At 62.0% G+C, this 54755-nt stretch carries 47 protein-coding genes; 24 read left to right on the plus strand and 23 right to left on the minus strand.

Features of this window, described 5'->3' with window-relative positions; translation table 11 throughout:
• Nucleotides 1-54 precede the first annotated feature (54 nt).
• Nucleotides 55-1449, minus strand: a complete 1395-nt coding sequence (locus ACTJLA_RS09990; protein ID WP_259284424.1) for an FAD/NAD(P)-binding protein — start codon at nucleotides 1447-1449, stop codon at nucleotides 55-57.
• A 22-nt stretch (nucleotides 1450-1471) separates the two neighbouring features.
• On the minus strand, nucleotides 1472-2035 hold the full coding sequence (locus ACTJLA_RS09995; RefSeq protein ID WP_197883270.1) for a helix-turn-helix domain-containing protein: 564 nt from the start codon (nucleotides 2033-2035) through the stop codon (nucleotides 1472-1474).
• Nucleotides 2036-2127: 92 nt separating this feature from the next.
• On the opposite strand from ACTJLA_RS09995, the gene ACTJLA_RS10000 reads away from it, so the two are divergent.
• The 7 genes from ACTJLA_RS10000 (at nucleotide 2128) to ACTJLA_RS10030 (ending at nucleotide 9650) form a co-directional block, all read left to right on the plus strand.
• Nucleotides 2128-3057 carry a DMT family transporter gene (locus ACTJLA_RS10000; protein WP_060764710.1) on the plus strand — a complete coding sequence of 310 codons (930 nt, stop codon included), beginning with the start codon at nucleotides 2128-2130 and terminating at the stop codon, nucleotides 3055-3057.
• A gap of 553 nt (nucleotides 3058-3610) precedes the next feature.
• Nucleotides 3611-6532, plus strand: a complete 2922-nt coding sequence (locus ACTJLA_RS10005; protein WP_014718932.1) for a monovalent cation/H+ antiporter subunit A — start codon at nucleotides 3611-3613, stop codon at nucleotides 6530-6532.
• Nucleotides 6532-6876: a Na+/H+ antiporter subunit C gene (locus tag ACTJLA_RS10010; RefSeq protein WP_003192163.1), complete on the plus strand. Its 345-nt coding sequence runs from the start codon at nucleotides 6532-6534 to the stop codon at nucleotides 6874-6876. Before ACTJLA_RS10005 ends, ACTJLA_RS10010 begins: the two co-directional genes overlap by 1 nt.
• Nucleotides 6873-8555: a monovalent cation/H+ antiporter subunit D gene (locus ACTJLA_RS10015; protein WP_034127904.1), complete on the plus strand. Its 1683-nt coding sequence runs from the start codon at nucleotides 6873-6875 to the stop codon at nucleotides 8553-8555. The genes ACTJLA_RS10010 and ACTJLA_RS10015 overlap by 4 nt, the downstream gene beginning before the upstream one ends.
• Complete coding sequence (locus ACTJLA_RS10020) at nucleotides 8552-9040, plus strand: Na+/H+ antiporter subunit E (protein WP_014718934.1); 489 nt, start codon at nucleotides 8552-8554, stop codon at nucleotides 9038-9040. The genes ACTJLA_RS10015 and ACTJLA_RS10020 overlap by 4 nt, the downstream gene beginning before the upstream one ends.
• Nucleotides 9037-9315, plus strand: coding sequence for a K+/H+ antiporter subunit F (locus tag ACTJLA_RS10025; protein WP_003192168.1), 279 nt, complete (start codon nucleotides 9037-9039; stop codon nucleotides 9313-9315). Before ACTJLA_RS10020 ends, ACTJLA_RS10025 begins: the two co-directional genes overlap by 4 nt.
• A complete protein-coding gene (locus ACTJLA_RS10030; protein WP_034127905.1) occupies nucleotides 9312-9650 on the plus strand; it encodes a Na+/H+ antiporter subunit G in 339 nt (112 codons plus the stop codon). The genes ACTJLA_RS10025 and ACTJLA_RS10030 overlap by 4 nt, the downstream gene beginning before the upstream one ends.
• 200 nt (nucleotides 9651-9850) lie before the next feature.
• Here ACTJLA_RS10030 and cysS read toward each other — a convergent pair whose 3' ends face one another.
• Both cysS and ACTJLA_RS10040 read right to left on the minus strand, forming a co-directional pair.
• Complete coding sequence (cysS, locus tag ACTJLA_RS10035) at nucleotides 9851-11233, minus strand: cysteine--tRNA ligase (RefSeq protein ID WP_440841166.1); 1383 nt, start codon at nucleotides 11231-11233, stop codon at nucleotides 9851-9853.
• Between the two features lie 15 nt (nucleotides 11234-11248).
• The gene (locus ACTJLA_RS10040) at nucleotides 11249-12949 is read right to left on the minus strand and encodes a glutamine--tRNA ligase/YqeY domain fusion protein (protein ID WP_003192174.1); all 1701 of its coding nucleotides are present in this window, start codon (nucleotides 12947-12949) and stop codon (nucleotides 11249-11251) included.
• A gap of 237 nt (nucleotides 12950-13186) precedes the next feature.
• On the opposite strand from ACTJLA_RS10040, the gene ACTJLA_RS10045 reads away from it, so the two are divergent.
• Complete coding sequence (locus tag ACTJLA_RS10045; protein WP_003174772.1) at nucleotides 13187-13690, plus strand: peptidylprolyl isomerase; 504 nt, start codon at nucleotides 13187-13189, stop codon at nucleotides 13688-13690.
• A complete protein-coding gene (gene lpxH, locus ACTJLA_RS10050; protein ID WP_014718941.1) occupies nucleotides 13687-14436 on the plus strand; it encodes a UDP-2,3-diacylglucosamine diphosphatase in 750 nt (249 codons plus the stop codon). Before ACTJLA_RS10045 ends, lpxH begins: the two co-directional genes overlap by 4 nt.
• 91 nt (nucleotides 14437-14527) lie before the next feature.
• On the opposite strand, the gene ACTJLA_RS10055 is transcribed toward lpxH, so the two are convergent.
• From ACTJLA_RS10055 to ACTJLA_RS10085, 7 genes are all read right to left on the minus strand, one after another.
• Nucleotides 14528-16057, minus strand: coding sequence for a DHA2 family efflux MFS transporter permease subunit (locus ACTJLA_RS10055; RefSeq protein ID WP_003192178.1), 1530 nt, complete (start codon nucleotides 16055-16057; stop codon nucleotides 14528-14530).
• Nucleotides 16057-17256: an HlyD family secretion protein gene (locus tag ACTJLA_RS10060; RefSeq protein ID WP_034127907.1), complete on the minus strand. Its 1200-nt coding sequence runs from the start codon at nucleotides 17254-17256 to the stop codon at nucleotides 16057-16059. Before ACTJLA_RS10060 ends, ACTJLA_RS10055 begins: the two co-directional genes overlap by 1 nt.
• A 15-nt stretch (nucleotides 17257-17271) precedes the next feature.
• Entirely contained in the window at nucleotides 17272-18723 is a 1452-nt protein-coding gene (locus ACTJLA_RS10065) for an efflux transporter outer membrane subunit (protein ID WP_054897284.1), read from the minus strand.
• Nucleotides 18720-19193 carry a MarR family winged helix-turn-helix transcriptional regulator gene (locus ACTJLA_RS10070; protein ID WP_014718945.1) on the minus strand — a complete coding sequence of 158 codons (474 nt, stop codon included), beginning with the start codon at nucleotides 19191-19193 and terminating at the stop codon, nucleotides 18720-18722. Before ACTJLA_RS10070 ends, ACTJLA_RS10065 begins: the two co-directional genes overlap by 4 nt.
• A gap of 252 nt (nucleotides 19194-19445) precedes the next feature.
• Nucleotides 19446-23132, minus strand: coding sequence for a translocation/assembly module TamB domain-containing protein (locus tag ACTJLA_RS10075; RefSeq protein ID WP_314546171.1), 3687 nt, complete (start codon nucleotides 23130-23132; stop codon nucleotides 19446-19448).
• Nucleotides 23132-24859, minus strand: a complete 1728-nt coding sequence (locus ACTJLA_RS10080; RefSeq protein WP_197901007.1) for an autotransporter assembly complex protein TamA — start codon at nucleotides 24857-24859, stop codon at nucleotides 23132-23134. The genes ACTJLA_RS10075 and ACTJLA_RS10080 overlap by 1 nt, the downstream gene beginning before the upstream one ends.
• A 64-nt stretch (nucleotides 24860-24923) precedes the next feature.
• Nucleotides 24924-25574, minus strand: a complete 651-nt coding sequence (locus ACTJLA_RS10085) for a GNAT family N-acetyltransferase (RefSeq protein WP_034127911.1) — start codon at nucleotides 25572-25574, stop codon at nucleotides 24924-24926.
• Between the two features lie 168 nt (nucleotides 25575-25742).
• On the opposite strand from ACTJLA_RS10085, the gene xthA reads away from it, so the two are divergent.
• Together xthA and ACTJLA_RS10095 are read left to right on the plus strand one after the other, a co-directional pair.
• Nucleotides 25743-26555, plus strand: a complete 813-nt coding sequence (xthA, locus tag ACTJLA_RS10090; RefSeq protein ID WP_198790541.1) for an exodeoxyribonuclease III — start codon at nucleotides 25743-25745, stop codon at nucleotides 26553-26555.
• A gap of 195 nt (nucleotides 26556-26750) precedes the next feature.
• Nucleotides 26751-28082, plus strand: a complete 1332-nt coding sequence (locus ACTJLA_RS10095) for a phosphate ABC transporter substrate-binding/OmpA family protein (RefSeq protein WP_314546157.1) — start codon at nucleotides 26751-26753, stop codon at nucleotides 28080-28082.
• 134 nt (nucleotides 28083-28216) lie between these two features.
• Here ACTJLA_RS10095 and ACTJLA_RS10100 read toward each other — a convergent pair whose 3' ends face one another.
• Nucleotides 28217-29446 (minus strand): acyl-CoA dehydrogenase, encoded by a 1230-nt coding sequence (locus ACTJLA_RS10100; protein WP_034127914.1) that lies wholly within the window; start codon nucleotides 29444-29446, stop codon nucleotides 28217-28219.
• A 151-nt stretch (nucleotides 29447-29597) separates the two neighbouring features.
• Here ACTJLA_RS10100 and ACTJLA_RS10105 point away from each other — a divergent pair, with 151 nt between their 5' ends.
• Genes ACTJLA_RS10105 through ACTJLA_RS10115 form a run of 3 tightly spaced genes read left to right on the plus strand, consistent with a single transcriptional unit; the run spans nucleotide 29598 to nucleotide 31892 of the window.
• A complete protein-coding gene (locus ACTJLA_RS10105) occupies nucleotides 29598-30527 on the plus strand; it encodes a LysR family transcriptional regulator (RefSeq protein ID WP_034127915.1) in 930 nt (309 codons plus the stop codon).
• Between the two features lie 53 nt (nucleotides 30528-30580).
• On the plus strand, nucleotides 30581-30973 hold the full coding sequence (locus ACTJLA_RS10110; RefSeq protein ID WP_003192195.1) for a MerR family transcriptional regulator: 393 nt from the start codon (nucleotides 30581-30583) through the stop codon (nucleotides 30971-30973).
• A 16-nt stretch (nucleotides 30974-30989) separates the two neighbouring features.
• Nucleotides 30990-31892: a hydroxymethylglutaryl-CoA lyase gene (locus ACTJLA_RS10115; RefSeq protein WP_034127916.1), complete on the plus strand. Its 903-nt coding sequence runs from the start codon at nucleotides 30990-30992 to the stop codon at nucleotides 31890-31892.
• Between the two features lie 640 nt (nucleotides 31893-32532).
• On the opposite strand, the gene ACTJLA_RS10120 is transcribed toward ACTJLA_RS10115, so the two are convergent.
• The gene (locus tag ACTJLA_RS10120; protein WP_313043655.1) at nucleotides 32533-34164 is read right to left on the minus strand and encodes an AMP-binding protein; all 1632 of its coding nucleotides are present in this window, start codon (nucleotides 34162-34164) and stop codon (nucleotides 32533-32535) included.
• A 150-nt stretch (nucleotides 34165-34314) separates the two neighbouring features.
• Here ACTJLA_RS10120 and ACTJLA_RS10125 point away from each other — a divergent pair, with 150 nt between their 5' ends.
• The 4 genes from ACTJLA_RS10125 to ACTJLA_RS10140 all read left to right on the plus strand — a co-directional run bounded on the left by ACTJLA_RS10125 (nucleotide 34315) and on the right by ACTJLA_RS10140 (nucleotide 39988).
• A complete protein-coding gene (locus ACTJLA_RS10125) occupies nucleotides 34315-35478 on the plus strand; it encodes an isovaleryl-CoA dehydrogenase (RefSeq protein WP_314546143.1) in 1164 nt (387 codons plus the stop codon).
• Between the two features lie 12 nt (nucleotides 35479-35490).
• On the plus strand, nucleotides 35491-37098 hold the full coding sequence (locus ACTJLA_RS10130) for a carboxyl transferase domain-containing protein (protein ID WP_072446074.1): 1608 nt from the start codon (nucleotides 35491-35493) through the stop codon (nucleotides 37096-37098).
• Nucleotides 37099-37259: 161 nt separating this feature from the next.
• Complete coding sequence (locus tag ACTJLA_RS10135; RefSeq protein ID WP_034127920.1) at nucleotides 37260-38066, plus strand: gamma-carboxygeranoyl-CoA hydratase; 807 nt, start codon at nucleotides 37260-37262, stop codon at nucleotides 38064-38066.
• Complete coding sequence (locus tag ACTJLA_RS10140) at nucleotides 38063-39988, plus strand: acetyl/propionyl/methylcrotonyl-CoA carboxylase subunit alpha (RefSeq protein WP_057974932.1); 1926 nt, start codon at nucleotides 38063-38065, stop codon at nucleotides 39986-39988. The genes ACTJLA_RS10135 and ACTJLA_RS10140 overlap by 4 nt, the downstream gene beginning before the upstream one ends.
• On the opposite strand, the gene ACTJLA_RS10145 is transcribed toward ACTJLA_RS10140, so the two are convergent.
• Nucleotides 39985-40620 carry a LexA family protein gene (locus ACTJLA_RS10145; protein WP_072446076.1) on the minus strand — a complete coding sequence of 212 codons (636 nt, stop codon included), beginning with the start codon at nucleotides 40618-40620 and terminating at the stop codon, nucleotides 39985-39987. The genes ACTJLA_RS10140 and ACTJLA_RS10145 overlap by 4 nt on opposite strands.
• Before the next feature lie 178 nt (nucleotides 40621-40798).
• On the opposite strand from ACTJLA_RS10145, the gene ACTJLA_RS10150 reads away from it, so the two are divergent.
• Entirely contained in the window at nucleotides 40799-41092 is a 294-nt protein-coding gene (locus ACTJLA_RS10150; protein ID WP_054917372.1) for a DUF6124 family protein, read from the plus strand.
• A 464-nt stretch (nucleotides 41093-41556) separates the two neighbouring features.
• Nucleotides 41557-42708, plus strand: a complete 1152-nt coding sequence (locus ACTJLA_RS10155) for a M14 family metallopeptidase (protein ID WP_034127923.1) — start codon at nucleotides 41557-41559, stop codon at nucleotides 42706-42708.
• A gap of 61 nt (nucleotides 42709-42769) precedes the next feature.
• On the opposite strand, the gene ACTJLA_RS10160 is transcribed toward ACTJLA_RS10155, so the two are convergent.
• Nucleotides 42770-43309 carry a cytochrome b gene (locus tag ACTJLA_RS10160; RefSeq protein WP_032896571.1) on the minus strand — a complete coding sequence of 180 codons (540 nt, stop codon included), beginning with the start codon at nucleotides 43307-43309 and terminating at the stop codon, nucleotides 42770-42772.
• A complete protein-coding gene (locus ACTJLA_RS10165) occupies nucleotides 43306-44388 on the minus strand; it encodes a catalase family peroxidase (protein ID WP_054917334.1) in 1083 nt (360 codons plus the stop codon). The genes ACTJLA_RS10160 and ACTJLA_RS10165 overlap by 4 nt, the downstream gene beginning before the upstream one ends.
• A 167-nt stretch (nucleotides 44389-44555) precedes the next feature.
• On the opposite strand from ACTJLA_RS10165, the gene ACTJLA_RS10170 reads away from it, so the two are divergent.
• Together ACTJLA_RS10170 and ACTJLA_RS10175 are read left to right on the plus strand one after the other, a co-directional pair.
• A complete protein-coding gene (locus ACTJLA_RS10170; RefSeq protein ID WP_034127925.1) occupies nucleotides 44556-45062 on the plus strand; it encodes a sigma-70 family RNA polymerase sigma factor in 507 nt (168 codons plus the stop codon).
• Nucleotides 45059-45796 carry an anti-sigma factor gene (locus ACTJLA_RS10175; protein ID WP_314546127.1) on the plus strand — a complete coding sequence of 246 codons (738 nt, stop codon included), beginning with the start codon at nucleotides 45059-45061 and terminating at the stop codon, nucleotides 45794-45796. The genes ACTJLA_RS10170 and ACTJLA_RS10175 overlap by 4 nt, the downstream gene beginning before the upstream one ends.
• Here the strand turns inward: ACTJLA_RS10175 and ACTJLA_RS10180 are convergent.
• The 7 genes from ACTJLA_RS10180 to ACTJLA_RS10210 all read right to left on the minus strand — a co-directional run bounded on the left by ACTJLA_RS10180 (nucleotide 45793) and on the right by ACTJLA_RS10210 (nucleotide 52117).
• Nucleotides 45793-46794, minus strand: coding sequence for a Csu type fimbrial protein (locus tag ACTJLA_RS10180; RefSeq protein WP_170949820.1), 1002 nt, complete (start codon nucleotides 46792-46794; stop codon nucleotides 45793-45795). The genes ACTJLA_RS10175 and ACTJLA_RS10180 overlap by 4 nt on opposite strands.
• Nucleotides 46791-49139 carry a fimbria/pilus outer membrane usher protein gene (locus tag ACTJLA_RS10185; RefSeq protein WP_440841190.1) on the minus strand — a complete coding sequence of 783 codons (2349 nt, stop codon included), beginning with the start codon at nucleotides 49137-49139 and terminating at the stop codon, nucleotides 46791-46793. Before ACTJLA_RS10185 ends, ACTJLA_RS10180 begins: the two co-directional genes overlap by 4 nt.
• A 72-nt stretch (nucleotides 49140-49211) precedes the next feature.
• Entirely contained in the window at nucleotides 49212-50000 is a 789-nt protein-coding gene (locus tag ACTJLA_RS10190; protein WP_014718967.1) for a fimbrial biogenesis chaperone, read from the minus strand.
• A 25-nt stretch (nucleotides 50001-50025) separates the two neighbouring features.
• Entirely contained in the window at nucleotides 50026-50514 is a 489-nt protein-coding gene (locus ACTJLA_RS10195) for a Csu type fimbrial protein (RefSeq protein WP_014718968.1), read from the minus strand.
• Nucleotides 50515-50516: 2 nt separating this feature from the next.
• Nucleotides 50517-51059 carry a Csu type fimbrial protein gene (locus ACTJLA_RS10200; RefSeq protein ID WP_003192220.1) on the minus strand — a complete coding sequence of 181 codons (543 nt, stop codon included), beginning with the start codon at nucleotides 51057-51059 and terminating at the stop codon, nucleotides 50517-50519.
• 18 nt (nucleotides 51060-51077) lie between these two features.
• Nucleotides 51078-51623, minus strand: coding sequence for a spore coat protein U domain-containing protein (locus tag ACTJLA_RS10205; protein ID WP_034127930.1), 546 nt, complete (start codon nucleotides 51621-51623; stop codon nucleotides 51078-51080).
• Nucleotides 51617-52117 (minus strand): Csu type fimbrial protein, encoded by a 501-nt coding sequence (locus tag ACTJLA_RS10210; RefSeq protein WP_425049066.1) that lies wholly within the window; start codon nucleotides 52115-52117, stop codon nucleotides 51617-51619. Before ACTJLA_RS10210 ends, ACTJLA_RS10205 begins: the two co-directional genes overlap by 7 nt.
• Nucleotides 52118-52298: 181 nt before the next feature.
• On the opposite strand from ACTJLA_RS10210, the gene zapE reads away from it, so the two are divergent.
• Nucleotides 52299-53393: a cell division protein ZapE gene (gene zapE / locus ACTJLA_RS10215; RefSeq protein ID WP_314546112.1), complete on the plus strand. Its 1095-nt coding sequence runs from the start codon at nucleotides 52299-52301 to the stop codon at nucleotides 53391-53393.
• Between the two features lie 37 nt (nucleotides 53394-53430).
• Nucleotides 53431-54735, plus strand: a complete 1305-nt coding sequence (locus tag ACTJLA_RS10220; protein WP_314546109.1) for a protein kinase — start codon at nucleotides 53431-53433, stop codon at nucleotides 54733-54735.
• The last annotated feature ends 20 nt before the right edge of the window (nucleotides 54736-54755 follow it).

Below are 54755 nucleotides of genomic sequence, written 5' to 3' on the forward strand. Positions count from 1 at the left end.
CGCCACAAGATTACCGGTTACTTGCATTGGGGCAATCAATGCCAGCTCTAACATTCAGCGCTGTGTCAGCCTGGCGGCCAGTGCCTTGGCCTGCAGCGCCACATCGGTCACCGCCGTACTCTCCCACCACATGCCCCGCAACGGCGGCCCCATGGCGAACAGTCGCTGGCTGACCTCGCCGCGAGCATCCAGCACCGCCCCCGTTGAATCCGCCGCAATCCCCAGCGCCAGCGGCCCAGGTTGGATCAACCCGCGCTTGAGCAGTTGCCGCGGTAAAGGACGGGCCACCCGGCGCCAGTCGTATTCGATGCCGCTGGAGTTGATCAGCGCAGCGCCCAACATCTTGGTGTTCACATCCTCGCCACGGTAGCGCACCGCAATGGCAACCCCCTTCTGCGAAGGCATCAAGCCCTTGAACGACGCCGCCTGAATCCGCAACCGCCCTTGCCCCTGCAACCGCGCTACCAACTGCGCACTCAAGGGCGGCGAACGGTGGTGATGGCTTTCCCACCAAGGCCGTACATGCCGAACGAACTGGCGCTTCTGGGCCTCACTGGCCTGGCTCCACAGCCGCGCGATATGCCCGCGCACCGTGTCCAGCGGCGCCTGCCAGTCTGTGCCTTGCGCCAGCGCGAGCTGGCATTGGCGTCGCACCTCACGCAGCAATTGTCGGGGGCTGCTCAGGCTGTGGTCGGCGGCGAGGAAGTCGTCCCAGTTCGGCGGTTGCCGGCGTACATGGGGCAACAGGCCGTGCCGCGAAAAAACCTCGATAGGTCCGCGATGCCCGGCCTGCTCCAGGGAGACCACGGCATCGACCATGGTCAGGCCCGAGCCGATGATCAGCACGGTCGATTGTGGGTCGAGCCGGGTCATCGCGGGTACATCCCAAGGGTCCAACGCGGCGGCATTCAATCCTGTGGACTCGGTCTGCGGAGTGCGCGCAGCAGGGAACATGCCGGTGGCCAATACCGCACAGGCGCCGCGCAGTTGCTCGCCAGTATCGAGGGTCAACAACACCGAGGTGGCATCGACTTGCAGGTCTACCCCTTCGGCGCGGATGTGCTCGACGCTCGATGTAGAAAGCGCCTTGGCTTGTGCCAGACGCTGCTGCGCGTACAAGCCGAAAAGCCCCCGTGGCGGGAACAGTTCGCTGATAGGCACATGCTGTTGGTTCGACTCGGGCCATCCGCCGGCGCTGATGTAGTCGGTGAGCCATTGGGTCAGGTCGTCGGCATTGTCCGGGTCAACGCTCATACGCGCCGCATTGCCGTTCAGCGTATGGCCCAGTTCGACCGCGCTGTAGGCTTCGCCGCGCCCCAACTCAGCACGGGGTTCGACTATCAGGATACGCCGCGTGCCCGGCAGGCGAAGCAGTTGCACGGCCAGCATCGTGCCGCTCAGGCCACCACCGATGATCAGTACATCTGCAACGCGGGTGGATTCACTCATGCCAGTTCGCCCTTATTGTTGCTCAAATCACCACATTTCGAACAAACCGTACCGCCGCATTTCCATCATTGCGATAAGCATGGGGCTGGTGGCTGGCGAACATAAAGAACTCTCCAGCCTCGATGACAGTTTCCTGATCACCTATCACCAGCGTCAGGCTGCCCTCGAACACAAACAGTTGTTCGCTCCACCCTTCCAAGTCAGGGTCCGGGCAATAACGGTCACCGGGCTCAAGCCGCCACTCCCATAGTTCGACCTCACGCCGTGCCGTAGCCTTGGCCAGCAACACCGCCTTACTGCCGACAATCTCGCCCGCCCAGGCCAGCTCATTGATACGGCTGTGGTCGCGCACATCCGGCGCCTGAATCAGATCACTGAACGCCACGCCCAACGCTTCGGCGACACGGTCCAGGGTCGACAGGCTGACGTTCTTCTCTCCCGCTTCTATCGCCACCAGCATGCGCCGGCTGACACCGGATTTTTCCGAGAGCGCGGTCTGGCTCAAGTCGGCGGCATGGCGCAGGCGACGAACGTTCTGGCTGACGTGCTGCAGGACCGAAGCCCGTTGCGGATTTTCTTTGTGCACTATATTGCTCAATAGGTGGGTGTGCGCAGTATACTGCCCAGCGTGCGGCGCATTGTGCGGTCCGTGCTTTCCCCTTGCAAGACCGAGCCGCCATGACCGCCCCGAACTCCCCTTCGCGTTTCAACCGTTTCAGTAAAGCCGAATGCATCCTGGTGGTGATCACCATGATCTGGGGCGGCACCTTTTTGCTGGTGCAGCACGCCATGGCGGTCAGCGGGCCGATGTTTTTTGTGGGGCTGCGCTTCGCGGCAGCGACGATTGTGGTGGGGTTCTTTTCCTTGCGCACCCTGCGCGACCTGACCCTGTTCGAATTGAAGGCCGGGGTGTTTATCGGGGTGGCGATCATGTTCGGCTACGGTTTGCAGACCATTGGCCTGCAAACCATCTTGAGCAGCCAATCGGCGTTTATCACCGCCTTGTATGTGCCGTTCGTACCGCTGTTGCAGTGGCTGGTGCTTGGCCGTCGCCCCGGCTTGATGCCCAGCATCGGCATCATGTTGGCGTTTGCGGGGTTGATGCTGTTGACCGGCCCGGCGGGGGCCTCGCTGAATTTCAGCGCGGGTGAAATCGCCACCTTGATCGGTGCAGTGGCCATAGCGGCCGAGATCATCTTGATCAGCGCATTTGCCGGCCAGGTGGATATTCGTCGGGTGACCGTGGTGCAACTGGCCACCGCTTCGGTGCTGTCCTTCATGATGGTGGTGCCCATGGGCGAGGCGTTGCCGGGCTTTTCCTGGCTGTTGCTGTTCAGTGCCGTGGGCCTGGGCTTGACCAGTGCGGTGATCCAAGTGGCGATGAACTGGGCCCAGCAGAGTGTCTCGCCAACGCGGGCGACGTTGATTTATGCCGGTGAGCCGGTGTGGGCAGGCGTTGTGGGGCGAATCGCCGGGGAGCGGTTCCCACCGATCGCGATGCTGGGCGCGGTGCTGATTGTGGTGGCGGTGATTGTGAGTGAATTGAAGACGAAGGGGCAGAAGGCCGTTGAGTTGGCAGAGGCGTTGGAGGAGGAGCAGCAGGGGTAGTTTGCGATCAACGGTAACCACGATGCGAAGCGAGCCGCTCTTGATCTTGATCTGCTTGTGATCTTGATCTCAGGCGCCCCGTTAAACCACGCTGGCCGAACGCAGGCTTGAATCCGTGGGCCGCCGTCAGGCGGAACCCTAAGTAGCCGTTACCGCAGCAATGGATATGTACACAATCCAACCGTCTAGGCTGCCAGACCGCCTTCGCGAGCAAGCCCTCTCCCACAGTTTGATCACGGGGTGTCAGGGAGATAGGTGTCGGCTGTCAGGCCGTCTTCGCAGGCAAGCCAGCTCCCACAATTGGATCGTGGGGTGTCAGGGAGATAAGCGTCAACTGTCAGCCCCTCACGGGAGCAAGCTCCCTCGCCACAGGTACGGCGTCGCTGCAGATAACGGCTCCCACAGAGGTCTGCATTTTAATTCAAGGGCAAGTTGAAACAGTGCCAAATGGGAGGTTTCAGCCTACCTTGTAGGATCCTGCCACATCTTGCCGTTTGGTGATCGTGAAAGCGGCACGTATGATGCATCCCAAACTCCCGCAGATTAGAAGCCTATGTCCCTGATAGTTCTACTGCTTCTGCCTTTTATCGGCAGCTGTCTGGCGGCCTTGCTGCCGCATAACGCACGTAACACCGAATCGCTGTTGGCCGGCCTTGTGGCGCTGGTCGGTACTATTCAAGTCGCCCTGCTCTACCCTCAGATCGCCCACGGTGGCGTGATCCGCGAAGAATTCATGTGGTTGCCCAGCCTGGGGCTCAACTTCGTGTTGCGCATGGATGGGTTTGCCTGGCTGTTCTCGATGCTGGTGCTGGGCATCGGCACGCTGGTGTCGCTGTATGCGCGCTACTACATGTCGCCGGACGACCCGGTGCCGCGTTTCTTTGCATTTTTCCTGGCGTTCATGGGCGCCATGCTGGGTTTGGTGATCTCCGGCAACCTGATCCAGATCGTATTCTTCTGGGAACTGACCAGCCTGTTCTCGTTCCTGTTGATCGGCTATTGGCACCACCGTGCAGATGCGCGACGCGGGGCGTATATGGCGCTGATGGTCACTGGCGCAGGTGGGCTGTGCCTGTTGGCGGGAGTGATGCTGCTGGGGCATATCGTCGGCAGCTATGACCTGGACCAGGTGCTGGCGGCGGGCGATCAGATTCGCGCGCATTCGCTGTACCCGGTCATGCTCGCCCTGGTGCTGATCGGCGCCTTGAGCAAAAGCGCGCAGTTCCCCTTCCATTTCTGGCTGCCCCATGCCATGGCGGCGCCCACCCCGGTTTCGGCTTACCTGCACTCGGCGACGATGGTGAAGGCCGGCGTGTTCCTGCTGGCCCGCCTGTGGCCGTCGCTGTCCGGCAGCGAAGAATGGTTCTGGATCGTCGGCGGTGCCGGCGCCCTCACTCTCCTCCTCGGCGCTTACTGCGCCATGTTTCAAAACGATCTCAAGGGCCTGCTGGCCTATTCCACCATCAGCCACCTCGGGCTGATCACCCTGCTGCTGGGCCTCAACAGCCCACTGGCCGCAGTTGCCGCAGTATTCCACATTCTCAACCACGCCACCTTCAAGGCTTCGCTGTTCATGGCGGCGGGCATCATCGACCACGAAAGCGGTACGCGGGATATCCGCAAGCTCAGTGGGCTGGTGCGCCTGATCCCGTTTACCGCGACCCTGGCGATGGTCGCCAGCGCGTCCATGGCCGGGGTGCCGTTGCTCAATGGCTTCCTGTCCAAAGAGATGTTCTTTGCCGAAACCGTGTTTATCTCGTCGACCCAATGGGTGGAAATCGCCCTGCCGGTGATCGCGACCATTGCCGGTACATTCAGCGTGGCCTATGCCCTGCGTTTTACCGTGGACGTGTTCTTCGGCCCGCCCGCCACCGACTTGCCGCACACGCCCCACGAGCCGCCGCGCTGGATGCGCGCACCCGTCGAGCTGTTGGTGTTCACCTGTCTGCTGGTGGGGATTTTCCCGGCCCAGGTGGTCGGCTCGATCCTCGCCGCTGCCGCCCTGCCGGTGGTGGGCGGTACGCTACCGGAATATAGCCTGGCGATCTGGCACGGCTGGAACGCGCCGATGATCATGAGCCTGGTGGCAATGACCGGCGGCGTGGTGCTGTACCTGATGCTGCGCAAGCAACTCAAGCGTGGCCGCTTCGAATACCCACCGCTGATCGGCTACTTCAACGGCAAGCGCGGTTTCGAGCGCTGCCTGGTGGTGATGATGCGCGGCGTGCGCCGCATCGAGAAACGCATCAGCACCAAGCGCCTGCAAACCCAGTTGTTCCTGTTGGTGCTGCTGGCAGTGATCGGCGCGATGATCCCGATGATCAACAGTGGCCTCAGCTGGGGCGACCGCCCGAAAATCCCGGGTTCCATCGTCTTCGTCACCCTGTGGTTGCTGGCGATTGCCTGCGCCCTCGGCGCCGCCTGGCAAGCCAAGTACCACCGGCTGGCGGCCCTGACCATGGTCAGCGTGTGCGGCCTGATGACCTGCGTCACCTTCGTGTGGTTCTCGGCGCCGGACCTGGCCCTCACCCAATTGGTGGTGGAAGTGGTCACCACCGTGCTGATCCTGCTCGGCCTGCGCTGGCTGCCAAGGCGGATCGAAGAGGTCTCACCCCTGCCCAGCTCGCTGCGCAAGGCGCGTATCCGCCGCCTGCGTGACTTGCTGCTCTCCACTGTGGTGGGCGGCGGCATGGCGCTGTTGTCCTACGCGATGCTGACCCGCCAGACGCCCAACGATATCTCCTCGTTCTACTTAAGCCGTGCCTTGCCCGAAGGCGGCGGCAGCAATGTGGTGAACGTGATGCTGGTGGACTTCCGTGGCTTCGACACCCTGGGCGAAATCACCGTACTCGGCGCCGTGGCCTTGACCGTGTACGCCTTGCTGCGCCGCTTCCGCCCGTCCAAGGAAAGCATGGAGTTGCCACCCCAACAGCGCCAACTGGCACCGGACGTGGCCACCGACCTGGTCAACCCGCGCCAGGCCAGCGACACCGCCCTGGGCTTTATGATGGTGCCGGCGGTGCTGGTGCGCCTGTTGCTGCCGATAGCGCTGGTGGTGTCGTTTTACCTGTTCATGCGCGGCCACAACCAACCTGGGGGTGGTTTCGTCGCCGGGCTGGTGATGTCGGTGGCGTTTATCCTGCAATACATGGTCGCCGGCACCCAGTGGGTCGAGGCGCAGATGAGCCTGCGGCCCATGCGCTGGATGGGCTTCGGCCTGCTGTCAGCCACCTTGACCGGGCTGGGTGCGCTGTTCGCCGGGTACCCGTTCCTCACTACGCATACCTGGCATTTCAGCCTGCCGTTACTGGGCGATATTCATATCGCCAGTGCGCTGTTCTTTGACGTCGGCGTGTACGCCATGGTCGTGGGCTCGACCCTGTTGATGCTCACCGCCCTCGGCCACCAGTCGGTGCGCGCGCATAAACCGAGCAACCAGCCCAAAGTGGTTGCTGCAACCGAAGGAGCCGCCTGATGGAAGAAGTCATCGCAATAGCCATTGGGGTCCTGGCGGCCTCGGGCGTCTGGTTGATCCTGCGGCCACGGACGTTCCAGGTGGTCATGGGTTTATGCCTGCTGTCCTACGGCGTCAACCTGTTCATCTTCAGCATGGGCAGCCTGTTTATCGGCAAGGAGCCGATCATCAAGGACGGCGTGCCCCAAGACCTGCTCAACTACACCGATCCACTTCCCCAGGCCCTGGTGCTCACGGCCATCGTGATCAGCTTCGCCATGACCGCGTTGTTCCTGGTGGTGCTGCTGGCATCCCGGGGCCTCACCGGCACTGACCATGTAGACGGCCGGGAGCCCAAGGAATGACGTGGATGAATCAACTGATCGTCGCGCCGATCCTGCTGCCGCTGCTCACCGCCGGGCTGATGCTGATGCTGGGCGAGAAACGCCGCCCACTCAAAGCCCAGATCAATCTGTGCTCCAGCATCGCCGGACTGGGCGTTGCCGTGCTGCTGTTGTACTGGACGCAACAAGGCGGCCCCGGCTCGATTGGTGTGTATCTGCCGGGCAACTGGCAGGTGCCGTTCGGCATCGTCCTGGTGGTGGACCAACTGTCGGCGATGATGCTGGTGCTGACCGGGGTTATCGGCGTCAGCGCGCTGCTGTTCGCCATGGCCCGCTGGGACCGTGCGGGCACCAGCTTCCATGCCCTGTTCCAGATCCAACTGATGGGGCTGTATGGCGCCTTCCTCACCGCCGACCTGTTCAACCTGTTCGTGTTCTTCGAAGTGCTGCTGGCCGCCTCCTACGGCCTGATGCTGCACGGTTCCGGCCGTGCGCGGGTGTCGTCGGGGCTGCATTACATTGCGATCAACCTGCTGGCGTCGTCGCTGTTCCTGATTGGCGCGGCGATGATCTACGGCGTCACCGGCACGCTGAACTTTGCCGACCTGGCGTTGAAGATCCCGCTGGTGCCGGAGGCTGATCGCGGCCTGTTGCATGCTGGTGCAGCGATCCTGGCTACGGCGTTCCTGGCCAAGGCCGGCATGTGGCCGCTGAACTTCTGGCTGGCACCCGCCTATTCCTCGGCCAGCGCGCCGGTGGCGGCAATGTTCGCGATCATGACCAAGGTCGGCGTGTACACCGTGCTGCGCCTGTGGACCCTGCTGTTCTCCGGCCAGGCCGGGGCTTCGGCACTGTTTGGCGGCGATTGGCTGGTGTATGGCGGCATGGCGACCATCATTTGCGCGGCACTGGCGATGGTGGCGGCGCAGCGCCTGGAGCGCATGGCCAGCCTGAGTATCCTGGTGTCGGCGGGTATCCTGCTGTCAGCGGTAGGGTTTGCCCAGCCGAGCCTGACCGCGGGGGCGCTGTTCTATCTGGTCAGTTCTACCCTGGCACTGAGTGCGCTGTTTTTGCTGGCGGAGTTGATCGAGCGTTCGCGTTCGGCCAACGACCTGCCGCTGGATGAGGAGATTGATGCGCTGCCCAAAGCCATGGAATCGCTGCATCCGCGCCCGGGCGTGAACCTGGACGATGAGCAAAAAGCAGTGATCGGCCAGGTCATCCCTTGGACCATGGCCTTCCTGGGCCTGAGCTTTATCGCCTGCGCGCTGCTGATTATCGGCATGCCGCCGCTGTCCGGGTTTATCGGCAAGCTCAGCCTGTTGAGCGCGCTGATCAACCCACTGGGCTTGGGCAACGCCGTGGACGAGTCCATCCGCCCGGCGGCCTGGGGCCTGGTGGCGCTGCTGATTCTCTCTGGCCTGGCCTCGCTCATCGCTTTCGCCCGCCTCGGCATCCAGCGCTTCTGGACCCCGGAAGAACGCCCATCACCGCTGCTGCGCCGCTACGAGTGTGTGCCGATCTTCCTGCTGCTGGGGTTGAGCATCGCGCTGACCTTCAAGGCCGAGGCGCTGATGCGCTACACCCAGGCCACTGCCGAAAGCCTGAACAACCCGGAACACTACGTGATGGCAGTGCTCGCGACCCGGCCAGTGCCGAGCCCTGAAGCCAAGGCCGCCGCCCTGGAGGTGCAGCCATGAAGCGTCTGTTCCCGGCTCCCTGGCTGTCGTTGGCGTTGTGGGTATTGTGGCTGGTGCTGAACTTGTCGATCAGCCCCGGCAACCTGCTGCTGGGCGCACTGTTGGGCTTTCTTGCGCCGCTGATGATGGCGCCGCTGCGCCCGCTGCCGATACGCATCCGCCGCCCTGGGGTGATCATCCGCCTGTTTTTCCGGGTCGGCCTCGATGTGATCATCTCCAACCTGCACGTGGCATGGGGCGTACTCACCTGCGGCTCCCGCCCACCGCGCTCGCGCTTTATCAAGATCCCCCTGGACCTGCGCGACGCCAACGGCCTGGCTGTGCTGGCGATGATCACCAGCGTGACCCCCGGCACCGTCTGGTCGGAACTGGCCCTGGACCGCAGCATCCTGCTGCTGCACGTTTTCGACCTGGATGACGAAGCCTCGTTTATCCAGCAATTCAAGCACGCCTACGAACGGCCCCTGATGGAGATCTTCGAATGAGCGCCCTGCTCGCCAATGCGATCCTGTTCAGCCTGTTCCTGTTCTCCCTGGCCATGGTGCTGACCCTGGTGCGGCTGTTCAAAGGCCCCTCGGCCCAGGACCGGGTACTGGCGCTGGACTACTTGTACATCCTGGCGATGCTGATGATGCTGACCCTGGGTATTCGCTATGCCAGCGACACTTACTTTGAAGCGGCGCTATTGATCGCGCTGTTCGGCTTCGTCGGCTCGTTCGCCCTGGCCAAATTCCTGCTGCGTGGCGAGGTGATTGAATGATGCCGTTATGGGTTGAAATTATCGTGGCGGCGTTGCTGTTGCTCAGCGGCCTGTTTGCCTTGATTGGCGCGATTGGCTTGCTGCGAATGAAAGAATTTTTCCAACGCATGCACCCGCCAGCACTAGCCTCGACGTTGGGGGCGTGGAGCGTGGCGTTGGCGTCGATCATCTACTTTTCGGTGCTCAAGTCCGGGCCGGTGTTGCATGGCTGGTTGATTCCGATTTTGCTCGCGATCACCGTGCCAGTCACCACACTGCTGCTGGCGCGAACCGCGCTGTTCCGCAAACGCATGGCCGGTGATGACGTCCCCGCCGAAGTCAGCAGCCGCCGCTGATGTTTTTGTAGGAGCGCAGATCGTTCCCACGCTCTGCGTGGTAACGCCGCCCAGGACGCTCCGCGTCCGCCCCACTCGGGCGAGCGGGCGAGGCGGAGCGTCTCGGTATGCATTCCCACGCAGAGCGTGGGAACGAGAGTGCAAAAAAATGCCCCGAACCAGTCGGGGCGTTTTTTTATTCAGCGTGCAGCTATCAACGGTCAGTCAGCCAACCGCCACGTCGTCCCACCCTTGCCGTCTTCCAACACCACACCCATCGCGGTCAGTTGGTCGCGGATACGGTCGGATTCCGCCCAGTCTTTATTGGTGCGAGCCGCCAGACGCGCCTGGATCAGTGCATCTACCTCAGCGGCATCCACACGCCCTTCAGCGCCGGCTTGCAGGAAGTCATCGGCCTCCATTTGCAACACGCCCAGCACGCTGGCCAGTTCTTTCAGACGCGCCGCCAGGCCCGCCGCTGCGTCGATATCGGTCTCGCGCAAGCGGTTGATCTCGCGCACCATCTCGAACAGCACGGCGCAGGCTTCCGGGGTACCGAAGTCGTCGTTCATCACTTCGGTGAAACGTGCCACGAAGGCTTCGCCGCCAGCAGGCGCAACCGATGGCAAACCTTTCAACGCATGGTAGAAACGCTCCAAAGCGCCCTTGGCGTCCTTGAGGTTGTCTACCGAGTAGTTGATGGCGCTGCGGTAGTGGCTCGACACCAACAGGTAACGCACCACTTCCGGGTGGTACTTTTCCAGCACGTCGCGGATGGTGAAGAAGTTGTTCAAGGACTTGGACATCTTCTCGCCATTGATGCGGATCATGCCGCAGTGCATCCAGGCGTTGGCGTAGGTCTTGCCGGTGGCGGCTTCGCTCTGGGCGATTTCGTTTTCGTGGTGCGGGAACTCAAGGTCGCTGCCGCCGCCATGAATGTCGAAGGTCTCGCCCAGGCAGCAGGTGGACATCACCGAGCATTCGATGTGCCAGCCCGGACGCCCGGCGCCCCACGGCGACTCCCAGCTCGGCTCGCCCGGCTTTGTACCTTTCCACAGTACGAAGTCGAGCGGGTCCTGCTTGGCTTCGTCGACTTCGATCCGCGCGCCGATGCGCAGGTCTTCGATCTTTTTGCGCGACAGCTTGCCGTAGCCCATGAACTTGGCGACGCGGTAGTACACGTCGCCGTTGCCTGGGGCGTAGGCGTAGCCCTTGTCGATCAGGGTCTGGATCATCGCGTGCATGCCAGGGATGTGGTCCGTGGCACGCGGTTCCATGTCCGGCTTGAGGATGTTGAGGCGCGCCTCGTCCTCGTGCATGGCGGCGATCATGCGCTCGGTCAGCGCGTCGAACGACTCGCCGTTTTCGTTGGCACGGTTGATGATCTTGTCGTCGATGTCGGTGATGTTGCGCACGTACGTCAAGTCATAGCCGCTGAAACGCAACCAGCGGGTCACCAGGTCGAAGGCAACCATGCTGCGGCCGTGGCCGATGTGGCAGTAGTCGTACACGGTCATGCCGCACACGTACATGCGCACCTTGTTGCCGTCCAGCGGCTTGAAGACTTCTTTGGTCTTGCTGAGCGTGTTGTAGATCGTTAGCACGATGTTTCCCTTAAATCACTGGCCCCACGAATCTCGCAAGGTCACGGTACGGTTGAATACCGGAGCGCCTGGTTTCGAGTCCTTGATATCCGCGCAGAAGTAGCCTTCGCGCTCGAACTGGAAACGGTCTTCCGGCTGTGCGTCGCCAAGCGATGGCTCGGCACGACAACCTGTGAGCACTTGCAGGGAATCAGGGTTGATGTTGTCGAGGAAACTCGCGCTGTCTTCAGCCTTCTCAGGGTTTGGCGAGCGGAACAGACGATCGTACAGGCGCACTTCGCATTCGATGCTGGCAGCGGCCGGCACCCAGTGGACCACACCCTTGACCTTGCGGCCTTCAGGGTTCTTGCCCAGGGTGTCCGGATCGTACGAGCAGCGCAGCTCGACGATGTTGCCGTCGGCGTCCTTGATCGCTTCGTCCGCACGAATCACGTAACTGCCGCGCAGGCGCACTTCGCCGTTCGGCTCCAGGCGCTTGTAGCCTTTTGGCGGCTCTTCCATGAAGTCGTCACGGTCGATGTAGATCTCGCGGGCGAATGGCAACTTGCGCACGCCCAGCTCTTCTTTCTGCGGATGACGCGGCAGTTCGAGGTTCTCGACCTGGCCTTCCGGGTAGTTGGTAATCACGACTTTCAACGGGCGCAGCACGCACATGGCGCGCGGGGCGTTGGCGTCGAGGTCCTGACGGATGCTGAATTCGAGCATGCCGAAATCGACCACGCCGTCGGAACGGTTGGTGCCGACCATGTCGCAGAAGTTGCGGATCGACGCCGGGGTGTAGCCACGGCGACGGAAGCCCGACAGAGTCGACATGCGCGGGTCATCCCAGCCATGCACGTGCTTTTCATCGACCAGTTGCTTGAGCTTGCGCTTGCTGGTGATGGTGTAGTTCAGGTTCAGGCGGCTGAACTCGTACTGACGTGGGTGCGCCGGGACCGGCAGGCTGTCCAGGAACCATTCATACAGTGGGCGATGGCTTTCGAACTCCAGGGTGCAGATGGAGTGGGTGATGCCTTCGATGGCGTCCGACTGACCGTGGGTGAAGTCGTAGTTGGGGTAGATGCACCACTTGTCACCGGTCTGGTGGTGATGGGCGTGGCGGATGCGGTACATGATCGGGTCGCGCAGGTTCATGTTCGGCGAGGCCATGTCGATCTTGGCGCGCAGCACGCGGGCGCCGTCCGGGAACTCGCCGGCGCGCATACGGTTGAACCAGTCCAGGTTCTCTTCCACCGAACGGTCGCGGAACGGGCTGTTCTTACCCGGCTCGGTCAGCGTGCCACGGTACTCCTTGGCCTGCTCGGGGGTCAGGTCGTCCACATAAGCCTTGCCGGCCTTGATCAACTCGACGGCCCAGTCGAACAACTGGTCGAAATACTTGGAGGCATAGCGCACTTCACCGGACCATTCGAAGCCCAGCCACTTGATGTCGCTTTCGATGGCGTCGATGTATTCCTGGTCTTCCTTGGCCGGGTTGGTGTCGTCGAAACGCAGGTGCGTGACGCCACCGAACTCCTGGGCCAGGCCGAAGTTCACACAGATCGACTTGGCGTGGCCGATGTGCAGGTAGCCGTTGGGCTCAGGTGGGAAACGGGTGACGATCTGCGTGTGCTTGCCCGAATCCAGGTCCGCCTGGATGATCGGGCGAAGGAAATTGACCGGGACGGCAGGTCCGGCCTTGGTATTCGAGGTAGGGTCGACAGTGGGCTTGCTCATAGGATCCTTGAACAGACAGGTGCGTGGCCAGGTGGGGCCAGATAAAACAAAGGGCTCATAATAGCCGAAGCAGTCAAGACACATACAGAGCGCGGCCAATTAATTGCCCGGGCGGTAAAAAACCACCTCGAAATTCCCGCAGGGCACGCTAAACTGCGCGCCTTGGCCGTCGTTTAGCCAGACAGGTAAGGTGCCCAGGCGCCCACACCCACGAATTCCCTGAAAAGAGTAGCGAACATGACTCAAGTCAAACTGACCACCAACCACGGTGACATCGTTATCGAGCTGAACGCCGAGAAAGCGCCGATCACCGTCGCCAACTTCATCGAATACGTCAAAGCCGGCCACTACGAAAACACTGTTTTCCACCGTGTCATCGGTAACTTCATGATCCAGGGCGGCGGTTTCGAGCCGGGCATGAAAGAGAAGAAAGACAAGCGTCCAAGCATCCAGAACGAAGCGGACAACGGCCTTTCCAACGACAAGTACACCGTCGCCATGGCCCGTACCATGGAGCCGCATTCGGCCTCCGCGCAGTTCTTCATCAACGTCGCCGACAACGCCTTCCTGAACCACAGCGGCAAGAACGTGCAGGGTTGGGGCTACGCGGTGTTCGGTAAAGTCACCGAAGGCACTGACGTTGTCGACAAGATCAAAGGCGTATCGACCACCTCCAAGGCCGGTCACCAGGACGTTCCAGCCGAAGACGTGATCGTCGAGAAAGCCGAGATCGTTGGGTGATATTGCTGATTTCAGATTTGCATCTGGAAGAGGAGCGCCCGGACATCACCCGGGCGTTTCTGGATCTGCTCCACGGCCGCGCCCGTGGCGCCCAGGCGTTGTACATTCTGGGGGACTTCTTCGAAGCCTGGATTGGCGACGATGGCATGACCCCCTTCCAGCGTTCCATCTGCGCGGCTCTGCGTGAGCTGAGCGACAGCGGCACCCCGATTTTCATCATGCACGGCAACCGTGACTTCCTGATCGGTAAGGCGTTCTGCAAAGCGGCAGGCGCTACCTTGCTCAAGGACCCGACGGTCGTGCAGTTGTATGGCGAGCCAGTGCTGTTGATGCACGGCGACAGCCTCTGCACCCGCGACCTCGGCTATATGAAGCTGCGGCGCATCCTGCGTAACCCGGTTGTACTGTTTATCCTGCGCCACCTGCCCTTGGGCACGCGTCACAAACTGGCGCGCAAGTTGCGCAGTGAGAGCAGTGCTCAAGTGCGCATGAAGGCCAACGACATTGTCGATGTCACCCCTGAAGAAGTGCCACGGGTGATGCAGCAGTTCGGCGTGCGCACCCTGGTCCACGGCCATACCCACCGCCCCGCCATCCATAAGTTGCAGATCGGCGACCAGGCGGCCAAGCGCATTGTGCTGGGGGACTGGGACAAGCAAGGGTGGGCGCTGCAGGTGGATGAGCAAGGGTTTCAGCTGGCGGCGTTTGACTTCGTCAACCCGCAGTTGGCGTTGCCTGGCGCCTGAACCTCTGACACAACACCGTTCAACCTGTGGGAGCTGGNCAAGCCAGCTCCCACACAAGCCAGCTCCCACAGGGACCGCGCTGACCTTACAATCAGTGACCCGAAGCCGCAGGCCCGGCCTTCGCCGTGAACGGTGGCTTGGCCAGCCACACCAGCAACATCAAGCCCATGAACATCCACCCCAGCAACGTGAAGTAATCCACAGTGGACATCATGTACGCCTGGCTGGTGAGAATCTGGTCCAGTTGGGTATAGGCCTTCTGCCCTGCCCCACCCAGCGCCTGCAACGCATCGCGGGTGGTCGAGTCGTAGACGGTCATGTTCTCGCTCATGTAGGCATGGTGCTGGTCGGCCCGGCGAATCCAGATCCAGGTTGTCAGCGAGGCCGCGAAGCTGCCGCCCAAGGTGCGCAGGAAGGTCGCAAGCCCCGCGCCGTCGGCAATCTGGTGCGGCGGCAGGTCGGACATGAGGATGCTCAAGGTAGGCATGAAGAACAGCGCCACGCCGATGCCCATGAACAGCTGCACCATGGCGATGTGGGTGAAGTCCACTTCGTTGGTGAAACCGGCGCGCATGAAGCAGCTCAAGCCAATCGCCAGGAACGCCAGGCCCGCCAGCAGGCGCAGGTCGAACTTGTGCGCGTACTTGCCCACGAACGGCGACATCAGCACCGGCAAAATGCCGATGGGCGCCACTGCCAGCCCGGCCCAGGTGGCGGTGTAGCCCATCTGGGTTTGCAGCCACTGCGGCAGGATCAGGTTGATGCCGAAAAAGCCCGCATAACCCAGGATCAACACGATGGTGCCGATCCGGAAGTTACGGTGCGCGAACAGTCGCAGGTTGACCACCGGGTGCTTGTCGGTCATCTCCCAGATCACGAACACCGCCAGGGCAATCACCGAAATGGCCGCACCAATGATGATGAAGTTGGACTCGAACCAGTCCAGGTCATTGCCCTTGTCGAGGATGATCTGCAAGGCGCCCACACCGACGATCAGGCTCAGCAGCCCAACGTAGTCCATCGGCTGGTAACTGGTGACCACCGGGCGCTTTTTCAGCTGCGCACGCACCACCATCACCGCAAAAATCCCGATGGGCACGTTGATGAAAAAGATCCACGGCCAGCTGTAGCTGTCGGTGATCCAGCCGCCGAGGATGGGCCCGGCAATCGGCGCGACCACCGTGACCATCGCCAATAACGCCAGGGCCATGCCGCGCTTGGCCGGCGGGTAGACTGCAATCAACAAGGTTTGGGTCATCGGATACAACGGCCCGGCGACCAAGCCTTGCAGCACCCGAAAGCCGATCAGCTCAGGCATCGAGGTAGAGATACCGCACAGGAACGACGCCAGCACGAACAGCAGGGTCGCCCACAAGAACAGCTTCACCTCGCCAAAGCGCCGGCTCAACCAACCGGTGAGCGGCAAGGCGATGGCGTTGCTCACCGCAAACGAAGTGATCACCCAGGTGCCCTGCTCCGAACTCACCCCCAGGTTGCCGGAGATAGTCGGCAACGCCACGTTGGCGATGGTGGTGTCGAGCACCTGCATAAAGGTCGCCAGCGACAGGCCAATAGTGGCCATCAACAGGCTGGGTGGCGTGAACGAGGCGTTATTGCTCATCAGCGTTGCGCAGCCTTGGGAGCGGCGACGCTGTTGTCATGGATCAACTGGTTGATCATGGCATCGGCCTCGGCCAATTGGCGGTCATACACGTTGGTGGTGAACGAGGCTTTTTGCGGCGCCTGTTGCGCCAGCACCGGGCCGCTCTGGTCGTGCAGGTCTACGTTGACCACGGTGCTCAAGCCCACTCGCAGCGGGTGTTTGGCCAGCTCTTCGGCGTTGATATGGATGCGCACCGGTACCCGCTGCACGATCTTGATCCAGTTGCCGGTGGCGTTCTGCGCGGGCAGCAAGGCGAACGCGCTGCCCGTGCCGGCGCCAAGGCTGTCGACGGTGCCGCTGTACTTGACGTCGCTGCCGTAGATGTCCGACTCGATATCCACCGGCTGGCCGATGCGCATATCCCGCAGTTGGGTTTCCTTGAAGTTGGCGTCGATCCACAGCTGGTCCAGCGGGATCACCGCCATCAGCGCGGTGCCCGGTTGGACGCGCTGGCCCAGTTGCACGGTGCGCTTGGCCACATAGCCGGTGACCGGCGCGATCAAGGTGCTGCGCGCATTGGTCAGGTACGCCTGGCGCAGTTGCGCGGCGGCCGCTTGCACATCGGGGTGGGACGAAATCACGGTGTCATCCACCAGGGCATTGGTGGTTTTCAGTTGTTGCTCAAGGTTGGTCAAGGCGTTCTTGGCGGCGGTCAGGCTGTCGCGAGCGTGAGACAGTTCTTCCTGGGAAATCGCGCCGCCCTGGGCCAGGGTCTTGCGGCGGTTGTAGTTGTCCTGGGCGGTTTGCACATCGGCTTTCTGCGCATTGACCTGGGCTTTCATGCCATCGACGTTGCTGTACAGGCCGCGTACTTGGCGCACGGTGCGGGCCAGGTTGGCCTGGGCACTCTGCAGGCCGACGGCGGCGTCGTTGGGGTCGAAGTTGATCAGCACCTGGCCTTCATGGACCAGGTCGCCATCGTCGGCGCCAATGCTGACCACGGTGCCGGTGACCAGCGGGGTGATTTCCACCACGTTGCCGTTCACATAGGCGTCGTCGGTGCTTTCATTGAAGCGCCCGTAGAACTCATACCAGGCCCACACGCCCACCACACTCAGGATGACGATCAGCGCCAGGCCGATCAGCATCACTTTGCGTTTGCGGGGGTTGGTGTCTTTGGGTTGTTCGGTTGCGTTGTTGCTGTCGGCAGTGGCCATGACAAATACCTCAAATTATTCCGTGCGTGTAGCTGGGGTGGTCGCGGCCACGCTGTTGACGTGGTACCCGCCACCCAGGGCCTGCATCAATTGAATCGACAGGTCGATCTGCGCCGCATTCAGGGTGGCCAGCTGACGCTGGGCCTGCAGCAATTGCTGCTCGATGCTGAGCACATCCAGATAGTTACCGATGCCTGAGCTGTAGCGTTGCACCCCGGTGTCGTAGGACTGCTGCGCGATGTCGGCGGCATGTTGCTGGGCCTGGATCTGCCGCCCGGTGTCGCGCAGTTGGGACAGGCTGTTGCCGATATCGCCCAAGGCTTGCACCAGGGTTTTGTTGTACTGGGCCACGGCCAGGTCGTAGTCGGCGTCGCGGGCATCGAGATCAGCACGCAGACGGCCGCCGTCAAAGATCGGCAGCGAAATCGTCGGCGCAATGTTGAAGAAGCGGCTGGCCGAACCGAACATCGCATCGCCCAGCAACGACTCGGCACCTGCGCTCGCGCTCAGGTTGAGGTTGGGGTAGAAGCGGGTCTTGCTGGCAGCGATGTTCTTGCTCGCGGCCTCTACGCGCCAACGTGCGGCGACCAGGTCCGGGCGACGGCCAAGCAGCTCGGCTGGCAACACCGCCGGCACGGCCACGGCGCTGGGTTTGAGCACCGCTGGGCGCGCCAACTCGTCACCGCGGTCCGGGCCTTTGCCGAGCAACACAGCCAACGCGATCTTGGCGCTTTGCAGTTGTTTTTCCGCGTCAATCAGTTGCGACTGAGAACTGGCTTCCAGGCTCTCGGTCTGCTGGAACTGGTACTCGCTGTCGATACCGGAACTCAGGCGGCGCTTGCTCAGGTCGAGCATCTGGCGGGTACGCTTGAGGTCATCCACGGCCAGGTCACGCACGATATGGGCCTGGCCCAGGTCGCTGTAGGCCTTGGCCACGTTCGCGGCCAGTGTCAGGCGCGCGGCCTGCTGGTCGACTTCGGCAGCACGGGCCTCGCCCAACGCCGCTTCCCAGGCGGCGCGCTGGCCGCCCCACAGGTCGAAGTTGTAATTGAAGCTGGCGCCGATGTTGCGCACCGTCGAATAGGCATCGCCCTGCCCGCGTGGGTCCTGGTCCTTGGCCAGGCGCGAACGGCTCACGCCGGCGCTGGCATCCAGGGTCGGCATACGGGCGGCGTTGGCGGCATAGGCCGCCGCTTCGGCCTGGTGGGCGCGGGCGTCGGCGACTTGCATGTCGGGGCTGTTCTGCAGGGCTTCCTGGATCAGGCCGTCAAGCTGTGGGTCGCCCAAGCTTTTCCACCAGTCAGCGGCCGGCCAGGCGGCGCTCGACAGCGTCACGCCGCTCAGGGATTTGCCGGTGTGCAGGGTATTGGCGTCGAGGCGCTGGCCCTGGGTGTCGAGGCCGCTGTAGTTGGCACAACCGGCCAACGTCATCGCCGCCAGCACCAGGCTGAATGCGCGTGTGTTCATGATCTACCTACCCGCTGGATCGTGATGGGGTCACCCGCAGCGATCAGCATTTTCTTCAGGATCCGCTCCAGGGTTTCCAGCTCGCCCGGCTCAAGCACACCGGCCAACTGGTTGAGAGCCTTGGCGCCGATGTGCGGCAGCATGTCCGCCAGGCGCTGGCCCTCGGCGGTCAGCACCAACTGCACCTGGCGCCGGTCCAGCTCGGAACGCTTGCGGCTGAGCAGGTCTTTTTGCTCCAGACGGTCGAGCATGCGCGTCATCGAACCGCTATCCAGGGATAGGTTGCGGCACAGCTCCGCCGGGGTATCGACGCCGAACTGGGCCATGATGATCAACACCTTGAACTGCGCGGCGGTGATGCCGTGGGGTTCCATATGGGTGTCGATGATGCGGTCCTTGAGGATCGCGGCGCGGCCCAGCAACAGCCCGAGATGGCAGTTGTGGAAGTTGTCAGGGGTGAAGTGAGGCATCGAAAGTCACCTTATTACTGCCTAGGCAGTGAATGTGTGACGAGATGTTACTGCTTAGGCAGCGAATGTCAAATGGAATAATTAGGTTGCTTGGTAGTTGAGTAACTTAGAGCCTTGGACAGCAATCAAATCAGCGAGAGTCCAGTTAAGGCTTTTTGTAGGAGCGAGCTTGCTCGCGAAAAAACTCACGGGCACCGCGTGCANCGTTTTTCGCGAGCAAGCTCGCTCCTACATTTTTTGATCGGGCAAGGTTTAGAAATCGCGCTTGTAGAAGATATCCAGGGAACTCGCTACGCCCGTGGCCACTTCCAAGTACACCTTCTTGCTCAGCAGGTAGCGCAAGGCAATGGTGTTAGCCGGCTCGAACACCCCTACCCCATAACGCAAGCTGAGCTTCTCGTTGATCTTGCCGCTGGCCACCACGGCGGTGCTGTTACCCGTACCCTGGGTGTCCAGATCAAAATCCTGAATCCCCAGCTTATTGGCAATATCCGAAGTCACGCCAGCGCTGCCCATCAAGCCCAGGCCCAGGGCGGCTTCGGCGAGCATGTTGTTGTCTTCGCCAGTGTTGGTGCGCGAACGGCCCAGCACCAGGTATGACAACGCATCTTCCTGGGCCATGGCCGGCTCGGAAAAGATCTGCGTGGTGGGTTGTTCGGCGCTGCCGCTCAGGCGGATACCTGCGGTGACCGTGCGGCTGGATTCGGTAACGATGCGCACCGCTTCGATATCCAGGAACGGCTGGTCCAAGGGCCCCGCGAACAACAGGCGTGCGCGGCGCACATTGAGGCGCTGGCCGTAGGCACGGTAGCGGCCGTCGTTGAGCCACAGCTCACCACGGGTGTCCATGTTGTCGCCGATATGCACATGGCCCTGAACCTTGGCGGTGAGGCCGAAGCCGGCGAAGTTGAGCTGGTCCTCACCCACTTCCACGTCGATATCCATGGCCATGGCCATCGGCGCTTTGCCCTCTTCGGTCTGGCTGCCGATGATCACGGTGTCGTCGGACACCTTGACCGTCGAAGGCGGCAGTTCGCGCACGGTGATATCGCCACGGGGGATGTGGACTTTGCCGGCAATCGCCAGTTTGTCGTTCTTTAGGCTGATCTTCAGGTCGGGTGCTACCTCCAGCTTGGCGTAGGGTTCCACGGTGACCGGCAGTTGCGAGCCTTTGAGGCTGAGGTCGACCACCAGGGCGCGGCCCCAGTCGATCTGGCCCTTGAGGCTGCCCTGCCCGGCTTTGCCGCTGTGCCAGCCGCCGTTGAGCTGCACGCTTTCGCCGGCGATTTGCGCCTGCAGGTTCAGGCCCTCGAGGCTGATGGGCAGTTCCGGCCCGGAGACTTCACCGTCCACCAGGTTCAGGTTGCCGTTGACCAGGGGCGCGAGCAAGCCGCCGGAGATGCGGCCATTGCCGTTGAGTTTGCCGCTGAGTTTTTCCACCATGGGTACAAAGGGCCGCGCTACGGCGAGGTCCAGACCCGTAAGGCTGAAATTGCCGGTGATCGGCTTGTTGCTCGGCAGCGGATTGATCTGCGCCTGCAACAACAATTGGCCAAGCTTGCCGCCACGGAAATTCAGCTGGGTGTCGATGCGCTTGGGATTGAGGGTGGTTTCCAGCTTCAGGGTGTCGTAGGGGAAATCCAGCCACTGGCCCTTGTCGCGCACGCGCAAGGTGCCGCCACTGGCGTCCACCGCGACCACACCTTTTGGGCCGCTCTGGGGCAAGTCGAGTTGCACATCGGCGTTGAGCCTGCCCTGCCAGGCGAAGTCTTTGGGCAAGAACCCCGCGAGGCTGTCGAGAGGGAATTGCTTGAGGTGGTAACGCAACTTCGGCTCGGGCATCAGGCGCTGGTCTTCACCACACAGGCTGGCGCCGCCGGAGACCCAGCAGTGCGCGCCAAAGGTCAGCTTGCCATCGGCCAGGCGTTCGATCTTCGCCGGGGCTTGCAGCCGCCAGTCTTGGCCACCGGCTTGCACGTCGCCACTGGCCAGGCGCCCGCGCCAGTTGTCTTTGTCGAGGTTGCCGTCCAGGGCCAGGGCCAGTTTGACCAGCGGGCCAGTCAGCGCCAGCTGGACTTTCTGGTTCTTGATATCGCCCTGGGCGCTGGCGGTGAGGTTGCCGACTTGCGTCTCGCCGCTTTGAATGCCGTTGGCCTTGAGGTCCAGCTTGGCGCGCTGGGCACTATCGAGGTTGGCGTCCAAGTTGAGGCTTTGCAGACGATTGTCGGCAAAGGCCAGTTGCTGCCCCTTGAGGTCGAGTTTGCCTTGCGGGGCTTTCAAGGTGCCGGCCACTTCGACACGCCCGTTGACTTGCCCACGCAGTTGCGGCCAGAGCTGGGCCAGGCGCGCCAGCTTGATGTCGATCTGCCCGGCCAGACGCTGTTGCAGGCTGCCGCTGCCGTTGATGCGGTTGTCGCCCAGTCGGATGTCCAGGTTGGCGAGGGTCCATTGTTCGCCGGCGCCTTCGGCCTTGGCCGCCAGCACAGCGGTTTGCCCGCGCAGGCGGCCCTTGAGGTCGAGGTCAGCGTTGAGCTTGAGTTGTTCGTTCTTGAACTCACCTTTGCTGCGCAGCGGCCCGGCCAGGGTGCCGGGTAACTCTGCGACCCAGTAGGCCGGGTTCAGCGCCGACAGATCCAGGGCGGTGTCCCAGGCAATGCCGTCGGCAAATTGCAGGTTCAGGTGGCCTTCGGCCTTGCCTTGGCCGGCACTCAGTTTCAGCTCAGGCAGGAAGACCTGCTTGAGGTCGCCACTGAAGGGGGTGACCACATTGAACTTGCCCGCCGGGCCGTCGAGGTCAGCCTTGAGATTGCCCAGGTAGTTGCCGTCTTTATAGGAGATTTCACCGTTGAAGGTGCGCAAGGCCACTTGCGGTTCGTCGATGACCGGATAGAGGCGATGCCAGGGGAAGTCCAGCCAGTCGATCTTGGCGTCCGCGCTGAAGCCTTGTTGCCAGTCCAGGTTGGCACTGAGCTTGAGGCTTTGCTTGTCGCCGGCCGTCAGGTCCAGGCCGGCAATCTGGGCACCCTTGGCGTCAACCTTGCCCTTGAGCAGTAAATCCACCGGGCCGTTTTCGGCCGGTAGCACGGCCTTGCCTAGCAACTGGTAGCCATTGCTCAGGTCGCCTTTAGCGTTCAAGTCCAGTTGGTTGAGTTGCAGGGTATCGGGCAGGTCTGCGCTGGGTTTGAACGACTCGGAGGTGATGTGCACCTGCGCCGGCAGGTTTTCCACCAGGGGTTGCAGCTCGCCAGTGAGCTTGGCCGGCAGATAGCCGCTGCTGTCGGCGTCGAGCTTGAGGGTCTTGAGCAAGTCGCCGTCGAGCTTGAGAGCAACGCTCCAGGGCGCGCCGCCCGGCGCATAGGGCAAGCTCAGGTTACCGGTGGCATTCAACGGCCAATCGCCGCTGGGTTGCAGCAGACCGGCGAGGTCCAGTACCAGATCGTCGCGCTGCAGATGCACCGAGTCGATCTGCAGGCCGGCGGTAGTCCAATGCGCCACCAGTTGCAGGCCCTTGAATTCTTCATTGCCGTTGAACAGCAGGCTGCCAATGCGAACATCGCCCAACTGGAGCGAAACCGGCAGCTTCAGGTCGGGCAGTTGAATCGGCCCGCTGTCGCTCTCTTCGGCACTGGGGGCGAATTCCAGTCTGACCTGTTCCACATCCAGTCGGTTGATGCACAGGGTCATGCGCAGCAGGCAGCCGGGGGACCAGTCAAACGTCGGTGCATTCAGCTCGACGCGGCTGCCATCCTGCTGCCACAGCAAATGATCGGCACTCCACTGCCCGCCCAGGCGCCCCTGGAAATTTTCCACGCTCAAACCTGGCACCTGGGCCAAGGCCCAACGACTGCCCGCCTGGGTGCCAAGCACTGACCACAGCGCCAACAACAGCAAGACGAGGATGGCAACCAACGCCAGCCCCGCTATTTTCAAACCACGCATCACAGCTCAGGCCCCATGGAAAAGTGCAAGCGAATGCCGCCCGGATCTTCGAGGGCATGGGCCAGGTCGAGGCGAATCGGCCCCACCGGCGACACCCAGCGCACGCCGACGCCCACGCCGGTTTTCAGGCTGGGCAAGTCCAGGTTGTTGAACGAGTTGCCCTGGTCGACAAAGGTCGCGATACGCCATTTATCGGTGATGGAATATTGATACTCAGCGCTCAAGGCCACCATGTAGCGGCCGCCGATGCGGTCGCCGCGATCGTTCTCGGGCGATAGCGTCTGGTACTCGTAGCCGCGCACGCTCTGGTCACCACCGGCGAAGAAGCGCAAGGAAGGAGGCACGGATTTGTAGCCATTGGTGGCACTGCCGCCAAATTGCGCACGGCCCAGGAAGCGGTGGTTGTCCCACAAGGTGGTCAAGCCCTTGACCGTCGCTGTGCCGTAAAGCAAGTTGGTGTCGGACCCAAGGCCCTCTTTGGCGACCTTGGTGTCGAACATCAGGCGGTAGCCATGGTGCGGGTCGATGCGGTTGTCACTGCGCAGGTAGGAATAACTCACGCCAGGCATCAGCAGGTTACTCAGGCCCGAGTCATTGCCCAGGCGATATTCTTCGCGCTGGTACTTGAGGGAGATCACCCGCGTCCAGCCACTGGGCAACTTGCTGTGCCATTCGGGGCCGATGGTGAGCAGCTTGCTCAGGGTGTCAGTGTTAGCGATCTCTTCATTCTGGTAGCCGCCAGCAAAGCGCAATTTGTCAGTGAGCGGCGGGTCGAGCGGGATGTCGTACCACAACCCGACGTTCTGCCGTGGCGCCGACAGTTCAGCTTCCCAGCCATAACTGTGGCCCTGTGGGTTGACCCAATGGCGCGTCCAGTTGGCTTTGCCCCGTGGGCCGACGTCAGTGGAATAACCCAGGCCCAGGCCCATGGTGCGCGGCTTGCGGGTGTCCAGTTGCACCGCCACCGGGATCACATCATCGGTGGCGGCGGTGGGGCTGGCGTCGACGCGCACGCCTTCGAAGAAGCCACTGGCTTGCAGGTTCTGGTTGAGTTCGGCGACCAGTTCGGAGTCATAGGGTGTGCCGGGCTTGAACGGCACCATGCGCTGCAACAGCTCTTCATCAAAGGGCGTGTCGCCGGTGAAGCTGACCTTGCCCATGCTGTAGCGTGGGCCGCTGTCGTAAATGAGTTCGATGTCGGCCACGCCCGCTTGAGGGTCTATGGCAAGTTTCTGGCTGGTGAAGCGCCCGCTGAAAAACCCGTAGCGCGAGGCCTGGTTCTGGATCAGGCGCTTGGCGTCTTCGTAATGGCCGTGATTGAGCACGGCGCCGGGCTTGAGGTCGTCGCTGGCGGGCACGCGAAACGCCTTGAGGCTCGCAGCCTGGCCATCGACCCTTATGGTGACGTCGCGCAAGTGCACCGGTTCGCCGGGGTCGATGGTGAGGGTCAGGCGCGGGTTCTTGCCGCCCTTCACCTCGCTGTTGATCTGTGGCTGATAGTAGCCCAGGGCCTGCGCGGCTTTGCGCGCCTGCTCCTCGGCGCCACGGCTGAACCGCAGCAAGGCTTCTTCATCACGATCGCCCACACCGCCGATATAGCCTTCGATGTTGGCTTTCAGCGCGTCGTTCGAGGGTTTGATCCGCACGTCCAGTTCGCTTTGCGCCAATGCGCCGCAGCTCGTGAACAGCAGAATCAAGCCGCTGGTAAATCTTCCTGGAAACTTCATAGGCGCGGATGCTACACGAGCGAGAGAGGAACTATGAACCCGGATTCTTCTGAATAATTCTGTCTCAAGCCGTTGCAGGATGTAACGCCTGGGGATTGGGATGGAAAAACACATGCTCGCGCACCGGCCCTACGGCGACTTCGCCGATTTCCTCATAGCCCTGTCGCTTGTAGAAATCCAAATAACGGGAGTTACCGGTGTCGAGCACCACGCCGGATGAATGCGGGTCGTCGGCACACCAATTGTGTACCGCTTCCAGCAACTGCTCACCATGGTGCTTGCCCTGGAACTGCGGGTGAATGCCCAGCAGCGGCAGCACATGCACAGACGTGTTGGGCAGGCACGCCATGACGGCATGATGGTATTCCAGGTAACGCCGCGTACCGCGCACGCCGGTGCTCAGCCACATGCGGATTTGCCAGGCCCAGCTTTCGGTGATGCCCAGGCGCCGCTGGGGCGGTGCAATCAGGGCAATGCCGATCAGCCGGTCGTTGACGAACAGGCCGATGGCCGGGAGTTTCTGGAAAAAATGCTGCTTGACCAGTTCGCGCACAGTGGCACGTACTCGCTGCTCATAGCCCGCCCGCTCGGCTTCGAAGATATAGGCAAAGGTCGGCTCATGGCGATACGCCTGGTACAGCAGGGATCGCGCTTCACGGGAGTAGCCGCTATTGAGCAGGCGGATTTCGGCAGTGGCCGTCGAAGTGTCTGGCATAACAGTCAATCTCCCTGGGCGCCACTCAAACATGGCGTTCTTATGGGTACGAACCTGCACAGCTCCAGTCGTTCCCAGACATTAGCAGCGCATTCATCCTGCCGCCACGCTGGCCCCCATCCGACTTGTCGGCTAGCATCGCCCTTTTGCCAGACTGGACTGCCGACCATGAAAATCGTCTCCTTCAATATCAACGGGCTGCGTGCTCGCCCTCATCAGTTGGCGGCGCTGATTGAAAAGCATCAACCGGACGTGATCGGTTTGCAGGAAACCAAGGTCCACGATGATCAGTTCCCGTTGGCCGAAGTGCAGGCCCTGGGTTATCACGTGTACTACCACGGGCAGAAAGGCCACTACGGCGTGGCCCTGCTTTCGCGCAAAGAAGCGTTGAGCTTGCACAAAGGCTTTGCCAGCGATGAAGAAGACGCCCAGCGCCGGTTTATCTGGGGCACCTTCGCCGATGAAAACGGCCACCCAGTGACCATCATGAACGGCTACTTCCCCCAAGGCGAAAGCCGCGACCACCCAACCAAGTTCCCGGCCAAGCAGCGCTTCTATGAAGACTTGCAGCAATTGCTGGAAAGCCAGTTCAGCAATGACCAGGCGCTGGTGGTGATGGGCGACGTGAACATTTCCCCAGAGGACTGCGACATCGGCATCGGCGCCGACAACGCCAAGCGCTGGCTGAAAACCGGCAAGTGCAGCTTCCTGCCGGAAGAACGCGAGTGGATGGCACGCTTGAAGAACTGGGGCCTGGTGGACAGCTTCCGCCACCTCAACCCGGATGTGACCGACCGCTTCAGCTGGTTCGATTACCGCAGCCGTGGCTTTGAGGACGAGCCCAAGCGCGGGCTGCGCATCGACGTGATCTTGGCGTCCACCGGGTTGGTGCCTCGGGTCAAGGACGCGGGGGTGGACTATGATTTGCGTGGGCTGGAGAAACCGTCGGACCATGCGCCGATCTGGTTGGAACTGAGCTGATTGTAGGAGCGAGCTTGCTCGCGAAGAACTTGAGGGCGCCGCGTTTATTCAGGAAGCCCGCGTTATCGTTGACGTTTTTCGCGAGCAAGCTCGCTCCTACAGGAGATCAGGGGTGCCAGCCCCGTGTCGGTCATATGGCTGCAATCCAACTGACTTAATCTTGCGGCACTCCCTTTGGCCTAAGAAGGTGCCGGCATGATGCTGCGCGTTCTGTTCCTGTGTTTTGCAATCGCACTCCCCGCCGTGGCGGCCCCTCTGTCCATTCCCGACCAAGGCCCGGCCCTGCGCATCCAGGGCTCCAACACCATCGGCGCGGCACTCGGCCCGGCGCTGGTCAAAGGCTTGATGGAGTATCAGGGCTTGCAGGATGTGCGTGCTGAACCGGGTGCCGGGGTGAATGAGCAGCGCGTGGTCGGCAAGACACGCCAAGGCCAGACGGTCACCATCGAGGTGGCGGCCCACGGTTCCAGCACCGGCTTTGCGGCGCTGAAAAACAATCGCGCCGACCTCGCCGCCGCGTCCCGCCCGATCAATGACAGCGAGCTGGTGGACCTCGACCCCCTGGGGGACTTGAAAACCCCAGGCGCCGAGCATGTGATCGCCATTGATGGCCTGGCAATCATCGTCAACCCGCGCAACCCGCTCAATAGCCTCAACACCGAGCAATTGGCGCAAATCTTCAACGGCGAGGTCAGCACCTGGGAGGCACTGGGAGGTACAGGCGGGACCATTCATTTATATGCCCGGGATGATCAATCCGGCACCTTCGACACCTTCCGGGAACTGGTGCTGAGCCGCCGCGGCCAACCGCTCGCGCCGTTGGCCAAGCGCTTTGAATCCAGCGAACAGCTTTCCGATGCGGTGAGCCAGGACCCCCAGGGCATCGGTTTTATTGGCCTGCCCTCTGTGCGCCAGGCCAAGGCGGTGGCGATTGTCGACGGCGACTCGCAACCGATGTTGCCGCTGACCAGCCTGATCGCCACCGAGGATTACCCGCTGTCACGTCGGCTGTTCTTCTACTTGCCGCCCTCTTCCCGCAACCCATGGGCCAAGGCGTTGGTGGAGTTTACCCAAGGCAGCAAGGGCCAGGCGATTGTGGCTGCCAATGGCTTCATCGCCCAGCAGGTGCAAGCGATCGGTGTGGCGCCGCGCCCGTCGATGCCCGACGATTACCAGGCCATCGCCCGAGACGCTCAGCGCCTGACGGTGAATTTTCGCTTCGACGAGGGCAGCGCCAGCCTCGACAATAAGGCGCGCCAGGATGTGCAGCGGGTGGTCGCCTATATCAGAAGCCACGGCAAGCTGAATAAACAGGTGACGCTGGTGGGGTTTGGCGACACCAAGAATGATCCGCAACGTGCGGCGCTGCTATCGAAGTTGCGGGCGATGGCAGTGCGCCGAGAGCTGGTCAAGAGCGGCGTGGTGCTCAAGGATATTCGCGGGTTTGGCGCGCAGATGCCGGTGGCGGCCAATACTGCGGATGAAGGCCGGATCAAGAATCGGCGAGTGGAGGTTTGGGTGTACTGAAGATCATTGAAGATCGTTCCCACGCTCCGCGTGGGAATGCCGCTCTGGACGCTCCGCGTCCGCTCTTGAGAGGGTGACGCAGAGCGTCACGGGAGGCGTTCCCACGCAGAGCGTGGGAACGATCATCATCAGTGTTACTGCCCGCCGCGCATCAATTCCCGAGGCACATATTTGCCAATCTCGAACTTGCCAATCGCCGCACGGTGCACTTCGTCCGGGCCGTCGGCCAGGCGCAGGGTGCGTTGCATGGCGTACATATAGGCCAGCGGAAAATCATTGGACACCCCGGCGCCGCCGTGCATCTGGATCGCGCGGTCGATGACCTTCAAGGCCACATTCGGCGCCACCACCTTGATCTGGGCGATTTCGCTTTTCGCCACTTTGTTACCCACGGTGTCCATCATGTACGCCGCTTTCAAGGTCAGCAGGCGGGCCATGTCAATTTCCATGCGTGAGTCGGCGATCTTGTCGATATTGCCGCCCAACCGCGCCAAAGGCTTGCCGAAGGCAGTGCGGCTGACCGAGCGTTTGCACATCAACTCCAATGCGCGTTCGGCCATGCCGACCGAACGCATGCAGTGGTGAATGCGGCCAGGGCCAAGGCGGCCCTGGGCGATCTCGAAGCCACGGCCTTCGCCCAGCAACACGTTTTCATAAGGCACACGCACATTGTCGAACAGCACTTCGGCATGGCCGTGGGGCGCATCGTCGTAGCCGAATACCGGCAGCGGCCGCAGGATTTTCACGCCTGGGGTATCGACCGGCACCAGGATCATCGAGTGCTGCTGGTGACGCGGTGCATCGGGGTTGCTCAGGCCCATGAAGATCAGGATCTTGCAGCGCGGGTCGCAGGCGCCGGAGGTCCACCACTTCTTGCCGTTGATCACCCACTCGTCGCCCTGGCGTTCGGCGCGGGCGGCCATGTTGGTGGCGTCCGAGGAAGCCACATCCGGTTCGGTCATGGCAAAAGCCGAGCGAATCTCGCCGCGCAGCAAGGGTTCGAGCCAGCGCTGTTTCTGTTCTTCGTTGGCGTAGCGCACCAGCACTTCCATATTGCCGGTGTCGGGAGCGGAGCAGTTGAATGGCTCCGGGCCGAGCAACGAGCGGCCCATGATTTCCGCCAAGGGTGCGTATTCAAGGTTGGTCAGGCCAGCGCCCAGTTCGGATTCCGGCAGAAACAGGTTCCACAAGCCCTCGGCCTTCGCCTTGGCCTTGAGTTCTTCCATGATCGCCGTGGGCTGCCAGCGATCACCTTCGCTGACTTGGCGTTCGAACACCGGTTCGGCCGGGTAGACATAAGCGTCCATGAACGCAGTGACGCGTTCACGCAGTTCCTGAACCTTGGGCGAATAGGCGAAATCCATGAGCAGCTCCCTTCTTTGAGAGGTTGTTTAGGTCATGCATTCGATGCTAGAACAGCGCTGATAATTTACCTAGCCTATTCTCGCCGTGTATTAACATTCATCACCGATATATGATCGGTGTATGAGCACCTCACAATAAGAGCGCAACGAAATGAATCTGAGCAAGGTCGACCTCAACCTCTTTATTGTCTTCGACGCGATTTACACCGAAGCCAACCTGACCCGCGCCGGCCAGATCGTGGGTATCACCCAGCCGGCGGTGTCCAACGCCCTGGCGCGGTTGCGCGAGACCTTCAACGACCCGCTGTTCGTGCGTACCGCCCAAGGCATGGTGCCCACGCCCATGGCGCAAAACATCATCGGCCCGGTGCGCAATGCGTTGTCGTTGCTGCGCGTGTCCGTGCAGGAAAGCCGCATCTTCAACCCGCAGCAGGCGGCCAAGACCTACCGTATCAGCATGACCGACCTGACCGAGGCCGTGATCCTGCCGCTGCTGTTCCAGCGCCTGCGTCGCCTGGCGCCTACCGTGATGATCGAGAGTTTCCTGTCCAAACGTCGCGAAACCACCAAGGAACTGGCCGCCGGGCGCCTGGATTTTGCCGTGGATGCGCCGCTCAATACCGACCCGCAGGTGCGTCACGTCAAGCTGATGGAAGACCGCTACGTGTGCGCCATGCGCAAGGGCCACCCGATGGCGGGCAAGGATAAATTCACCCTGGATGATTACCTGTCGCTGACCCATATCCATATCTCCAGCCGCCGCAACGGTTTGGGCTATGTGGACCTGGCCTTGGGCAAGATGGGCATTCAACGCAAGATCGCCCTGCGTTCCCAGCACTACCTGATGGCCTATCAGGTGTTGCAACAGACCGACATGGTGATGACCGTGCCCGAGCGTTTCGCCCGTCGTCATGAACTGCACTGGTTCCAACTGCCAGTCAACAGCGTGCCGCCGCTGGAAACCCATTTGTACTGGCACGAAAGCACCGACCAGGACCCGGCGAACCGCTGGATGCGTGAACAGATGATCGAGTTGTGCCAGCAGGTGACGGCCCAGGAAAAGAAAGCCCAGCAGCCTTGACGTTTACGTCAACCTGCAATTAGCTTAGCGCCAAGACTTCCTTGAGCACCGCCATGAGCACCACCTACAGCATCTCCGACCTCGCCCGCGAGCTCGACATCACCACCCGCGCCATTCGTTTCTATGAAGAACAAGGCCTGCTGGCCCCCGAACGTCGAGGCCAGGAGCGCATTTACTCGGCGCGGGACAAGGTCAGCCTCAAGCTGATCCTGCGTGGCAAGCGCATCGGCTTCTCCCTGGCCGAATGCCGCGAACTGATCGAACTCTACGACCCCACCGGCGGCAACCAGATCCAACTCAACAGCATGCTGGCCAAGATCGCCGAACGCCGTGAACAGTTGGAACAGCAACTGCTGGATATCGAACAGATGAAGCTGGAACTGGACACCGCTGAAGAGCGTTGCACCCAGGCCCTGGCGCAGACCATCAGCCAAGCCGGCCATTGACCAGAAGGTAACTGCCATGTCCCTCCCCTCCCACGTACGCCTGGTTGAAGTCGGCCCGCGCGACGGTTTGCAGAACGAAGCCCAGCCCATCAGCGTGGCGGATAAAGTCCGATTGGTAGACGCCTTGAGCGCCGCTGGCTTGAGCTATATCGAAGTCGGTAGTTTTGTCTCGCCCAAATGGGTGCCGCAAATGGCAGGTTCAGCCGAAGTGTTTGCGCAGATCCAGCGCAAGCCCGGCGTGACCTATGGCGCACTGGCACCGAACCTGCGCGGGTTCGAGGATGCGCTGGCGGCCGGGGTCAAGGAAGTCGCGGTGTTCGCGGCGGCGTCCGAGGCGTTCTCCCAACGCAATATCAATTGTTCCATCAGCGAGAGCCTGGAGCGCTTCGCACCGATCATGGCCGCCGCCAAGCAGCACGGCGTCAGCGTGCGCGGCTATGTGTCCTGTGTACTGGGTTGCCCCTATGAAGGCGATATCGCCCCGGAGCAAGTGGCGGCCGTCGCCCGCGAGCTGTATGCCATGGGCTGCTATGAAGTGTCCTTGGGCGACACCATCGGTACCGGCACGGCGGGCGCTACCCGGCGCCTGTTCGAAGTGGTCGGCGCGCAAGTGCCACGGGACAAGCTGGCCGGGCACTTCCACGACACCTACGGGCAGGCCATCGCCAACATCTATGCCAGCCTGCTGGAGGGCATCACGGTGTTCGACAGCTCTATCGCAGGCCTGGGCGGCTGCCCCTACGCCAAGGGCGCCAGCGGTAACGTCGCTACCGAGGACGTGCTGTACCTGCTCAACGGCCTGGGTATCGACACGGGTATCGACCTGGAACGCTTGATTGGCGCCGGCCAGCAGATCAGCCAGGTGCTGGGACGGCCTACGGGTTCCCGCGTGGCGAAGGTGCGTAACGCAGGTGAGTAGCACAGCTGTGACAATGTGTTACCGCACACCGGCATAACGGGTAACGCGGGAACAAAATCCGCCGTGCAAACTGAAAGAAAATACTGACAAAAAACCAACTTGTTGATTTTAAAGGCTTTTAAAAAGTTGGCACGCCTTCTGCTATCTCTATGGCATAACAAGAATAAAAAGCGCCAAACCTAATAAAAATAAGACGAAACGACTCTGACATAACAAAAACAACACGGCAGAGACGCAGCTAACAGATTTTTTTGGAGAAGATGTGCTTCCCAGGGTACGGCATGCCGCAACCCGCAACCGGATAGAGAAAAATAAAACTACCTCAGGTAGCTACCCACTGGTTGGATCGTTTACGAAGAAGCAGGTCAGCGTTCAAAAAAATACGTTTGCTCTTGACCCCGGATGGGGGTCGCCAAAAAAGCGGTACGGGCCACGGCTACCAAAAACAACAACAGGCCGCCCCTCAATAATAAGAAAAGAGCACGCAACGACAAATTAAAGGGGACCTTCGGGTCCCCTTTGTGCTTTCTGGGTTTCACTATTTTGGTGGCACAGCAGGTTCGCGGGGTATCAGGTAGATGTGGGCCGGCAGTCAGGCCGCCATCGCAGGCAAGCCAGCTCCCACAGGGGGTTGACGTTGTCAGCGCGCTTGCAGCTCCTGGATGGAAATCTCGCGCATGCGAAACTTCTGGATCTTGCCCGTGACTGTCATCGGAAACTCATCCACGAATTTGAAATGCCTGGGCGTCTTGAAATGGGCGATGCGGTCCTTGCACCAGCTCAACAACTCCAGCTCGTTGGCCACTTGACCGGGATGAAACTTGATCCAGGCAACAATCTCTTCGCCATAACGTTCATCCGGGATGCCAACGATCTGCACGTCCGCCACGGCCGGATGAGTAAAGAAAAACTCTTCCAGCTCCCGCGGGTAAACGTTCTCGCCACCGCGAATGATCATGTCCTTGTTACGCCCGGCGATGCACACGTAACCCTGCTCATCCATGGTCGCCAGGTCGCCGGTGTGCATCCAGCCGGCCTCATCGATGGACTCGCGAGTGCCGTCGGGGTTGTTCCAGTAACCGAGCATCACGCTGTAGCCGCGTGTACACAGTTCACCGATCACGCCCCGGGCCACGGTGTTACCGGCCTCGTCGACAATCTTGGTTTCCAGTTGCGGTTGGGTGCGGCCCACCGTGGTAACACGCCGTTCGATATCGTCATCTGCGCCGGTCTGCAGCGACACCGGGCTGGTTTCAGTCATGCCATAGGCAATCTGCACCTCTGCCATGTGCAGCTCATGGATGACCCGACGCATCACCTCGATCGGGCATGTCGCCCCGGCCATGATCCCGGTGCGCAGGCTGGACACCTCGAACTCGGCCCGGCGTGGGTGATCGAGCAGCGCGATAAACATGGTCGGCACGCCATATAAGCCGGTGGCTTGTTCTTCGGCGACGGCGCTCAGCGTCAGCAACGGGTCGAAGCCGTCATTGGGGTAGATCATGGTGGTGCCGTGAGTGATACAACCGAGGTTGCCCATGACCATGCCGAAGCAGTGGTACAGCGGCACTGGGATCACCAGGCGGTCCCCTGCCGTCAGGCCCAGGCTTTCACCGACCATGTAACCGTTATTGAGGATGTTGTGGTGACTGAGGGTGGCGCCCTTGGGGAAGCCGGTGGTGCCGGAGGTGTACTGGATATTCACAGGTTGATCGAAATGCAGGCTGGCCTGACGGCTTTGCAGTTGCTCGGGCGGCACGCCTGCGCCAAGCGCCGCCAACTGCGACCAGGGCATGAATTCCGGCGGCGGGCTGGGGTCCAGGCTGATGAGGCCGCGCAGCTCGGGTTTCAATGCCTGGAGCATGGCGTGGTAATCGGAGCTTTTGAACGAACCGGCGCATACCAGCCATTGGCAGCCGGATTGTTTGAGCACGTAGTCCAATTCACTGCTGCGATAGGCCGGGTTGATATTGACCAGGATCACCCCGAGCTTGGCGCTCGCCACCTGGCAGATCAGCCACTCGGCACAGTTAGGTGCCCAGATCCCCAGGCGGTCGCCGGTTTGCATGCCCAGGGCGATGAATGCGCGGGCGTGCAGCTCAACTGTCTCGGCCAGCTGCCGCCAGGTGTAGCGCCGCTGCTGGTGGCGCACCACCAAGGCTTCGCTGTCTGGATACTGCGCAACGGTGTGATCGAATGCCTGGCCAATGGTCATGGCCAGCAAGGCCTTGTCCTGGGAGCCACGGCTGTAACTCTGGTTCGGTTGATCCATAACGACCCCTGTTATCTTTTTTGTAGGTTGACGTATACGTAAACTACGATTGACAGCGCCGCAACGCAAGCTTACGTTAACGTAAAGGTGAGCGCCCTCCTCTCGCGCCCTGCCCACACAACAACAAAGCTCACATTAAGGTGCCTGTCCATGAGTTACCCGTCCCTGAACTTCGCCCTCGGCGAGACCATCGACATGCTGCGCGACCAGGTGCAGTCCTTCGTGGCCAAGGAGATCGCACCGCGCGCGGCCCAGATCGACCTCGACAACCTGTTCCCCGCCGACCTGTGGCGCAAGTTCGGCGACATGGGCCTGCTGGGCATCACCGTGCCCGAGGAATACGGCGGTGCCGGCCTCGGTTACCTGGCCCATGTGGTGAGCATGGAAGAAATCAGCCGTGGCTCGGCCTCGGCGGCGTTGTCCTACGGGGCGCACTCCAACCTGTGCGTCAACCAGATCAACCGCAACGGGAAACACGCACAAAAACTCAAGTACCTGCCCAAGCTGATCAGCGGCGAGCACATCGGCGCCCTGGCCATGAGCGAGCCGAATGCCGGTTCCGACGTGGTGTCGATGAAACTGCGCGCCGACAAGCGCGGCGACCATTACGTACTCAATGGCAGCAAGACCTGGATCACCAACGGCCCGGACGCCAACACCTATGTGATCTACGCCAAGACCGACCTGGAAAAAGGCCCCCACGGCATCACCGCTTTCATCGTCGAGCGCGACTGGAAAGGCTTCAGCCGCAGCAACAAATTCGACAAACTGGGCATGCGCGGCTCCAACACCTGCGAGCTGTTTTTCGACGACGTCGAGGTGCCCGAAGAAAACATCCTCGGCGTGCTCAATGGCGGCGTGAAAGTGTTGATGAGCGGCCTGGACTACGAGCGCGTGGTGCTTTCCGGTGGCCCTACCGGGATCATGCAGGCATGCATGGACTTGATCGTGCCCTACATCCACGACCGCAAGCAGTTCGGCCAGAGCATCGGCGAATTCCAGTTGATCCAGGGCAAGGTCGCCGATATGTACACCCAGCTCAACGCCAGCCGCGCTTATCTCTACGCGGTGGCGCAGGCGTGTGAACGCGGCGAGACCACGCGCAAGGACGCTGCGGGCGTGATCCTCTACAGCGCCGAGCGCGCCACGCAAATGGCCCTGGATGCAATCCAGATTCTGGGCGGCAATGGCTATATCAATGAATTCCCCGCCGGGCGCCTGCTGCGTGACGCCAAGCTCTACGAAATTGGTGCGGGCACCAGTGAGATTCGGCGGATGTTGATCGGTCGCGAACTGTTCAACGAAACCCGCTGAAGGAGCACGCCCATGGCCACCTTGCACACCCAGCTCAACCCGCGCTCGGCGGAATTCGCCGCCAACCACGCGGCGATGCTTGAACAGGTCGACGCCCTGCACAGCCTGCTCGCCCACGTCCATCAAGGTGGCGGCGCCAAGGCCCAGGAACGCCACACGTCACGCGGCAAGCTGTTGCCCCGCGAGCGTATCAACCGTCTGCTCGATCCGGGTTCGCCGTTTCTCGAGCTGAGCCAACTGGCCGCCCACCAGGTGTATGGCGAAGACGTCCCGGCTGCCGGGGTGATTGCCGGCATCGGCCGGGTGGAAGGCGTCGAATGCATGATTGTGGCCAACGATGCCACGGTCAAAGGCGGCTCCTATTACCCGCTGACCGTTAAAAAACACCTGCGCGCCCAGACCATCGCCGAGCAGAACCGCCTGCCGTGTATCTACCTGGTGGACTCCGGCGGCGCCAACCTGCCGCGCCAGGACGAGGTGTTCCCCGACCGTGAGCATTTCGGGCGGATCTTCTTCAACCAGGCCAATATGAGCGCCCAGGGCATTCCCCAGATTGCCGTGGTGATGGGCTCGTGCACCGCCGGCGGCGCCTACGTGCCGGCCATGGCCGACGAAGCGATCATGGTGCGCCAGCAAGCCACCATCTTCCTCGCCGGCCCGCCGTTGGTGAAGGCCGCCACCGGTGAAGTGGTGAGCGCCGAAGACTTGGGCGGTGCCGATGTGCACTGCAAGGTCTCGGGCGTGGCCGACCACTATGCCGACAGCGATGAGCACGCCCTGGCGCTGGCGCGGCGCAGCGTGGCCAACCTCAATTGGCGCAAGCAGGGTGAGCTGCTGCAACGCTCGCCGGTGGCGCCGCTGTACAGCAGCGAAGAGTTGTACGGCGTGATCCCGGCGGATGCCAAGCAACCCTTTGATGTGCGCGAAGTCATCGCACGGCTGGTGGACGGCTCGGTGTTCGATGAGTTCAAGGCCCTGTTCGGCACGACCCTGGTGTGCGGCTTTGCGCACTTGCATGGCTACCCGATAGCGATCCTGGCCAACAACGGCATCCTCTTCGCCGAAGCCGCGCAAAAAGGCGCGCACTTTATCGAACTGGCCTGCCAGCGCGGGATTCCGCTGCTGTTCCTGCAAAACATCACCGGCTTCATGGTCGGCCAGAAGTACGAAGCCGGCGGCATTGCCAAGCACGGCGCCAAGCTGGTCACCGCCGTGGCGTGCGCCAAGGTGCCGAAATTCACCGTGATCATCGGTGGCAGCTTTGGTGCGGGTAACTATGGGATGTGTGGCCGCGCCTACGACCCGCGCTTTTTGTGGATGTGGCCCAACGCACGCATTGGCGTGATGGGGGCCGAACAGGCCGCCGGGGTGTTGGCGCAGGTCAAGCGCGAACAGGCTGAGCGCGCCGGCAACGGTTTCAGTGCCGAGGAGGAAGCCGCGATCAAGCAGCCGATCCTCGACCAGTATGAAACCCAGGGCCATCCCTACTACTCCAGCGCGCGCTTGTGGGATGACGGCGTGATCGACCCGCTGCAGACCCGTGACGTGCTGGCCCTGGCCTTGTCCGCCGCACTGAACGCCCCCATCGAGCCGAGCCGCTTCGGCGTGTTCCGCATGTAACCTGTAGGAGCGCGCCTGTTGTGGCGAGGGAGCTTGCTCCCGCTGACTGCGCAGCAGTCCCGGCTTTTTTGGGGGCGCTGCGCACCCCAGCGCAAGCAAACTTGCTCGCCACAACAAGCTCGCTCCTACAGGAGGCCTCTCATTATCATGGAGCTCCTTGCATGAGCGACTTCAACACCCTCGAACTGATCACCGACCGCCGTGGCTTTGCCACGCTGTGGCTCAGCCGCGAAGCCAAGAACAACGCGTTCAACGCCGAGATGATCCGCGAGCTGATCCTGGCCCTTGACCGCGTACAAGGCGACCCGTCCCTGCGCTTCCTGGTACTGCGCGGGCGTGGCAAGCACTTCAGCGCCGGTGCCGACCTGGCCTGGATGCAGCAATCGGCCGAGCTGGACTACCACACCAACCTGGACGACGCCCGGGAACTGGCAGAGCTGATGTACAACCTGTCCAAACTGAAAATCCCCACGCTGGCGGTGGTGCAAGGTGCGGCCTACGGGGGCGCGCTGGGCCTGATCAGTTGCTGTGACATGGCCATCGGTGCCGACGACGCGCAGTTCTGCCTGTCGGAAGTGCGTATCGGCCTGGCGCCGGCGGTGATCAGCCCGTTCGTGGTGCAGGCCATCGGCGAACGCGCTGCCCGTCGTTATGCACTCACAGCCGAGCGGTTCGGCGGCCAACGCGCACGGGAGATCGGCTTGCTGGCGGAAAGTTATCCTGCCGAGAGCCTGGATCAACAGGTGGACCAGTGGGTCACCAACCTGCTGCAAAACAGCCCGGCGGCCATGCGTGCCAGTAAGGATTTGCTGCGCGAAGTGGGCAACGGTGCCCTCACCCCCGCGCTGCGCCGCTATTGCGAAAACGCCATTGCGCGCATCCGGGTGAGCGCCGAGGGCCAGGAAGGTTTGCGTGCATTTCTGCAAAAACGTGCGCCAAGTTGGCAAACCCAGGAGCCGCGTTCATGAGCACACTCAACACCGTTCTGGTGGCCAACCGTGGCGAAATCGCCTGCCGGGTCATGCGTACCGCCAAGGCCATGGGGTTGACCACCGTGGCTGTGCACAGCGCCATCGACCGCGATGCCCGCCATAGCCGTGAAGCCGATATCCGCGTCGACCTGGGCGGCAGCAAGGCCACCGATAGTTACCTGCAAATCGACAAGCTGATTGCCGCCGCCCACGCCAGCGGCGCCCAGGCGATTCACCCCGGCTACGGCTTCCTCTCGGAAAACGCCGGCTTCGCCCGGGCCATCGAGGCGGCAGGCTTGATCTTCCTCGGCCCGCCCGCCTCGGCAATCGACGCCATGGGCAGCAAATCCGCGGCCAAGGCCTTGATGGAAACGGCTGGCGTACCCCTTGTGCCGGGTTATCACGGCGAGGCCCAGGACCTGGAGACCTTCCGCGCCGCCTGTGAGCGTATCGGCTACCCGGTGCTGCTCAAGGCCACGGCGGGTGGCGGTGGCAAGGGCATGAAAGTGGTCGAGGACGTCAGCCAACTGGCCGAAGCCCTGGCTTCCGCCCAGCGTGAGGCGCTGTCGTCGTTCGGCAACGGGCAGATGCTGGTGGAGAAATACCTGCTCAAGCCGCGGCATGTCGAGATCCAAGTGTTTGCCGACCAGCAGGGTCATTGCTTGTACCTCAATGAACGCGACTGCTCGATCCAGCGTCGTCATCAAAAGGTCGTGGAAGAAGCCCCGGCACCCGGCTTGAGTGTCGAGCAGCGCCGGGCCATGGGCGAAGCGGCCGTGCGCGCTGCCCAGGCCATCGGGTATGTCGGCGCAGGTACGGTGGAGTTTTTGCTGGATGCCCGTGGCGAGTTTTTCTTCATGGAGATGAACACGCGGCTGCAGGTGGAGCATCCGGTGACCGAAGCGATTACCGGCCTCGACCTGGTGGCCTGGCAGATCCGGGTTGCCCAGGGCGAGGCGCTGCCGATCACGCAAGAGCAGGTCGCGTTGAACGGTCATGCAATTGAAGTGCGGCTGTATGCCGAAGACCCGGCCAATGACTTTCTGCCGGCCACCGGGCACCTGGCGCTGTACCGCGAGTCCAGCCCGGGCCCTGGACGCCGGGTGGATAGCGGCGTCGAGCAAGGCGACAGCGTGTCGCCCTTCTACGACCCGATGCTCGGCAAGTTGATTGCCTGGGGTGAAGACCGCGAACAGGCGCGCCTGCGCTTATTAAGCATGCTGGATGAGTTTGCGGTCGGCGGGCTCAAGACCAACCTGGGCTTTTTGCGGCGCATCATCGGGCACCCTGCGTTTGCCGCGGCCGAGTTGGATACCGGGTTTATCCCGCGCTATCAGGGTGAGCTGTTGCCGACGCCAGGAGCCTTGAGCGATGAGTTCTGGCAAGCGGCGGGCTCGGCGTTTATGCAGAGCTTGCCGGTGGGTGACGGGCCTTGGGCAAGTCACCAGGGCTTTCGCGCGGGCCTGCCTGCCGAGGTGTCGCTGCACCTGAGCTGCAATGGGCAGGATCGGTTGGTGACACTGACCGGGCAACCGTCTCAGTTATGCGGCGAACAGTTGCTGACTGAACATCAGGGCGTGCGCCGTGCTCATCTGGCGGTGCGCAGTGAAGGCAGCCTGTACCTGCGTTGGGACGGCGAGATGCATGCCGTCAGCCTGTTCGACCCGATTGCGGCGGTCGAGGCCAATCAATCCCATCAGGGCGGCCTCACCGCCCCCATGAACGGCAGCATCGTGCGGGTGCTCGTGGAGGTGGGCCAAACCGTTGAGGCTGGTACTCAACTGGTGGTGCTCGAAGCCATGAAGATGGAACACAGCATCCGTGCGCCCCACGCCGGGGTGGTCAAGGCGCTGTTCTGCCAGGAAGGTGAAATGGTAGCCGAAGGCAGCGCGCTGGTGGAGCTGGAAACGGCCGACTAGAACTTCGCCGTGGCTTGCACCACCACACCCAGGAGGCGGCAGCCGTCGGTGAGCAGCACCTTGGGGTAAGTGGGGTTGAGCGGCACCAGGTAGTGCTGGCCGCTTTCTTCCTGCAATTGGCGAAAGGTGGCCTGGGGGTTACCGGCCCATTGGGCCACCACCAGCCTGCCGGGCTCGGGTGCGATGGCCGGGTCAACCAGGATCATCATGCCAGCCGCAATACTCATACCCGTGGGGGCGGTCATGGCGTCTCCCGTCACCGGCAACCAGAATGCCTCGCCTCGGGCGTGGTAATCGGTCAATTCGTAGCGCTCGGTTCTATAAGGCGCACGCTCCTCACGCAGCTCGCAGGCCTGCTTCCAGTCGCTGACCGGGTAGCGGAAATACGGATTGTAGTGGGGGTCCAGTTCCGGCACTTGCGCGGCCCGTTCACGAATCTCCAGCGCCACCTCCAAATACCCCAACCCCAGTTCGGCGAGCACACGGTTCATGTCCGCCAGGCTCGGCACACGGCGTTTATTGAGCCAATGGCCGACGCCGCCCTGGGACATGCCCAGGCGCCGCGCCAGTTCATCCTGCGTGACCTTGCGGTCTTTCATGTTGGCCTTGACCAACGCTATCCAGTTATCCATGGCGCATCACAATACGGCGCCCGTTTTTGCGGGCAATAAACAGTTTGTAGTAATCCATAAAACGACAGGAATACGATACGTACTATCATCAAGCCCAAGGATTTCGACACCCACCGGAGTATTGCCGCTTATGACGACCCGCACGCACCCAACGCCCGAACTGACTGAAGTAAACGACATGTGCAACAGTGGCGCGGCCCAGCGCGCACTGGACTACTACTTGAAAGAAAATCGGTCGACGCCGGATTCGGACGGGGCCATGTTCGCGATCAAACCCGAAGTCAGCCAGGAGGAGGCCCTGATACACGCCTCGGACCTGTTGCGCAGTGCAGCGGCAACCGCCTACGAGTCGGCGTGCAGCCATCAGGGCAACCAGCGCGACCTGGCGTTTTCGGTGGTGTATTTGATCGATATGGCGAAGGCGATGGTGGAGCGGTCGTTGCAAGCACCAGGAGCGGCGGCAAACGCTTAGTAGGTATGAAAGAAAAATATTTCTATCCCACGGATAAAAACATTTGACTTGCAAATGATAATGATTATTATTGGACTCAGCTGATCGCGAGATCAGTCGATAGACCAAGAGACCTTAGGTCGGACTCTTGGAATATCTCCTCATCAGGCTAATCACGGTTTTTGACCCGGCTCTTTGGCCGGGTCTTTTTTTTGCCAGTTTTCCTGGCATGGCTTCAGGCTAATGAAGACTGTGTGTTGCTTGATGGCGCGCATGGTAGCAAAAGACTATCACCCAAAGAAAGTCGTCCGAGTGCTCTAGCGCGTATCTCTGCGAATTAGCGCTTGAGAATCAATCTCATAGACTCTAAGCTGCGGCGGCGTCACGGATGACGCCCCCTCCCCTGCAACAATTTTTGCATCCTGGTTTTACCGAACGCCTGTGTAAGATAGCCGCCACATCACTCATATTCAGGCAACCAGACTATGACCGTGGCCTTGACCTCCATCAAGATCAGCACCGACTTCGACAGCGGCAATATCCAGGTCCTGGATGCCAGCGACGCTTATCAGTTGTTGCTGGCAATCAAACCCGATACCCGCAGCGATCACTACCAATGGTTCCACTTCAAGGCCGAAGGCATGCACGTGGGACACACCCATACCTTTCGCTTGAGCAACGCAGGGCGCTCGTCCTACAAGCATGCCTGGAGCGGCTACAACGCCGTGGCGTCCTACGACCATATCAACTGGTTCCGGGTACCGACGCGCTTTGATGGCGAGATCCTGCACATCAACCTCCAGACCCGGGAAAAGCACGCCTGGTTTGCCTACTTCGAGCCCTACAGCCGTGAGCGCCATGACTGGCTGATCGAGCAAGCCCTGAAGTACGCCGGGGTCACCCTGCTGGCCACCGGCAAGAGCGCTGAAGGCCGCGATATTCAACTGCTGCGCCGAGGCAAAGGAATCGAGGGCCGGCGCAAGGTGTGGATCATCGCCCAGCAGCACCCCGGGGAACACATGGCCGAATGGTTTATGGAGGGCGTGATTGAGCGCCTGCAAAAGGACGGCGACGACGAACTGAAAAAACTGCTGGCCGTCGCCGATCTGTACCTGGTACCGAACATGAACCCGGATGGCGCCTTCCACGGCCACCTGCGCACCAACGCCATGGGCCAGGACCTGAACCGCGCTTGGCAGAGCGCCAGCCACGAACTCAGCCCCGAAGTCCTGTTCGTCCAGCAACAGATGGAAAAGTACGGCGTGGATATGTTCCTCGACATCCACGGCGATGAAGAAATCCCCTACGTGTTCACCGCCGGCTGCGAAGGCAACCCTGGCTACACCCCGCGTATCGAAGCCCTGGAAAAACACTTCCGCAGCCATTTGAGCCACCTGACACGAGACTTCCAGACCACCCACGGCTACACCCGCGACCTGCCCGGCCAAGCCAACATGACCCTGGCCTGCAACGCGGTAGGAGAAAAATACGACTGCCTGTCCCTGACCCTGGAAATGCCCTTCAAGGACAACGACGACGCGCCCAACCTGCGAACTGGCTGGTCAGGCGATCGTTCAAAACAGTTGGGCAAGGACGTGTTGAGCAGCGTCGCTGATATCGTTGGGCGTTTGCGCTAACCCCCGAGGCGAGCTCTTTGTGGCGAGCGAGCTTGCTCGCGCTGGGNCGCCACAAGAGCGGTCAATCCTTGCTGCCGGTCATGCTTTGCAAGACACCATCGCGGCGGATCAAACCGTGGAACAACGCGGCCGCCAGATGCACCAGCACGGTGAGAAACAGCAGATAGGCCAGGTAGCCGTGGGCCTTGCGCAACAGCGCGAACAACGGCGCATTCGCCCCCACCAGTGCGGGCAGTTGCAGGTTACTGCTGAGCATCACCGGGTCGCCAGCCGCTGAAATCATCGCCCAACCCAGCAGCGGCAACACCAGCATCAACGCGTACAACAGCACATGGGAAGCCTTGGCTGCGAGCCTTTGCCACACCGGTAAATCCGCTGGCAACGGCGGTTGGCGCGTCGAGAAACGCACCGCCAGGCGCACGATCACCAGCGCCAGAATCGCAATGCCCAGCGGCTTGTGCAGGTGGATCAGCCACTCATGGCGCTCCGACACCGACGCCGCCAGACCCGCGCCGATAAACAGCATGGCGATGATCATCAACGCCATCAGCCAGTGCAGCACGCGCGCCAGGGGCGCAAAGAACCGTGGTTGAGCATTCATGGCTTCGACTCCTGAGGGGCGCTGTGCAACGGGCTGACTTCCCCGGCGCGGCGCAGGTACGAACTGGCATACGCGGCCGAACGGGCGGCCAGCAAGGGGTCGTTGGAGGCTTGGATACCACTGGGCAGAATCAGCGGGTCAAAGTTGATATCGCGGCAATCACCGTCTGCCTGGGGCTGGCTGCTTTGCAGCACCAACGTGCCGGCGTTGAGGACCTTGTGCGCGCCGGTCCAGGTCTTGCTTGCGTCGTCCAGCGGGTCGCCGGGGTTGGCCAGGGTCATGTTCAACTGCCAACGCAATGGCCCGGCGGCCAGGCGTCGCACCAAGTCCTGCTCGAGGAAGTCACTGCCAGCAGGTGCGGTATCACCCGCCGCGTCCTGGCTCTGGGGCACCACCTCCCAACGCACGGCCTGGCGCGTACCATCGGCAGCCACCAGGTAAAACGCGTTGATGCCGTTATAGGTTTCAGTCGCATAACTGGCCGATGGCTTGGCGGTCTTGACCCAGGCCAGGAATGGCGCTGTCTCGGGGTGTGCGGCAAAAAACGCCGGCATGCTTGACGGGTTCGGCTTGCCGGTGGCCGGATCTGGCGCGCCGGCCTTGAGCAACTGGTAAAACGCCTCGGGCGTGCCCACTGGGAACACCGGCATGCTGTTCATCCCCGTCCGCCATTGCTGGCCGTTGGCCTGGCTGAACTGCACGGCGAAACTGCGAATCGGCACACTGCTGTCCGGCGCGTACGGGTTGCCGCTGGGCAAGGCAAAGCGGCCGATGATCGGAGTCTTGGCCTCGCTGAACACCTGGGCGTTGGAATAGGCACGGGCCTCAGTACTGCTCTCGAAATAACCCGCCACGCATACGCCCTTGGCATGGTTACGGCGAAAGCCCGGATGCACGCCGTTATTGGTTTCCAGGGCATTGACCAAGGTTTTTGGCCGCAGGCGTTGTGGGTCGAGCGTGCCATTGACGTAGGCAAATGCCCCGGCAACAACCGCAACCACGGCACCGATGCCGGCAAGTCGTGCGATCAGGCTCGCAGTGCTCAATGGAGGACGGGGGGGTGATGAGTGATCTACCATGCAGGAACTCCAGGGCCAGAGGCCTCAGGCTGAAACATAAGGTCGGAGCATTAAGACGAACGCCGATTGGCTCTATTCCCAGGCCCTGGATTTATTTTGCGGGACGGGGAATAACCTTCAACGCCGGACGTCTCTCTAGTCCCAGCGTAGTGACCAGCCAGACGCCCATGCATGAACTCGACGAACAGTTACGTGAACTCATTCCCAGGTTGCGGCGTTTTGCCGTGTCCCTGACGCGCAACAGCAGCAGCGCCGATGACCTGGTGCAATCGACCCTGGAGCGCGCCATCGTCGCCTGGGCCGATAAACGTATCGAGGGCGATCTGCGCGCCTGGCTGTTTTCGATCCTCTACCGCCAGTTCCTCGACGCCCACCGCCGCAACCGCCGCTATGCGCGCATGCTCGAATTCTTCACCGGCCGCGATGACGTGCAACCTTCGGTGGAACGCACGGTGCTGGCCCAATCCACCTTGCAAGCCTTCGACCAACTGAACACCGAACAGCGCGCCCTGTTGCTGTGGGTGTCCGTCGAGGGCTTGAGCTACAAGGAAGTGGCCGAGATCCTCAAGGTGCCCATCGGCACAGTGATGTCACGCCTGTCCCGCGCACGCCAAGCGCTGCGTCAACTCAGCGATGGCGAAATGACCGGCCCTGCCCTGCGGAGACTCAAATGATCAGCCTGCCCCCCAGCGAACGCGATTTACATGCCTACGTCGATCACCAATTGCCGGACACTGATCGCCGTGTGCTTGAAACCTGGCTGGCCAGCCACCCCGAAGTGGCGGCCCAGGTACAGGCCTGGCAACAGGATGCGCAGTTGCTGCGTGCGTCGTTGAGCGGCGCCCTGCAACAGCCGCACAACCCGGCATTGGACCCGGCGCTGATTCGCCAGCGCATCAAGAAACAGTCCCGTCGGCACTTGGCCACGGCGGCGTTGTTGCTGATCGCCGTGAGCCTCGGCGGGGTTGGCGGTTGGCACGCCCGTGAAGCCACCCAGCCGCCACTGTTGCCGATGACCGACGCCATGCAGGCCTATCGCCTGTTTGCCCAGGACGGCATCATGCCCGCCGACTACAACGCCCAGGACCGCGGCACTATGCAGGCCTGGCTCGACCGTTACTTCAACCAGGCCCATCGCCTGCCCGACCTGAGCCAAGCCGGTTTCAAACCGGTCAGCGGGCGCCTGCTCACCACCGACCAAGGCGCGGCAGCCATGGTGCTGTACCAGGATGCGCAAGGCCGGCGCATCAGCTTCTATATCCGCCCGCCGGGCCCGAACAACGGTTTCCTGCCTTGCGGCAGCCGCAGTGTCGATGGCTTGCAGGCCGACTACTGGTCGGGCGGCGGCTACAACTATGCGATGGTCAGCCCGGTGGATCAGGCCGCCGCGTTGCAGACGCCATTCTAGAAACCGACGTCCAGCACCACATTATCCAGATAGGTGCCGGCTGGTGGGGTGGGCTGATCGGTGTAGACCTTGGCGTTGTAGTTGTACACCTGGCTGCCATTGCCCAAGCCGTTTCCGGGGTTGACCTCGGCCGTGGAGCTGGCCCGCCGCGCCGCGCCGACACTGCCCCAACGCGTGGTGCCGGCGCTTTTGAAAATGTCATAGGCCAGGTAATTGCCGCCGGAAACCATGCGCCGCCGGCCGCCGACACTCACCGGGTTCTGGCCATCGCTCAAGCCCACGGTATAGGCGCTGCCCTTGGTGCAGGCGATGTTGATGGTCTGCCCGCTCACCGCGGTAAAACCACTGACCACCGGCGCGCTGCCGAAGCTGATATTCGGGGCGGTGATCTGGCAGTCGTTGGTCACGGTCATGCTGACGGTCAGGGACGCCGTGCCACTGCCAGTGTCACGTCCCAGGCAAATGCCGCCAAGGCCGATCCCCGAGCAATAATTCCACACCCAGGCGATGCTCAGTGTCTCGGTGTACACCCCGGCGGCGACGTTGCTGCCGGTGATGCTGCTCAGGTACAGCGGTACGGTTTTCGCGCCGGGCCCTGCGATCAGGCCAATGCTCTGGGCGATGCCGCCAGCGCCGCCGAAATCGAATTGGCTGCCACGGGTGATGGGATAGCTGGTGCTGTTGTTGCCATAAATCGTATAGCTGATCACATCACCGGTCGGCCCGACCATGCCACTTTGCGACGATGTGATCGTGGCGTAAAAGTGGTCGGTGGACACCAGCAGCGATATCAACGCCGAGGTGCAACTCAACCCCGAATTAGTCGTAGAGCTGGTTTGCGCGGCGGTGCGCACCGTCATCGAGCTGATTGAGCCGAAACTGGCCGGCACGGTGGACACCACCGAACACGCCGCCATCGCCTGCCCGCAAAACAACAAACCTACGCCATATAACCCTACGCTGCCCCTCACCTGAACACTCCCTGTTCGATGCCTCATTGGCACACTAATGGCCCGATCAAGGGCACGTCCTGTTGCTGTTCATCAATATCGAATGTCGTCTGGCAGGTGCGGCCCTCACCGAGGGTGACCTGCAAGGTGTTGTGCGCGCTGAGGTTTTCCAGATACACCAGGCCATCCCAGCCGACCACCGCCTGGGTGTTGCTTTGCTCGTGCACTACCAAGCTGCCCAGCGGCAACTCCTGATGCTGGCGGTCCACCAGAGTGATGCTTGCAGCGAGCACCCGGCGCAGGGGGAATTCCAGCAAGTAACCGCTGCCACGGCGTACCGATACGCGCTGCTCAACATTGGGGCTTTGCACATTCGCCGGCAGGTTCAGGGGGTCGATCTCGTATTTGCCGCGGTAATAGGCACTGCTCCACGGCACCAGCAAATGGCCGTTGCGGTCGGTCTGGCCCACCAGCTGGTTTTCGTAGCGCACCGGAATCCCGGCAAAACCCTGGGTGCTCACTACCACAAAGGCGTCATTGATGCGGTTGGCGGCAAAGGTTTCGCCGCCCATCCACACCAGCGAGCCGCTGGCATCGGCCCAGCGCGTCATGGCCTCACTGCTGCCGTACACGCCGGCCTGCAACTGCACCGACTGCAAGCGCCAGGTCAGGTCGGCCTGTCGATAGCTGGGGGCATCGCCCTGGGCATAGCCGAGGTTGTAGCCCACCCCGCCTTCGCTGGGCACCGCGCGGCTGTAGTTGATGCGCTGGCGACTGGCGCCATCCTTGCTGCGCTCGGTGCTCAAGGCCAGGCTGCCGTTGAGGTCGAACGGGATGACCAGTTGCGCCTGCATGGCCCAGTTGCTGTCACCGATTTCGCGGTTGGCTGACAGATAAAAGCTGGTGTTGCGCCACAACGGTTTGCTCCAGCTCAGGTTGAGCAGGCGCGTGCGCGAGTCGTCCGCCGCCTGCACGTCGAAATAGCCCAGGCCCAGGCTACCGAAACGTTGGAGGTTGAGGCTCAGGGTCACCTGCTCGCTGCGCTTGCTGAGGCTGGCGTATGGGGTATCGACCAGGGTCAGGTCGGCGTAGTCGTCGCGACGTTCCACCCGTTGGTACATAAAGCTGTAGCGCGTGCTGTTGTACTGGTAACCAAGGCTCAGTTGCTGGCCCGTGCGGCTGTCGAACTGGCTCTGGCTGAGGGCGGTATTGAGCACGCCGAAGTTGCCCAGGCGCAGGTTGCCGCCGAGCCCGCCGAGGCTCAGGTCGCTGGAGGCTTCGGCATGGCTTTCCAGGGTCAGGTTATCGGAATAGCCATAGCGGAACGTGCCACTGGCCACGCCCGGTCCGTAGCCGAAGTCCCGTAGGGTGTAGTCACGGCGCAAGGTACCGGCGGCCAGCGAAAAGTCCGTCAAGCCTTGTTGCAGCAAAGTGCTGGTGACGTAGAACGGTACCGTGGTCGATACTTGGCGGCCCAAGGCATCGGTGGTGACCACCACGGCCTCGCCGGCACCGTTGATGAATGGGATGTTGGTCAGGGTGTAGGGGCCGGGTTGCAGTCGTGCGCTGTCGGATTTGTAGCCGTTGATAAACAGGTCCACCGACGAGGGCACCGCCGCCTCACCGGCAAACTGCGGCAAGGGGTACGTGACCAGGTCGGGGCGCACGGCAAAATCCCGGGACAGTTGCACCCCGCCCAGGCGCACCGAGCTACTCCAGGGCAGCGCGCCACTGATCACGTCGCCGGCCTCGTAGGTCAGCAGGCGCTCATCGTCGGAAAAACGCCAGGTGGTGTCGTAACGTCGGTAACCATTGTCGAGGGTGCCGCCGCTGATTCCATCGGACAGGGTCTCGCGCAGTTGCCCGGTGTTGGACAGAGTGCCCCAGGTGTCGAACAGCCGTACTTCGTTCCAGGCCGCGAGGTAACTGCCGCCATCGTCGGTGTCATTGAAATACACGTCATAGTTGAGCAAGGCGCCGAAGCTGCTCATGGCCTGGGTACGCGGATAGGTATTGCGGTTGCCGATGAACTGTTCCTGCAGCCAGGAGGGCGGCACATCCAGCAGAAGGCGCTGGCCGTTGCTGTCGTAGTCGCTGTGCAGGCCCGGCACCTGGTCCAGGGCCACACTGCCGACGGGCTCACCGGGCAGTTTCATACCCACGTCCTGCAACGCGCTGGCCGGCACAAACAGCTGGCCGGCGCGCTGCTCGACCGCGATGACGCGGCCGGTGTCCATCTGGTTGACCACCAGTTCCAGAAACAGCTGTGCATCGGCAACTGCCTCCATGCTGCCGGGCGGCGGCGGCAGGTCGCCCGCCATCGCTGCGCCCCACAGCCCGCTTGCCACTGCCACCGACGGCCATAAAACCCGAGCCCAACCACGACTCACCATGGCGTTGTGTCCCTCAATGGACATCTCCATCCTGTTAAAACCCGGGCGTGTGCCCGTTGCGCTACATAACGGTTATCGCTTGGGCGCCAGGCTCTCCAGTTGCGGCGCGCCGTTGACCCGGACCTGCAACGGCTGGTCGGCCGATACGGCATCCGGCACCGGCCAGCGCATGCTCGCGCCCGGCAGCACATAGCCGAGCAAGCCGTCCACCAACGGCCGGGTCTGCCCGCCCTGTTTGAATGACGCATCGGTAAGCCGCGCATGCACGGCGCCCTGGTTGCGCACCTCGATGTAGTTGCGCCCTGCCACGTTGACCTTTTGCCAGCTCAACTGCGGCTTGCCCGCGCCCTTGGGGTCACGTTGGCGGGTGGCGTCGTCCTTGCTCCACAGGCCAGCGCCGTAGGCAAACAATGGCACCGAATAGCGCATCTGAAAGCGAATCGCCGCTGCCGTGTTCTTGCCCTCCGGCGGTGCTGGCACCTGCAGCGCCGAGGGGATTTCGTCAATGATGATGCGATAGGCCAACTCCTGCCCCGGCGGTACCTCCCGGGTGCGGGTCAGGCGCACCAGTTGCTTCTGGCCCGGCTCAATCTTGGCCACCGGCGGGCTGCCGATCACATCGCGCTGGTTCTGGTACTGCTCGTCGAAACCGTTCTGGCTCCAGGCAAACACGCGGATCTGCAGGTTGGCGGTCTCGGTGCCACGGTTCTCCAGCCACAGCGCGCTGGCCTGTTGGTCAGCCTCCAGCACCGGGTCGATGGGCCAGATCAGCACCGAACTGGCCGCCTGTACAAACCCCGCCGAGCACAACGCCCCCAAGGCGAAACCCGCGGTCCATAACCGTCGCAAAGCACAACCCATGACACCCCTCCTTAATCCGTTAGCCCTACCACGTCAGCTGCACCTGCAGCGTGTCGCTGTACGTCCCCCCAGGCTGATTGCCCGGTAAAACCACCCGCCCGTAAATCGGCAGGCTGATATTGCTCGCATCGCTGTAGGTCACGCTGACGCTCTGGTTGATGCCCAGGCTCTGGCTGAATGCCGCATCGCGAAACAATTGGTAAGCCACCCGCGCGCTGCCACTGTTGAGCTGCAAATTGCGTCCGGTGCTGCTGTACAGGCCGCCATCCACGCTCATGCTCAGGGCCACGCCCGGCGTGCATTGCAGGGTTACCCCGCCAGTGAGAGCCGCTGTGACCGTGCTGGTGGCCAGGGCCGAATAGCTGCCGTAGGCCAAGGTGCCGTAGTTGGCGCCGCCGCCCACGATCAGACAGCCCGGCGTGATGGTCGCACTCACCTGGAAGCTCTGGTTGACCACCGCGGACAGCGGCAACGGTATCGCCAGGCCGATGGCGAGCAACACCCTGGGCCACATCGTTAGAACGTCAGTTCCACGGCCACGGTGTCGGTGTAGGTGCCCGCCGGCAGACCCGCCTTGCCCACCGCCCGGCCGTAAAGGTTGACGGTCTGCGCCACGCCGGTACTGGTGGCGAGGGTCACCACGCCGTCAATCGCCAACAGCGCTGAACGCCCGCTGTCAGTGTAGAAATCGTAGGGCACGAAGTTACCCACGCCATCGGCCAGCGCACGGGTGCCACCGGGGGAAGCACCGTCGTGGGCGCCGGCACGCACCTTGATCGTTGGCGCGGTGCCAGCCGAACACAGGATCGACAACGCGCCGCCGGTACCGGTGCCGCCGAGCAACTGGGCGTCGGCATTGGTAAACAGGCTGTTGGTGGTGCCGAAGTTCAAGCTACCGAAATTCAACCCGGTGGCCGCCCCGGAGCCGTTGACCTGGCAACTGGCGATCAAGGTCAGGCTGGAACTGATCTGCCCGGTCACCGTGGTCGCCGCGTTCAGGCTGGACGCCAGCCCCAGGCCCAGGGCACAGAGGCCGATTCGCGATACAAGTACATGCATGATATCCATCCTCATGGTTTACCAATCCAGAGTCACCGTCAGGGTGTCTGTGTAGATGCCGGCCGGTAGGGCCCTGGTATTCGCCACCACGGAACCGAATACCGGGATCGGTACCTGGGTGCCCTGGGTCACGACGAAATTGCGTTGCTGGCCGATCCTGTAGGCACTGCGCCCCTGGGGATCCGCCGACAGTCGATAAGGAATGGTCTGGCGGCCATTGCTCAGGCGCCGCGTGGTGCCGTCGCCATTAGCGCCGCCGTCGATGGTCACCGTGAAACTGCTGACCACCGAGGGGTTGCAGGACACCGACAGCGGCGCCTTGTCAGCATCGGAAATCGACGCGCCCAGCGTGTTGCTCCAGGTCGGCCCCTGGCTGCCGAAATCCATTAGCGCCGTGCCGCCCTCAGGCGTGACCGGCGCGGTTTCCACGTCTTTGCTCACTTCGCAACTGGCGGTGATCACCAAACGCGCGTGGACCTGGCCGTTGACCACCGCCGCCTGCGCGTCATCCGCCAGCAACAGCAGGCCACCCAGGGCCGTCACAGCCAGGTAGCGGCTTACCATGTGACCGTGACCTTGAGCAGGTCGGAATAACGGCCGACAGCGGGAATGCCTTTGAGCGGTTCGATGCGGCCATACAGTGGCAGGTCGACAGAGCCGGTGTCCGGCACGCGGCCACTGATGGGCACGTCCACTGGCAAGGGGATCAGCCGCGCGGCGTCGGCATAGATTCGATAGGGGATGGGCCGACTGGAGGGCGCCGGATTGGCGAGATAACGTACTTCGCCGACGCCGCCATGCAGGCCGCCGTCAACGCGCACTTGGTAAGGCGTGTCGGGGTTACATTCCAGGCGCGGCTGGCGTTGGCTGATCAGGGCCGCACTCAGGGGGCCGGCCGGGTCATCCAGACGCGGGCCGCTGCCGAAATCCAATACGCCAAGTTGCTCGATGCCCGCATTGCGGGTGGTGCCCACCAACTGGCAACCCCGCTGCACGTCGATGCGCACCTCCACCTGGAGTTGCGCAGCAAACACCGTGTTGCAGAGCATCGTGCCCATGACAGCCAATACCGCCGGTCCCTTCACAGCCCCAATTCCTTATACAGGGGTGACAACTGTGTATGAGGTTAGCCAGTTAACGCGAAAGTGCCAGTTTGCATGGCTTGGGGCCCTTTCCTATTGGTCAAACGGCATCGGGCGTCCTACAGTGAGCGACTACCGTAATACAGAGTGTTTATTCTTGGCCGTGCTTGCCCTGCTCCAGCGCCTGCTGGGTAAAAAAACCGACGCCTCGGACGCCTCGCCTATCCCGGCGTATTTTCAAAAAAAGGCCGAACAACAGGGCTATACCCTCAGTGACGGGCAAATCCGGGCGATTACCGCCCTGAATCGCGAGGCACAACACCTGCTCAACGGCCAGGCCACGCGCAGCCTGTACCTGCACGGCCCGGTGGGGCGCGGCAAAAGCTGGCTGCTGGACGGATTTTTCCAGGCACTGCCCATCGCCGAGAAGCAGCGCGTGCATTTCCACACCTTCTTCGCCCGGCTGCACCAAGGCATGTTCCTGCACCGCGAGCGTGACGATGCCTTGGGCGCCACTCTGGACGAGTTGCTGACCGGCTGCCGCGTGCTGTGTTTCGACGAATTCCATGTGCACGATATCGGCGATGCGATGCTCATCAGCCGCCTGTTCAAGGCCCTGTTCCAACGCGGCGTGCTGGTGCTGGTGACCTCCAACTACCCACCCGAAGGCTTGCTGCCCAACCCGCTGTACCACGAACGCTTCAAGCCGGTGATCGAGCTGATCGCCGCGCGCATGGAGGTGCTGGAAGTCAGTGCGCCTCAGGACTTTCGCAGCCTGGCCCAGGCCCACGCGCAACAACGCTTCACGGGCGGCCAGTACGTCTGGCCAGGTACGGCTGGCCAGCGTGAAAGCCTGGGCCTGCCTGCCAAAGATTGCCCGGCGCAACCCCTGAAGGTCGGCACTCGGCAGTTACAGTGCCGAGGCCACCAGGCACGAACCATCGCGTTCACCTTCAACGACCTGTGCGAACAGCTCACGGCGGTCATGGATTATCTATTGTTGTGCCAGGACTTCGACCACTGGATCATCGACGGCCTGCCGCATCTGGCCGAATGCCCCATCGCCGTGCAACAGCGCTTTATCAACCTGGTAGACGTGCTCTACGACCAGGACAAGCAACTGACACTTATCGGTCACCAGCCCCTGGATAAATGCCTGGAAGGCCAGGCCATCGACCTCGCCCGCACCGCCAGCCGCCTGCGCCAATTGCACACGCGCTGCCCGCAACCCGCGCCCGAGCCGCTATCATGAGCGCCTTTTACGCCTCCTTCCGAGCACTGCGCCCTGCATGAATACCCTCGCCCAACTCAAGGCTGGCCAATTGGCTGGCGTTACGCGCCTGGACCTGGCCTGCGGGCTGACCGAGTTCCCCCGGGAAATCTTCGAACTGGCCGACTCGCTGGAAATCCTCAACCTCACCGGCAACGCCCTGAGCAGCCTGCCCGACGACCTGCACCGCCTGACGAACCTGCGTGTGCTGTTCTGTTCGGACAACGCCTTTACCGAACTGCCGCAATGCCTGGGCCAGTGCGCCAAGCTGAGCATGATCGGCTTCAAGGCCAACCAGATCAGCCAGGTAGCCGCTGCCGCCCTGCCGCCGCTGTTGCGCTGGCTAATCCTCACCGACAACTGCATCAGCCAATTGCCCGATGAACTGGGCGAACGCCCCTTGCTGCAAAAGCTGATGCTGGCCGGTAACCAGTTGACCGACCTGCCGCCAAGCCTGGCCCAGTGCCAAAACCTGGAGTTGATCCGCATCGCCTCCAACCGCATCACCCACCTGCCGCAGTGGCTGCTGACCCTGCCGAGCCTGACCTGGCTGGCCTATGCCGGCAATCCGGTGGAAATGGCCGTGCAGGTAAGCGCTGACGAGGCGACGCCGAACATCGCCTGGCAGGAGCTGGAAATGGGCGACGTCCTGGGCGAAGGCGCTTCGGGGATTATTCGCAAGGCGCTGTGGAAACCCCGGGCGTTGCCGGTCGCGGTCAAGCTGTACAAGGGCACCATCACCAGCGACGGTTCACCGCTGCATGAAATGCAAGCCTGCATCGCTGCCGGCCTGCATCCCAGCCTGATCAAGGTTGAAGGACGCGTCGTCGGCCATCCCGATAACCAGGCCGCCCTGGTGATGGAGCTGATCGACCCGAGTTACCGCAACCTCGCAGCCCTGCCGAGCCTGGCGTCGTGCACGCGGGATGTCTACGCACCCACCACCCGTTTCAGCCTGGACGTGGCACTGCGCATGGCGCGGGGCATTGCTTCGGTGGCGGCGCACCTGCATCGGCACGGCATTACCCATGGTGACCTGTATGGTCACAATATTTTGTGGAACGCAGAAGGTGATTGCTTGCTCGGAGACTTTGGCGCGGCGTCATTCCATGCCACGGCGAACACCCTGGAAACCCGTGCGCTGCAGCGTATTGAAGTGCGGGCGTTCGGGGTGCTGCTGGGGGAGTTGTTGGAGCGGGTTGAGGCACAAGCCATTGACAAGATGCTGTGCGAACTGTGCGAGCGTTGCTGTCAGCCGGATGTACTGGCCCGACCAGGCTTTGAGGAAATCGAGGCCCTGCTGGAATCTCTGCAGCACCCCTGAACTAATGTGGGAGCGGGCTT

It is taken from the genome of Pseudomonas sp. 22072, assembly GCF_052046095.1.
Classification (GTDB): Bacteria; Pseudomonadota; Gammaproteobacteria; order Pseudomonadales; family Pseudomonadaceae; genus Aquipseudomonas; species Aquipseudomonas paracarnis.

Excerpts from the sequence above, each read along its gene's own strand:
- ACTJLA_RS10085 (WP_034127911.1), bottom strand. The coding sequence starts at position 25,574 with ATGCCAGACACTTCGACGGCCACTGCCGAAATCCGCCTGCTCAATAGC.
- ACTJLA_RS10205 (WP_034127930.1), bottom strand. The coding sequence starts at position 51,623 with ATGGTAAGCCGCTACCTGGCTGTGACGGCCCTGGGTGGCCTGCTGTTG.
- ACTJLA_RS10220 (WP_314546109.1), top strand. The coding sequence starts at position 53,431 with ATGAATACCCTCGCCCAACTCAAGGCTGGCCAATTGGCTGGCGTTACG.
- ACTJLA_RS10120 (WP_313043655.1), bottom strand. The coding sequence starts at position 34,164 with ATGGATCAACCGAACCAGAGTTACAGCCGTGGCTCCCAGGACAAGGCC.
- ACTJLA_RS10065 (WP_054897284.1), bottom strand. The coding sequence starts at position 18,723 with ATGAACACACGCGCATTCAGCCTGGTGCTGGCGGCGATGACGTTGGCC.
- ACTJLA_RS10110 (WP_003192195.1), top strand. The coding sequence starts at position 30,581 with ATGAGCACCACCTACAGCATCTCCGACCTCGCCCGCGAGCTCGACATC.
- ACTJLA_RS10180 (WP_170949820.1), bottom strand. The coding sequence starts at position 46,794 with ATGAGGCATCGAACAGGGAGTGTTCAGGTGAGGGGCAGCGTAGGGTTA.
- ACTJLA_RS10135 (WP_034127920.1), top strand. The coding sequence starts at position 37,260 with ATGAGCGACTTCAACACCCTCGAACTGATCACCGACCGCCGTGGCTTT.
- ACTJLA_RS10150 (WP_054917372.1), top strand. The coding sequence starts at position 40,799 with ATGTGCAACAGTGGCGCGGCCCAGCGCGCACTGGACTACTACTTGAAA.
- ACTJLA_RS10115 (WP_034127916.1), top strand. The coding sequence starts at position 30,990 with ATGTCCCTCCCCTCCCACGTACGCCTGGTTGAAGTCGGCCCGCGCGAC.
- ACTJLA_RS10070 (WP_014718945.1), bottom strand. The coding sequence starts at position 19,193 with ATGCCTCACTTCACCCCTGACAACTTCCACAACTGCCATCTCGGGCTG.
- ACTJLA_RS10105 (WP_034127915.1), top strand. The coding sequence starts at position 29,598 with ATGAATCTGAGCAAGGTCGACCTCAACCTCTTTATTGTCTTCGACGCG.
- ACTJLA_RS10075 (WP_314546171.1), bottom strand. The coding sequence starts at position 23,132 with ATGCGTGGTTTGAAAATAGCGGGGCTGGCGTTGGTTGCCATCCTCGTC.
- ACTJLA_RS10025 (WP_003192168.1), top strand. The coding sequence starts at position 9,037 with ATGAGCGCCCTGCTCGCCAATGCGATCCTGTTCAGCCTGTTCCTGTTC.
- ACTJLA_RS10005 (WP_014718932.1), top strand. The coding sequence starts at position 3,611 with ATGTCCCTGATAGTTCTACTGCTTCTGCCTTTTATCGGCAGCTGTCTG.
- xthA (WP_198790541.1), top strand. The coding sequence starts at position 25,743 with ATGAAAATCGTCTCCTTCAATATCAACGGGCTGCGTGCTCGCCCTCAT.
- ACTJLA_RS10165 (WP_054917334.1), bottom strand. The coding sequence starts at position 44,388 with ATGGTAGATCACTCATCACCCCCCCGTCCTCCATTGAGCACTGCGAGC.
- ACTJLA_RS10190 (WP_014718967.1), bottom strand. The coding sequence starts at position 50,000 with ATGGGTTGTGCTTTGCGACGGTTATGGACCGCGGGTTTCGCCTTGGGG.
- ACTJLA_RS10020 (WP_014718934.1), top strand. The coding sequence starts at position 8,552 with ATGAAGCGTCTGTTCCCGGCTCCCTGGCTGTCGTTGGCGTTGTGGGTA.
- ACTJLA_RS10010 (WP_003192163.1), top strand. The coding sequence starts at position 6,532 with ATGGAAGAAGTCATCGCAATAGCCATTGGGGTCCTGGCGGCCTCGGGC.
- ACTJLA_RS10000 (WP_060764710.1), top strand. The coding sequence starts at position 2,128 with ATGACCGCCCCGAACTCCCCTTCGCGTTTCAACCGTTTCAGTAAAGCC.
- ACTJLA_RS10045 (WP_003174772.1), top strand. The coding sequence starts at position 13,187 with ATGACTCAAGTCAAACTGACCACCAACCACGGTGACATCGTTATCGAG.
- ACTJLA_RS10155 (WP_034127923.1), top strand. The coding sequence starts at position 41,557 with ATGACCGTGGCCTTGACCTCCATCAAGATCAGCACCGACTTCGACAGC.
- ACTJLA_RS10040 (WP_003192174.1), bottom strand. The coding sequence starts at position 12,949 with ATGAGCAAGCCCACTGTCGACCCTACCTCGAATACCAAGGCCGGACCT.
- ACTJLA_RS10100 (WP_034127914.1), bottom strand. The coding sequence starts at position 29,446 with ATGGATTTCGCCTATTCGCCCAAGGTTCAGGAACTGCGTGAACGCGTC.
- ACTJLA_RS10145 (WP_072446076.1), bottom strand. The coding sequence starts at position 40,620 with ATGGATAACTGGATAGCGTTGGTCAAGGCCAACATGAAAGACCGCAAG.
- ACTJLA_RS10125 (WP_314546143.1), top strand. The coding sequence starts at position 34,315 with ATGAGTTACCCGTCCCTGAACTTCGCCCTCGGCGAGACCATCGACATG.
- ACTJLA_RS10130 (WP_072446074.1), top strand. The coding sequence starts at position 35,491 with ATGGCCACCTTGCACACCCAGCTCAACCCGCGCTCGGCGGAATTCGCC.
- ACTJLA_RS10175 (WP_314546127.1), top strand. The coding sequence starts at position 45,059 with ATGATCAGCCTGCCCCCCAGCGAACGCGATTTACATGCCTACGTCGAT.
- ACTJLA_RS09990 (WP_259284424.1), bottom strand. The coding sequence starts at position 1,449 with ATGAGTGAATCCACCCGCGTTGCAGATGTACTGATCATCGGTGGTGGC.
- ACTJLA_RS10195 (WP_014718968.1), bottom strand. The coding sequence starts at position 50,514 with ATGTGGCCCAGGGTGTTGCTCGCCATCGGCCTGGCGATACCGTTGCCG.
- ACTJLA_RS10185 (WP_440841190.1), bottom strand. The coding sequence starts at position 49,139 with ATGGTGAGTCGTGGTTGGGCTCGGGTTTTATGGCCGTCGGTGGCAGTG.
- ACTJLA_RS10060 (WP_034127907.1), bottom strand. The coding sequence starts at position 17,256 with ATGGCCACTGCCGACAGCAACAACGCAACCGAACAACCCAAAGACACC.
- ACTJLA_RS10140 (WP_057974932.1), top strand. The coding sequence starts at position 38,063 with ATGAGCACACTCAACACCGTTCTGGTGGCCAACCGTGGCGAAATCGCC.
- ACTJLA_RS10210 (WP_425049066.1), bottom strand. The coding sequence starts at position 52,117 with ATGGGCACGATGCTCTGCAACACGGTGTTTGCTGCGCAACTCCAGGTG.
- ACTJLA_RS10170 (WP_034127925.1), top strand. The coding sequence starts at position 44,556 with ATGCATGAACTCGACGAACAGTTACGTGAACTCATTCCCAGGTTGCGG.
- ACTJLA_RS10160 (WP_032896571.1), bottom strand. The coding sequence starts at position 43,309 with ATGAATGCTCAACCACGGTTCTTTGCGCCCCTGGCGCGCGTGCTGCAC.
- ACTJLA_RS10080 (WP_197901007.1), bottom strand. The coding sequence starts at position 24,859 with ATGAAGTTTCCAGGAAGATTTACCAGCGGCTTGATTCTGCTGTTCACG.
- ACTJLA_RS10200 (WP_003192220.1), bottom strand. The coding sequence starts at position 51,059 with ATGCATGTACTTGTATCGCGAATCGGCCTCTGTGCCCTGGGCCTGGGG.
- ACTJLA_RS10055 (WP_003192178.1), bottom strand. The coding sequence starts at position 16,057 with ATGAGCAATAACGCCTCGTTCACGCCACCCAGCCTGTTGATGGCCACT.
- ACTJLA_RS10030 (WP_034127905.1), top strand. The coding sequence starts at position 9,312 with ATGATGCCGTTATGGGTTGAAATTATCGTGGCGGCGTTGCTGTTGCTC.
- ACTJLA_RS10095 (WP_314546157.1), top strand. The coding sequence starts at position 26,751 with ATGATGCTGCGCGTTCTGTTCCTGTGTTTTGCAATCGCACTCCCCGCC.
- ACTJLA_RS10015 (WP_034127904.1), top strand. The coding sequence starts at position 6,873 with ATGACGTGGATGAATCAACTGATCGTCGCGCCGATCCTGCTGCCGCTG.